Genomic DNA, 56,965 nt, shown 5'->3' on the forward strand with positions numbered 1-56,965 from the left:
CCCTGGGGCCGAAGAGGGTTCAGCTGGGAGAGGGGGGTGTCGTTTCCGATAGGCACACGCACCAGGGTACGGGGTCGTGGCTGGCCGCCCGTCCATCCGCGTCCCCGCACCCGGATCGGCCGGTCAGGCCTTCGAGGCCTCGGCGTGGACGGGCGCCGCGTCCTCGGCCCGCTCGGCACCGGTCTGCTCGGCACCGGCCTGCTCCGGCTCCACGGCCGCCGGCTCGTCGGCGACGGCCGCGGGCTTCACCCGGCGCGGGAGGAAGAACGCGCAGACCGCCGCGACCGCCACCACCCCGGCGCCGACGTACAGCGCGGGCACCAGCCCGTCGATGAAGGACTGCTCCGACGTGTACCCGCCCTGCGCCGAGAACACCGCCGAGAGGACGGCCACGCCGAGCGCGCCGCCGACCTCGCGCAGCGCGTTGTTGGCGCCGGAGGCGATGCCCTGCTCCTCCGGCCGGACGCTGTCCATCACCAGGGCGGCGGTCGGGGCGAAGTACAGCGACATGCCGATGCCGCAGATCACCACGGCGGGGATCTCGGCGGCGTAGTCGTAGCCGGTGCTGCCGCCGGTGACCGCCGCGTACATCGCCAGGCCGGCGCCCTGCAGCAGCAGCCCGGTGACCACGATCGGGCGGCCGCCGAACCGGTCGGCCAGGATGCCCGCGATCGGGGCGACGATCAGCGGCATGCCGGTCCACGGGAGCATCCGGATGCCGGCCTCCTGCGGGCTGTAGCCGCCCACGCTCTGCAGGTGCTGGCTGATCAGGAAGATCGAGCCGAACATGCCGAGGAACATCAGCAGGCCGGAGGCGTTGACGGCGGAGAAGGCCCGGCTGCGGAACAGTCGCATCGGGAGCATCGGGTGCCGGGCCCAGCGCTGCTCGTAGAGCACGAAGGCGGTGAGCAGCGCGACGCCGCCGATCAGGGAGCCGAGCACCAGCGGGCTGGTCCAGCCGTTCGGGTTGCCGCGGATCAGGCCGAGGACGACGCCGAACAGGCCCAGGCTGACCAGGATCGTGCCGACCACGTCCAGCGCCGGGTTGGCGCCCCGGCTCTCGCGGAGCTTGAGGGCGGCGAGCGGGATCAGGACGAGGCCGACCGGGACGTTCACCCAGAAGATCCACTGCCAGGAGAAGTGCTCGGTGAGCGTCCCGCCGACCAGCGGTCCGGTGGCGACGGCCAGGCCGTTGACGCCCGCCCAGATGCCGAAGGCCAGACCCCGCCTGGCCGCCGGCACCGCGGCGGTGAGCAGGGTGAGGGTGAGCGGCATGGAGACCGCGGCGCCGGCGCCCTGGACGGCGCGGGCGGCGATCAGCGCGCCGATGCCCGGCGAGAGGGCGGCCGCGGCGGAGCCGACGGTGAAGAGCGTGAGCCCGACCAGGAAGATCCGGCGGCGGCCGAACCGGTCGCCGAGCGCGGCGCCGAACATCAGCAGGACGGCGAAGGACAGGGTGTAGGCGCTGACCGTCCACTCCAGGTCGGACAGCCCGCCGCCGAGGTCCTCGCGGATGGACGGCAGCGCGGTGGTGACGACCAGGTTGTCCAGGCTGGCCATGAAGCCCGCGACGCTGGTGATCACCAGCGTCCAGACACCGAGCCGTCCCAGGCCCTGTTCTTCCGTTCTCTCCGTCATGGTTTCCCCCCAGGGGTCTTAGATAGTTATTGATCACTAACTTTCGAGGCCCGAAAAAAGGCCGCACGGACTCCACCGTGCGGCCCGCTACTCCCCGCCCTCGCCGCGCTCTTCGTGCTCTTCGTGCTCCCCGAAGCCCAGGCCGCTCCAGATCCGGTGGTCCCGGGGGTACCCCAGCGCCACCAGCGTGTTGATCAGCATCCCGTACGCGAAGAACTCCGCGGTGCCCTGCACGTCACCGCCGATCCGGCCCCTGACCCGCTCGAACAGCTCCTCCCAGAGCCTGCGGGCGGTCTCCCCGATCTCGTCCTCGCCGGTCGTCCGGGCCGCGAACACCGAGACGTAGAGCTGCATCTGCATCATGAGCTGCTCGCCGTCCGCGACCAGGCCCAGGTACGCCTCGGACATCGCCTGGGCGGCCGCCGGCCCGGTCAGCCCGACCGAGGCCTCGTCGAAGACCTTCCAGGTCTCCTCGATGCAGCGCTCGGCGGCGGCCGTGAAGATCGCCTGCTTGCCGGGGAACAGCCGGAACAGGTACGGCTGCGAGACACCCACCCGGCGGGCGATCGCCTCGGTGGACGTCCCCCGGTAGCCGCTCCTGGCGAATTCGATCACTGCGGCGCGAACGACGCTCTCGCGCCGCTCCTCCGCACTCATCCGCATGCTCGCCCTCGCCATGCGGACAAAGTTAGTGGCCAATCACTATCTTCGCAAGGCCGACGGGCGCGGCGGGAATCCCGTCGGACGGGCCCCGCCGCGGCCGAAAGAGGGGCCTAGGCGAGCCGGACGACCGCCCTGGACATCCCGAGCACCTTCTGCCCGCCGGTGGTGGCCAGCAGGTCGACCTGCACCTTGCGGTCGTCCAGCAGCTTGGCGACCTTCGCCGACACCTCGACCACCGCGCCGACGCCGTCGTTCGGCACCGGGACGGGGCGGGTGAAGCGGACGCCGTACTCGACCACCGCGGCCGGGTCGCCGACCCAGTCGGTGACCACCCGAATGGCCGCAGCCATGGTGAACATTCCGTGCGCGATGACGTCCGGCAGGCCGACCTCCACGGCGAACTTCTCGTTCCAGTGGATCGGGTTGAAGTCGCCGGAGGCGCCCGCGTACCGCACCAGGGTGTCGCGGGTCACCGGGAAGGACTGCGCCGGCAGCTGGGTGCCGACCTCGACCTCGTCGTAGCTGATCGCCATCGTGTTCACTTCCCCGTCTCGTCGGCGGCCCGGGCCACCAGCGTCATGACCGACGTCACCACGTGCTCGCCGATCGCGTCCGACACCTCGCCACGCACGGTGAGCACGTCGTTGCCCGCCAGCGACTTGATGTTGTCGATGGTGACCGCGACCGTCAGCCGGTCGCCGGCCAGCACCGGGCGGGAGTAGGAGAACTTCTGGTCCCCGTGCACCACTCGGCTGTAGTCCAGGCCCAGCTCCGGGTCCTCGACCACCTGGGAGGCCGCCTGGTAGGTGATCACGAACGGGAAGGTCGTCGGGGCGATCACGTCGGGGTGGCCCAGCGCCTTCGCCACCGCCGGATCGGTGAACGCCGGATTGGTGTCCCCGATCGCGATCGCGAACTCGCGGATCTTCTCCCGGCCGACCTCGTACGGCTCGGTGGGCGGGTAGGTCCGCCCGATGAAGGAGGGGTCGAGTGCCATGGGGCAACTCCTCGGAAGCACGGTGGATCCGGCGGCCGTTGCCGCCGGCGGGGCGCGCATGGGTGCATACGCGAAAAACTCCGGGCCGCACCCCCTGAGGGATGCGGCCCGGAGCTCAAGACCTGTCACACAGGCCCGATGCCCTGCGAGAGGGTCAGCGGGTCTCGCGGTGCGCGGTGTGCGAGTTGCAGCGGGGGCAGTGCTTCTTCATCTCAAGACGGTCCGGGTCGTTACGCCGGTTCTTCTTGGTGATGTAGTTCCGCTCCTTGCACTCCACGCAGGCCAGCGTGATCTTCGGGCGGACGTCGGTGGCAGCCACGGGAGTGCCTTCCTGGGACAACGAATAAGAACACAACAAGAGTAGCCGACCGGGAGTGCGATCTCCCGACCGACTACGCGGGGTAGCGGTGACCGGACTTGAACCGGTGACACAGCGATTATGAGCCGCTTGCTCTACCAACTGAGCTACACCGCCACAGTGATCCGCAGCACAACCGAAGCCGACTGCTTTTCACCAGAGCCCCCATGCGGAATCGAACCGCAGACCTTCTCCTTACCATGGAGACGCTCTACCGACTGAGCTATAGGGGCGAACGAGGAAGAGATTACACGTTCCGCGCCCAGAGGTGAAATCCGTATCCCGACGCGAAGACCGCAGGTCGGCGAGGTGAACGGACGGACGATCCAAGGCCCCGCGTTCGATCGGCCCACCAGCCGCACGGCCCGACCCGATACGACTATTGCCCGCCTCCGAGCGCCCCGCCCCCACGCGCCATAGGCTCGACCCTCATCGACGGGGACGGCCCGGGGCGTCAGGACGACCCGGGATCAGGACGGTCCGGCCGACCGGACGGGCCAGCGCGGGAAGGAGCCTGCGATGGACAGCGCAGCCGCCGACGGACCGCACTCCGGCTCCGGCCCGACAGCCAACCCGCTCGGGCACGGACCGGTCCTCCTGCTCACCGGCGCCCGGCTGGCCGACGGGCGGGTGGTGGACGTCCGGATCAGCGGGGACCGGATCCAGGCCGTCGGCACCGTCGGCAGCCTCGGCCCGTTGCCCGCCCTGCCCGGCGCACCCACCGTCACCACCGGCGCCCGGATCGACCTCAAGGGCTACCTGCTGCTGCCGGCCCCCGCCGAGGCGCACGCCCACTACGACACCGCCTTCTCGGCCGCCCTGTCCGCCCCGCCGCCGGAGAGCCCCGGCGACCTCACCCGGCGGGTCACCGAGGCCGCACTCGCCTCGCTCGGCTACGGCGCCACCGCCCAGCGCACCCACGTCCGGATCGGCGACGTGCACGGGCTGCGTCGGCTGGAGGCGGTGCTCACCGCCCGGCAGGCGCTGCGCGGTCTGGCCGAACTCCAGGCGGTGGCGATGCCCCGGCTGCTCACCGGCCGGGCCGGCGCCGACGGCCGGGCGCAACTGCGCGACGCGCTCAAGCTGGGCGCCACCGCGGCCGGCGGCTGCCCGGAGCTGGACCCGGATCCGGCCGGGTACGTCCAGGTGCTGCTGGAGGCCGCCCGGGAGGCGGACTGCCCGGTGGACCTGCACACCACGGCCGGTGATCCGGCCCAACTCGCGCGGCTGGTCAGCGCGTTGGCCCCGCTGCGGCCGCGGGTGACACTCGGGCCGTGCGGGGCGCTGACCCGGGGTGCGTCCACGGTGCTGGCGGCCGGCGGGGTGCGGGTGGTCTGCCTGCCGCAGAACGGCGGCTGCACCGGGCTGGAGGGCCGGGTGCCAGGGCTGCGGCCGGGCCTGCTGCGGGAGTTGACGGAGGCCCGGGTGCCGCTGGCGGCCGGCAGCGGCGCGCTGCGGGACCAGTCCAACCCGGTCGGCCGGGCGGATCCGCTGGAGTCGGCGTACCTGCTGGCGGCGGGCGGGGAGCTGGACCTGGAGGCGGCGTACGACGCGGTGGCGAACCAGGCCCGGGCGGCGCTCGGGCTGCCGCCGGTCCGGGTGGACGCCGGGTTCCCGGCGGAGCTGCTGGCGGTGCGCGGGGACAGCCTGGCCGGGGCGCTCGCGGGCGGCCACAGCCGGCTGGTGGTGCACAGCGGCCGGGTGGTCAGCCGGACGAGCGCGGTGCGGGAGTTCGCGGACACCGTGGCGCTGGCGCTGCCCCGGCAGTCCGGGAGCACCGGCGGAGGCTGAGCGGCCCCTCGGGAAAATTCAAGGGGCGCGCGACGGATGTCGCGCGCCCCTCCCCCACCTGCTGGCCGCCGTTCAACGGCGGCTGGAGCGGTCCCGGGCCTCCCCCACATTGGAGCCGGGCCCGCTCGGTCAGCACTGACGCTACGCCCACGGAACACCGCTCCGGGCCTGCCTTGACGCTCCCCTGTCGGTCTCCGGCCCGCTCTTGACGGGTCGTTGACGCGGCGGCGGCCGGGGGGCGCTCAGGGCTCGTACCGGTACCCGATCCCCGGTTCGGTGATCAGGTGCCGCGGGCGGCCCGGGTCACGCTCCAACTTGCGGCGCAGCCCGGCCAGGTAGACCCGCAGGTAGTTGCCGCGCGCCTCCTGGGCCGGCCCCCACACCTCCCGCAGGATCTGCCGCCCGGGCACCAGCCGGCCCGGGTTGGCCACCAGCAGGGCGAGGATCCGCCACTCGGTCGGGGTGAGCCGCACCGGGCCCCGCGGGCCGGTCACCGTGGTGGCCGTCAGGTCGACGGTGTGGTCGCCTATCACCGGCCGGCCCAGCGGGGCACCGCCCAGCGGCCGGCGCAGCACGGCGCGCAGCCGGGCCAGCAGTTCCTCCATCAGGAACGGCTTGGTGAGGTAGTCGTCCGCGCCCGCGTCGAGGGCGCCCACCTTGTCGGCGGCGCCGGACCGGCCGGAGAGCACGATGATCGGCATCGCGCTGCGGGTGCGCAGGCCGCGCAGCACGTCCATGCCGTCCAGGTCCGGCAGGCCGAGGTCGAGCAGCACGGCGTCCGGGGCGGAGTGCGCGGCGCGGTCCAGCGCCTCGCCGCCGCTGGCGGCCGTCCGCACGGCGTACTGCCGGGCGCTGAGGTTGATCCGCAGCGTGCGCAGCAGGGCCGGTTCGTCGTCGACGATCAGGATCTCGCTCATGCGGCCACCTCGCTCCGCTCGGCGGTCGCTTCGCGGGACACGCAGCTTTCGGCGGTTCGTTCAGTTCGTCCACTCATGTACGGGCTCCTCCCGAGTGGCGGCGGGCAGGGTGAGCAGCATGGTGGTGCCGCCCCCGGGGGTGTCCTCGACCTCCAGGCTGCCGCCCATGGCCTCGGCCAGGCCGCGGGAGAGCGCGAGGCCGAGACCGACACCGGTGGTGTTGTCGGTGTCGCCGAGGCGCTGGAAGGGCAGGAAGACCCGGTCCCGCTCCTCGGGGGCGATGCCGGGGCCGCGGTCGATCACCCGGATCTCGACCTGGTCGGCGTGGTGGCTGGCGGTGACCAGGACGGGCGCGCCGGGCGCGTTGTAGCGCAGCGCGTTGGTGATCACGTTGGCGAGCACCCGCTCCAGCAGCGGCGGGTCGGCGAGCACCGGCGGCGCGGTGTCCAGGTCGAGCGGCTGGATCGGGGCGTACGGGTCGGGGAGGCTGTCGAGCGCCCGGGGCAGGATCTCGTCGAGGTGGGTCTCGGCGAGGTGCAGGGTGAGCGCGCCGGCCTGGAGGCGGCTCATGTCGAGCAGGTTGTCGACCAGGCGGGTGAGCTTGACCAGCGACTCGTCGGCGGTGGCGAGCAGTTCGGCCTGGTCCTCGGGCGAGAACTCGACGTCGGGGCTGCGCAGCGAGCCGACCGAGGCGAGCGCGGCGGCGAGCGGGGTGCGCAGGTCGTGGCTGACGGCGGCGAGCAGGGCGGTGCGCATCCGGTCGGCGGCCTTGATCGGCTCGACCTCTGCGGCGACCACGGCGAGCCGGTCGCGTTCCAGCGCGACGGCGACGTGCGCGGCGAAGGCGGTGAGGACGCGCTGGTCGGCGGCCGGCAGTCGGCGGCCGGTGAGGACCAGGACGGCGTCCGCGCCGACCGGCACCTCGGTGGTCTCGCTCTGCCCGTCGGCGTCGTCCTGGTGCTCGGCCTCGGAGTGGGCGAGCACCTCGTCGTCGACCCGGGAGAGCAGGGCGACGGCCTGCATGCCGAAGGCCGTCCGGGACTTCTCCATCAGGGCGGACAGGGCGTCGGCGCCGCGCAGCACGCTGCCGGCCAGGGTGGAGAGGGTCTCGGCCTCGGCGGTGGCACGGGCGGCGCGACTGGTGAGCCGGCTGGCGTGGTCGACGATGGTGGCGACGGCGAGCGCGACGGAGGCAAAGACGACCAGGGCGACGATGTTGTTGGTCTCGCCGATGGTCAGGGCGTGTATCGGCGGGATGAAGTAGTAGTTGAGCAGCAGCGAGGCGCTGACCGAGGCCAGCAGGGCGGAGGTGGCGCCGCCGAGCAGAGCGACGATGACCACGCCGAGCTGGAAGATCAGCGCGTCGGTGGTGAGGTTGATGCTCTCGTGCGCCTGGGACAGGAGCGCGGTCAGCAGCCAGGGCACCACGAGGCCGGCGGCGTAGCCAGCGATGGTGCGGCGCTTGGAGTGGCGGCGGCCGAGCGAGGGCAGCCGGCCGCGGCCGGTGAACTCGTGGGTGACCATGTGGACGTCGATGTCCTCGGAGTCGTCCACGGTGGTCTCGCCGATGCCGGGGCCGGTGAGGAAGCGGTTGATCCGGCCGCGGCGGCTGGTGCCGAGCACCAGCTGGGTGGCGTCGTGGGCGCGGGCGAAGGTGAGCAGCGCGGTGGGGATGTCGTCGCCGACCACCACGTGGTAGCTGCCGCCGAGGGTCTCGACCAGCTGGCGCTGCTGGGCGAGCGCGCCGGAGGAGGCGCCGGCCAGACCGTCGCTGCGGGTGACGTGGACGGCCAGCAGGTCGCCGCCGGCGGTGCGGTCGGCGATCCGGGCGGCGCGGCGGATCAGGGTCTCGCCCTCGGGGCCGCCGGTGAGGGCGACCACGACGCGTTCGCGGGTCTCCCAGACGCGGTCGATGTTGTGGCTGGCCCGGTAGTCGCGCAGGCCCTCGTCGACCCGCCCGGCCACCCAGAGCAGGGCGAGTTCGCGCAGGGCGGTGAGGTTGCCGACCCGGAAGTAGTTGGAGAGCGCGGCGTCCACCTTCTCCGCCCTGTAGACGTTGCCGTGGGCCATCCGGCGGCGCAGCGCCTGCGGGGCCATGTCGACGAGTTCGATCTGGTCGGCCCGGCGGACCACCTCGTCCGGGACGGTCTCGCGCTGCGGGATGCCGGTGATCTTCTGGACGACGTCGTTCAGCGATTCCAGGTGCTGGATGTTGACGGTGGTGATGACGTCGATCCCGGCGGCCAGCAGTTCCTCGACGTCCTGCCAGCGCTTGGCGTGGCGGCCGCCGGGGATGTTGGTGTGCGCCAGTTCGTCGACCAGCACGACGGACGGGCGGCGGGCGAGCACCGCATCGATGTCCATCTCGTCGAACTCGGCGTCGCGGTAGGAGCGTTGGACACGCGGCAGGACTTCAAGGCCGTCCAGCATGCCCTCGGTGTGGCGGCGGCCGTGGCACTCGATGTACCCGACCGCGACGTCGGCCCCGCGCTCCTGTCTGCGCCGGGCCTCGTCCAGCATCCGGTAGGTCTTGCCGACCCCCGGGGCGGAACCGAGGTACACCCTCAGCCGGCCCTTGCGGATGCCGGTGCCGGGGGTGAGGTCGCGGGCCATGGGCACTGCTCTTTCGTTCCTGCGAGGGCTGCCGCCAGGGCGTCCTCGGGCCGGGGTCGGGACGTACGGCGGCCGACCCGGGCGCGGGGTGGTGCCCCGGCCCGGGTCGGCCTGTTTCACGGATCCAGCCGTTGACCTGTCACTTCTGTTCCGCCGGCCATCTCTGTTCGGCCGGTCACTTCTGTTCCGCGAGGGCCCGGTTCAGCAGGAGGACGTTGACGCCCTCCTGTCCGAGGAAGCCGAGCGAGCGGCCTTCGGTGTACTTCTCGACCAGCTTGCGCACCGCCTCCGCCGACAGGTTCCGGGTCTTGGCGACCCGGCTCACCTGCTCCTCGGCGTAGGCGACCGAGATGTACGGGTCGAGGCCGGAGCCGGAGGCGGTCAGCGCGTCGGCCGGGACGCTCTCCGGGGCGACGCCGTCGAACTCGGCGGCGGCGGCACGGCGGTCGTTGACGGCCTTCAGCAGGTCGTCACTGTTCGGGCCGAGGTTGGAGGCGCCGGACGAGGACGAGTCGTAGCCGGTCCCGGCCGCGGAGGGGCGGGGCTGGAACCACTTCGGGTCCGGCTGCGCCTCCTCCTTCGGGTCGTCGGGGTTCTTCTTCGGGAGGTTGAAGTTCTGGCCGATCAGGCTGGAACCGACCTCCTTGCCGTCGGACTTCACGAGCGAGCCGTTGGCCTTCTCGGTGAAGGCGACCTGGCTGATCCCGGTGACCAGCAGCGGGTAGGCGATCCCGAGGATCGCGGTGAGCACCAGCAGCGCCCGCAGTGCGGTGAAGTGGGTGCGGACGGTCGTCGGCAGGGGCTTGGACATCGGATTCTCCTCTCTCAGCTCAGGCCGGGGATGAACTGGACGATCAGGTCGATCAGCTTGATGCCGACGAACGGCACCACCAGACCGCCGAAGCCGTAGACCCCGATGTTGCGGCGCAGCAGGGAGCTGGCGTCGGACGGGCGGTAGCGCACGCCGCGCAGGGCGAGCGGGATCAGGCCGATGATGACCAGGGCGTTGAAGATGATCGCCGAGGTGATCGCGGACTGCGGGCTGTGCAGGCCCATGATGTTGAGGTGGCTCAGGCCCGGGTAGACCCCGGCGAACATCGCGGGGATGATCGCGAAGTACTTGGCCACGTCGTTGGCGATCGAGAAGGTGGTCAGCGCACCACGGGTGATCAGCAGCTGCTTGCCGATCTCGACGATCTCGATCAGCTTGGTCGGGTTGGAGTCCAGGTCGACCATGTTGCCGGCCTCCTTGGCCGCCATGGTCCCGGTGTTCATGGCCACGCCGACGTCGGCCTGGGCGAGCGCGGGGGCGTCGTTGGTGCCGTCGCCGGTCATCGCGACCAGCTTGCCGCCCTCCTGCTCCTTCTTGATCAGCGCCATCTTGTCCTCGGGGGTGGCCTCGGCGAGGAAGTCGTCCACGCCCGCCTCCTCCGCGATCGCCTTGGCGGTCAGCGGGTTGTCGCCCGTGATCATGATGGTCTTGATGCCCATCCGGCGGAGCTCGTCGAAGCGCTCCCGCATGCCCTCCTTGACCACGTCCTTGAGGTGGATGACCCCGAGGACGCGGGCCGGCTTGGCGCCGACCTTGGTCGCCACCACCAGCGGGGTGCCGCCGGCCGCGGAGATCCCGTCGACCAGGGCGGAGACCTCGTTGCCGACCGAACCGCCGTTCTCGGTCACCCAGTTGGTGACCGCGCCGGCCGCACCCTTGCGGACCTGGTGGACCGCCTCGGCCTCGTCCAGGTCGACGCCGGACATCCGGGTCTGGGCGGTGAACGGGACCCAGGTGGCGTGCGTCAGCTCGCCCTGGGCGCGGGCCCGCAGGCCGTACTCGGTCTTGGCGAGGACCACGATCGAGCGGCCCTCCGGGGTCTCGTCCGCGAGGGAGGACAGCTGCGCGGCGCTGGCCAGTTCCTCGGTGGACACGCCCGGAGCGGGCAGGAACTCGGCGGCCTGGCGGTTGCCCAGGGTGATGGTGCCGGTCTTGTCCAGCAGCAGGGTGTTGACGTCGCCGGCCGCCTCGACGGCCCGGCCGGACATCGCCAGCACGTTGCGCTGCACCAGCCGGTCCATGCCGGCGATGCCGATCGCGGAGAGCAGCGCGCCGATGGTGGTCGGGATGAGCGCCACGATCAGGGCGACCAGGACGATCATCGACTGCGGGGCGCCCGCGTAGGTGGCCATCGGCTGCAGGGTCACCACGGCGACCAGGAAGACGATGGTCAGCGAGGCGAGCAGGATGTTCAGCGCGATCTCGTTCGGCGTCTTCTGCCGGGCGGCGCCCTCGACCAGGGCGATCATCCGGTCGATGAACGACTTGCCGGGCTCCGAGGCGATCTTCACCACGATCCGGTCGGACAGCACCTTGGTGCCGCCGGTCACCGCCGAGCGGTCACCACCGGACTCGCGGATGACCGGCGCGGACTCGCCGGTGATCGCCGACTCGTCGACGCTCGCGACGCCCTCGACGACGTCGCCGTCGCCGGGGATGATCTGCCCGGCCTCGACCACCACGTGGTCGCCGAGCCGCAGCGCGGTGCCCGGCACCTCCTCCTCGGCCTGCGTGGCGGGCCAGTCGGTGAGCCGGCGGGCGACGCTCTCGGTCTTGGTCTTGCGCAGGGTGTCGGCCTGGGCCTTGCCGCGGCCCTCGGCGACGGCCTCGGCCAGGTTGGCGAAGATCGTGGTGAGCCAGAGCCAGACGGTGATGGACCAGGCGAACACGGACGGGCTGGCGATCGCGGAGACGGTGGTGACCACCGAGCCGACCTCGACCACGAACATGACCGGGTTCTTGACCATCACCCGGGGGTCGAGCTTCTTCACCGCGTCCGGCAGGGACGCGACGATCAGCTTCGGGTCGAGCAGGCCGCTGGCCACTCTGTGCTGCGCGGCGGGCTCGGCCTTGTCGGCCGGTGCGGGGTTGAGCGTAGGGGTGGACATCAGGAGAGACCTTCCGCGATCGGCCCGAGAGCCAGGGCCGGGAAGTAGGTGAGGCCGACGACGATCAGGATGACGCCCGACAGCAGGCCCACGAACAGCGGCTTGTGGGTGGGCAGGGTGCCCGGGGTGGCCGGGACCGGCTGCTGCTGGGCGAGCGAACCGGACAGCGCCAGGACGAAGACGATCGGCAGGAGGCGGCCGAAGATCATCGCCAGGCCGAGCGCCGTGTCGTACCAGTCGGTGTTGACGGTGATGCCGCCGAAGGCCGAGCCGTTGTTGTTGGCGGCCGAGGTGAAGGCGTACAGCACCTCGGAGAAGCCGTGGGCGCCCGAGTTGAGCATCCCGGCCCGCTCCCCCGGCAGGGCCATCGCCAGGCCCGTGCCGACCAGCACCAGGGTCGGCGTGGTGAGGATGTACAGCGAGGCGAACTTCATCTCCCGGCCGCCGAGCTTCTTGCCCAGGTACTCGGGGGTGCGGCCGACCATCAGGCCGGCGACGAACACCGCGACGATCGCCAGCACGAGCATGCCGTACAGGCCGGATCCCACACCGCCGGGCGCGATCTCGCCCAGCATCATGTTGAAGACCGTCAGCCCGCCGCCGAACGGCGTGTACGAGTCGTGGAAGGAGTTCACCGCGCCGGTCGAGGTCAGCGTGGTCGAGGCGGCGAACAGGCCGGAGGCGGCGATGCCGAAGCGCTGCTCCTTGCCCTCCATCGCGGCGCCCGCGGCCTGCAGGGCGGTGCCCTGGTGCTGCGACTCGGCGAAGGTGAGCAGGGCGGTCGAGGCGACCCAGAACAGGCCCATCACGGCGAGGATCGCGTAGCCCTGGCGGTTGTCCCCCACCATCCGGCCGAAGGCCCGCGGCAGCGCGAACGGGATCAGCAGGATCAGGAAGATCTCGACCAGGTTGGAGAAGCCGGTCGGGTTCTCGAACGGGTGCGCGGAGTTGGCGTTGAAGAAGCCGCCGCCGTTGGTGCCGAGCAGCTTGATGACCTCCTGGGAGGCCACCGGGCCGCCCGGGATCTTCTGCACGTCGCCGCTGAGCGTGGCCACCTCGTGGAAGCCGTGGAAGTTCTGGATCACGCCGGAGGCGGCCAGGACCAGGGCGAAGACGATCGAGATCGGCAGCAGCAGGCGCAGGTTGATCCGGGTGAGGTCCACCCAGAAGTTGCCGACCCGGTCGGTCCGGTTGCGGGTGAAGCCCCGGATCAGCGCGCCGACGACGGCGATGCCGACGGCCGCGGAGACGAAGTTCTGCACCGCCAGGCCCGCCATCTGCGCCAGGTGGCCCATCGCGGACTCACCGGCGTAGGACTGCCAGTTGGTGTTGGCGACGAACGAGATCGCGGTGTTCCAGGCCTGGTGGCCCTCCATCTGCGGAACACCCAGGTTCAGCAGCAGGTAGCCCTGGAGGCGGATCAGGCCGTAGAGGAAGAGGACGGAGACGGCCGAGAAGGCCAGCACCGAGCGGAGGTACACCGGCCAGCGCTGATCGGCGTCGCCGTCGACGCCGATCACCTTGTAGATGCCGCGCTCGACTCTGAGGTGCTTGGTGGTGGTGAGGAGCTTGGCGATGTAGTCGCCAAGGGGGCGGTAGCACAGGGCCAGTGCCCCGACCAGGGCAAGGGCCTGCAGCCAGCCCGCGAGAGTGGATCCCATGTCAGAACTTCTCCGGGAAGATCAGCGCCACGACGAGATAGCCGACGAGCGCGACGGCCACGATCAGACCTGCGATGTTCTCCGCGCTCACAGCTTCTCCACCCCCCGCGCGATCAGGGCGATGACGGCGAACACGGCGACCGTGACACCGACGTAGATGAGATCGGACATGGGCTCCACCAGAGCGGTTCGGGAGACTGCCGCGGGCGGGCCGGGGGCTTCGCGCGGCGCCGGCGGACGACCGGCAGATGCAGCAAAGCAGCCGTCAGAGGCGCGTTATGGCTCCCTGACGCCCTCCATACGGGTGACTGCGGGACGTTGACGCGACCTTGACGCCCGCTTCACCGGGCCGTGACCGTCGTCATCAGGCCGTGATCGGCCCGGCGCCGGAACGCCGGAAGCCCCGGGATTCCGGGGCTTCCGTACGGGTGGGGGTGCGGGTGGGGGTGCGGGCTCGTGCGGACTCGTGCGGCCGGGGCCGAGGGGGGCCGGCTACTGCTCCGGTCAGACCTTCTCCGGCGCCGGGAGCCGCTCGTACCCGCTCCCCGGGGCAGGCTCGCCCCGGCGCACCGCGCCGGGCGCCCGGCGCGACGGGCCGCCCGCGCGCCCGGAGGAGGTCAGCTGCCACGGCACGCTGATCACCATCACGCCCGCCGTGAACAGCAGCCGGCTCTTCAACCACAGCGCCGACTGGTTGTGCAGCAGGTGCTCCCACCAGCGGCCGACCACGTACTCCGGGATGAACACGGCGACCGCCTCCCGGGGGCTGTCCCGGCGGTGCTCCCGCACGTACGCCAGCACCGGCTTGGTGATCTCCCGGTACGGCGAGTCCAGCACCTTCAGCGGCACCCGGACGCCGGCCTCCGTCCACTGCCGCTCCAACTCCCCGGTGGCCTCCGGCTCCACCGCCACCGTCAGCGCCTCCAGCGAGTCCGGCCGGAACGCCTCCGCGTAGCCGAGCGCCCGCAGCGTCGGCTTGTGCAGCTTGGACACCAGCACGATCCCGTGCACCCGGGCGGGCCGCGCCGACTCGGCCTCCGGGTCGTCCACCGCCAGCTCGGCGGCGACGCCGTCGTAGTGCCGGCGGATGCCGCGCATCATCAGCCACAGCACCAGCGCGGCGACCACGGCCAGCCAGGCGCCCTGGGTGAACTTGGTGAGCAGCACGATCACCAGCACCAGCGCGGTGACGACCGCGCCGAAGGCGTTGATCACCCGGGAGCGCAGCGCCGAGCGGCGCACCACCGGGTCGGTCTCGGTGGCCAGCGCCCGGTTCCAGTGCCGGACCATGCCGATCTGGGACAGCGTGAACGAGGTGAAGACGCCCAGGATGTACAGGTGGATCAGGCTGGTGACGTTCGCGTCGTACAGCCAGAGCAGCCCGCCGGCCACCACCGCGAGCGCGATGATGCCGTTGGAGAAGGCCAGCCGGTCCCCGCGGGTGTGCATCTGCCGGGGCAGGTAGCGGTGCTCGGCCAGGATCGACGCCAGCAGCGGGAAGCCGTTGAAGGCGGTGTTGGCGGCCAGGATCAGCACCAGCGCGGTGACCGCCTGGATCGCGTAGAACAGCACGCTGTGGTCGCCGCCGAAGATCGCCGCCGCGAGCTGGGCGATCACGGTCTGCTGGGGCGTGCTCGCGCAGTCGCCGGGGAAGCCGGTCAGCCGGCAGGCGCCGCCCTCGGTGATGTGCACCTTGGCGATCAGCGCGAGGGCGGTGATGCCGGCGAACATCACCACGGCCGTGGTGCCCATCACGGCCATGGTGCGCGCGGCGTTCCTCGCCTTCGGCGCCCGGAACGCCGGGACGCCGTTGGAGATCGCCTCCACCCCGGTCAGCGCCGTACAGCCGGAGGCGAACGCCCGCAGGCCCAGCATCAGCAGGCCGAGGCCGGCCACCGTGTCCTTGCCCTCCTCCGGGAGGATCCCGTACGAGGCGCTGGACGCCACCGGCGCGTCGCCGAGCGCGACCCGGACCAGCCCGGTGACCACCATCAGCAGGATGCCGCCGATGAACAGGTACGTCGGCGCGGCGAAGGCCTTGCCGGACTCCCGGACGCCGCGCAGGTTCACCGCCATCAGCAGCAGCACGAAGCCCAGCGCCAGCCAGACCCGGTGACCGGCCAGCGAGGGCACCGCCGAGATGATGTTGTCCACCCCGGAGGCCACCGACACCGCGACCGTCATCACGTAGTCGACCAGCAGCGAGGCGGCCACCACCAGACCGGAGTTGGCGCCGAGGTTGCGGGACACCACCTCGTACGAGCCGCCGCCGCTCGGGTAGGCGTGCACCACCTGGCGGTAGGACATCACCACGACCGCCATCAGCGCGACCACACCGGCCGCGACCCACGGGGTCAGGTAGAGGAAGGCGGCGCCACCGACGGTGAGCACCAGCAGGATCTCCTGGGTCGCGTAGGCGACCGAGGAGAGCGGGTCGGAGGCGAAGATCGGCAGCGCCAGCCGCTTGGGCAGCAGCGTCTCGCCGAGCTCCTCGCTGCGCATGGCCCGGCCGATGACGAGGCGCTTGAGCGCCTGGGGCACGTTGAACACAAATGTGAGGTTAGGTCGGGAAAACGCAACGGAATTCGTTGTGGAGATCGCCCGGCACCCACCAGATCAAAGGCCTTCCCGCAGGTCAGAGCCGCTGCGGGCGGGTGGGCGCCGGGCGTATCGAGGGCGTCAAGAGTGCCCCGTTAAGACCGCGTCAAGATGCCAGGTTGTTATCGGGCGTCCAAGGTGTGGACGCCCACCGGGGCGCCTCTCCCGAAAGCCCCGCCAGGCCGCCCGACACCTCGGCTGCACCGGCCCGGGTCACATCCGCATCCGCATCCGGCAGACCACCGCGTCGGTGTGCCGGCGCAGCGCGCGGTCGATCACGGCGCCGCGCCGGTTCTGCAGCGCCCGCTGCCACCAGCGGGCCGGCTCCACCTCAGGGATCAGCACCGTCAGCCGGTCGTAGGCGTGCTCCTCGCCGAGCCGGTTCACGAACGCGGCGATCGGCTGGCCCAGCCGGCGGCGGTCCTCCGGGATCTCCACCAGCGGCACGCCCGGCTGCCACAGCTCCCAGTCCCGCCGCAGCGCCTCCGCCTCGGACTGCTCGTGCACCACCGTCACCGCCAGCACCTCGTCGCCGAGCGACAGCGCCGCCGACAGGCCGTCCCGGGTGAGCCGGGTGATGGCCGTCACCGGCACGACGACCAGGCTGCGCTGGCGGGTCACCGCGCCCGGCACCCGACCCAGTTCCAGCCGCTCGCCGATCAGCCCGTAGCTGCGGTGCACCGCCTCGAACAGCACCACCAGCAGCGGCAGCGCCACCACGATGCCCCAGGCGCCCTCGGTGAACTTGGTGCCGGTCACCACCACCGTCGCGACCCCGGTGAGCAGCGCGCCGAACCCGTTCAGCGCGGCCTTCCACGCCCAGCCGGCCGGCCGGTGCACGGACCAGTGCCGGACCATGCCGACCTGACAGATCGTGAACCCGACGAACACGCCGATCGAGAACAGCGGCACCAGGCTGTTCACGTCCCCGCCCGAGCCGACCAGCAGCGCCGCCGACACCAGGGCGAGGAACAGCACCCCGTGCCGGTGCACCTGGCGGTCGGCCCGCAGCGCGAACACGTGCGGCAGGTGGTTGTCCCGGGCGAGCAGGTGCAGCAGCACCGGCAGCCCGCCGAAGGAGGTGTTCGCGGCCAGCCCGAGCAGCACCACGGTGGCGAACTGGACGACGTAGAACGCGGCGCCGTGGCCGAGCGAGGCGTCGGCGAGCTGGGCCAGCACCGTGACGCCCTCCACCGGCTGGAGGTGGAAACGGCCGATCAGCACGGCCAGCCCGATCAGCATCACGCCGAGCAGGGCGCCGAGCGCCACCTCGGTGTGCTGCGCCCGCCTCACCCGCGGGGTCCGGAACGACGGGACGGCGTTCGCCACCGCCTCCACCCCGGTCAGCGCCGAGCACCCGGCCGCGAACGCCTTGAGCAGCAGCAGCGCGCCGACGGTCGTGGCGTTCTCGGCCAGCGTCGAGGCGTGGCCCGCGGCGGCCTCGGTGCTCGCCGGGCCGTCCCGGAACAGGCCGACCACGATGATCGCCAGGATCGACACCACGAAGACGGCCGTCGGCGCCATGAACCAGCGCGCCGACTCGGCGATCCCGCGCAGGTTCACCGCCGTCACCAAGGCCAGCACGCCCAGGCACAGCCAGACCCGGTCGTCGTACAGGCTCGGCACCGCCGAGGTCAGCGCCGCCACCCCCGCGGTCACCGAGACCGCCACGTTCAGGATGTAGTCGATCACCAGCGAGGCGGCCGCCGTCAGCGCCGTCCGCCGGCCCAGGTGCTCCTTCGCCACCGCGTACGCGCCGCCGCCGTCCGGGAACGCCGCGATCACCTGCCGGTACGACGCCACCAGCACGCCCAGCAGCACCGCGATCGCCACCGTCACCGGCAGCGTGAAGCCCAGCCCGTACGCGCCGGCCGCGGCCAGCACCAGCACGATCGACTCCGGCCCGTACGCGACCGAGGCCATCGCGTCCAACGACAGCGCCGACAGACCGCCCAGCGCACTCAGCCGGTGCCGCTCGTCGCCCGCACCGGCGTCCGGCGGCTCGGGTTCGGCCGTGACGGCCGGGGTGGTGATGGCGCTGGACATCGGACGGAACCTCCGCGATCGGTAGTTCCTCCGATCCTGCGGGCCGCACCCCTGCCCTTCCCCCGACCCCTACGCGTTCCTGACGCCGCCCCAGGAACCATTGACGGGCCCTTGACGCACCGCGGGAGAGCTCATGGCGGGGGGCGGTGGCGGGGATGGGTGGGCCGCTGTCCCGGCGGGCGCCGGTTGGGAAGACGACCAGCTCTTGCGAAGAACCCCCGGCGCGCCCTACGCACACCCGGGACACCACCACAATCACGCTGAACGGCCCCACCCACCCCCGCACCCACTCTGCTGCCTACTGCCCGTAATTGCAAGCAATGCGCAATAAGTGTGCCCGGCCACCGGCCCGGCACCGCCACGGCCCTCACGCGACGCGAAAACGACAACAGCCCCCGATCCGCGTCTCCGCAGATCGGGGGCTGTTCTCTATCCTGTGGCTGGTGCAGGGTTCGAACCTGCGTAGCTTGCGCGGCAGATTTACAGTCTGCTCCCTTTGGCCGCTCGGGCAACCAGCCAGGATTTCGTCTCCCGGGGCGTACGCCCCGTTCGACGTCGTAAACAATACCTGATGCCGGGGGGTGCTCCGCCACTCGATAGGTCACGTGATGATCAAGGGCCGCGGCGTGGCTGTCGGGGGCGGGGGCGGGGTACCGCTGGATAGGCTGGGGAGGCGGACGCCCGGTGGGGCAGGCCGTGCCAGTGAAGCCAGAACATCAAGGAGACCAACACCCATGGCCGACTCCAGTTTCGACATCGTCTCGAAGGTCGAGTGGCAGGAGGTCGACAACGCGATCAACCAGACCTCCCGTGAGATCGCCACCCGTTTCGACTTCAAGGGCGTCGGCGGCGAGATCAGCCGCTCCGGCGAGAAGATCGAGATGAAGGCCAACGGCGAGGAGCGCGTGAAGGCCATCCTGGACGTCCTACAGGGCAAGTTCATCAAGCGCGGACTGTCGCTCAAGGCCCTGGACGCCGGTGAGCCGCAGCTGTCCGGCAAGGAGTACAAGATCTTCGCGGACATCAAGGAGGGCATCTCCACGGAGGATGCCAAGAAGGTCGCGAAGATCATCCGCGACGAGGGCCCGAAGGGCGTCAAGGCGCAGGTCCAGGGCGACGAGCTGCGGGTCAGCTCGAAGAGCCGCGACGACCTGCAGACCGTGCAGGCCCTGCTCAAGGGCAAGGACCTGGACTTCGCGATCCAGTACGTGAACTACCGCTAGTCGACCCCGCTGAGCTGCGGAAACGCAGGCTCCAGATGGCCACAGGGCACAACGAGGGCACTTCGGCGGGGACAGCCCCGATCGCCGTCCTCGTTGTGCCCTCCTCGTCCCGCCACGGGTGAACGCGGAGGTGTTCGGCCACAGAGGCTTCCGGCTCCAGAACACGGTGACTCCATAGCACACCATCCGCTACGATCGGCTTCCCTGGGGGGTCAGGCTTTCCCGCACGTGTTCCTGTGCCGTGCGATTCGGTCCCCCGTCGCGCAAGAGGAGCCGGGTCACCGAGATGCCTTACACCGCCGAAATCAGCCGCACCAACCCCGGCTGCTTCATCTTCCTGGTGGACCAGTCCGCCTCGATGAGCGATCCCATCGGCAGCGGCGAGACGGTCCAGCAACGCGCCCAGGTCGTGTCCGACGCCATCAACCGGCTGCTGACCGAGCTGTCGGTCAAGTGCGCGAAGGAAGAAGGCGTCCGCGACTACTTCCACGTCGCCGTGATCGGCTACGGCCACACCCAGGTCGGCTCCGCCTTCACCGGCGCGCTGGCCGGGCGTGACCTCGTGCCGCTGAGCGAGATCGCGAACAGCCCCGCCCGTCTGGAGAGCCGTACGAAGAAGGTTCCGGACGGCGCCGGCGGTCTCGTCGAAACGACCGTACAGTTCCCGGTCTGGATGGACCCGGTCACCAACGGCGGCACCCCGATGACCCGGGCCCTCGGCTACGCCGACTCCCTGGTCGCCCGCTGGGTCGACCAGCACCCGGGCGGCTTCCCGCCCATCGTCCTCAACCTGACGGACGGCGAGTCCACCGACGGCGACCCCACGAGCGCGGCCATCGGACTCGCCTCGCACGCCACCGCCGACGGTCCGGTGCTCCTCTTCAACCTGCACGTCTCCGGGGCGAGCGGAACTCCCGTCACCTTCCCCGACAGCGAGAGCGAACTCCCGGATACCTACTCCCGGTTGCTCTTCCACATGTCGAGCGTGCTGCCGAGCCACATGCGTTCCTACACCGCTTCGCAGGGCCACCGTGTCAGCGAGGCCACGCGCGGTTTCGTCTACAACGCCGACATCACGTCCATCATCGAGTTCCTCGACATCGGTACGCGCGCCACGGAACTACGCTGAACGGCGTGGGCGCGCACTCAACGCCCCTTGACGTCCAGCACTTCCGCGTGCCCAAGACGGGCAACTCGTTGGAGGAGTGCGAGGACGCCATCGAGGCCTCGTTGTCTTCCGACACCAGTTCGCTCTTCGCCGCCGTGTCCGACGGGGCGTCCGAGAGCCTGCTCGCCGGAGCTTGGGCCAGGCAACTGGTGAAGGGCGCGGTCGCGTCGATGGTGGCTGCCGATGAGCGGGGGGATCGGCAGGGCGTCCTGTCCGGGGCCTTCGTCGAGGATCTCCTGGCCCGCACCGTCGACCAGTGGGACGGGTACCTCTCGACGTACCAGGCGGAGCGGGCGGCCAGCGGGCGGCCGATCGCCTGGTACGAGCAACCGGGTCTGCAGAAGGGGGCCTTCGCAACGCTGACGGCCGTTCACGTGCAGGCGGTACCTCCCGGTCCGGAGGGTTCCGAGGCGGTGCCACGCTGGGCCTGGCGTGCCCTCGCCCTCGGCGACAGTTGTCTCCTCCACCTCCGTGACGACCGCCTGGTCACTTCGTTCCCCATCACGGACGGCCACGGATTCGGTATCACCCCTCAACTTCTGAGCAGCCGCAACCGGGACGCCACGCTGATCGCCAGCCGGATGTCGACCGCAGCGGGCGAGCTGCGCACACACGACGAGATCCTCCTGGCAACCGATGCCCTGGCGGCGTGGCTGCTGTCGCACCCCGAGATCGAATCGGGCGGAGCAGGGAAGCAGTTGGGCAGGCTCGCCGATCTGGGCGAGGAGACATTCGCCGACTGGCTCCATCACGAGCGGGCCGAGTCCCGGATGCGCAACGACGACGTAGCCCTCATTCGCGTGCGGGTGAAGACGGAGGGGTGATGGCGGTCTCCCCCGCTGGTGGACCTGTCGCCGGACGCAGATTTCCGACCGGCGCGAACTATGTGGAAGCCCTTCAGAACCCCGCGCTGTGTTTCGAGGACCCCGATCTCAAACACGGTACGGTCCAGCAGAGCCCCGTGCTCGGGCCGAAGGCGATCTCAGGGAACTTCGCGAGCGTCTTCTCCATCACCGCCCCGGGTGGTCAGCGATACGCGCTGAAGTGCTTCACCCGCGACAGCAGCACCCTGGAGGCCCGCTACCAGGCCATCAGCAAGCAGCTCGCCGGCCTCAGGCACGCCAAGCTGTCCCAGCCCTGGCCGGTCGGAATCGAGTATCTGCCGCGGGGCGTCCTCGTCGCCGGCCAGTGGTACCCGACCCTGAAGATGGCCTGGGCGGAGGGCACCAATCTGATCACCTGGATCGACCGGAACGTTCGGGACTCGACGGCCATCCTCAGGGTTGCCGAGCAGTTCTCCGCACTGGTGGCCGACCTGGAGAAGCTCGGCATCGCCCATGGCGACCTCCAGCACGGAAACCTCCTGGTCGCGTCCGACTGCACATTCCGCCTCGTCGACTACGACGGAATGTACGTTCCGGACCTCAAGGGACAGGGGTCCACGGAGAACGGCCACCGCAACTACCAGTCCCCGAGCCGCACGAGCTCGGACTTCGGCCCCTCGATGGACCGCTTCTCGTCCTGGATCATCCACCTCAGCCTGGTCGCGATTGCCACCGATCCCGACATCTGGGCTCAACTGCACGACGATCAGGGAGAGTTCCTGATTCTGAAGGAGGATGACTTCAAGGAGCCGCGGTCCTCGCTGGTCTGGAGCCTGCTGCTGACCCATGCGGACCCGAACCTTCGAGCGCTGGCCGCGCAAACGCACAGCCTGCTCACTGCGGGCACCCACGCGGTACCGGCGCTGTCCACAGCCGGTGCGATTTCGACCCAGCGTCCGACTCCTACGGCAGCCCCTGCGAACGGAACCCCCTCCTGGCTTGCCGGGCACATCCCGCCACCACGCAACGCCCCGGCGGGAAGCAGCGGGAGTGCCGGCACGATCACCTCCGGGGGCTTCGCGCGTCGCCGAGCGACCGATGTCCTCTCCGGCGTCCTCGCACTGACCGGGTCGGCCGCCCCCGTGGCGCTGACCGCCATCAGCGTGATGCCCGCCGGTTACGGCTATCTGGCCGCTGCCCAGATCGGGGCTCTCCTCGTGTCCGGTGGCGCCCTCCAGGCCACGCGGTCCTCCTGTCCCGAGGTCAAAGCCTCGAAAGCCCGGCTGCGGGCGCTTCAACAGCAGGCGGGAACGGTGGAGGACCCGGCGGCAGCAGTGCAGAAGGTCCGCGAGGAGATCGATGCCCTGGCCAAGGTCAGCGCGCACCGGGACGCACAGATCAATCAGCAGATCAAAAACCTCCAGGCCAAACTGCGCGACGAACAGGCCCGGATCACGAGCGCGCTCAACAAGGAGACCGGCAGCCTCCGGACGAAATTGAGCACGCTGGCCACCACGGAGCAGAAGCGGCTGGAAGCCGCGCTGGCGTTCGCGATCAGGACACACGTCCGGGAAAGACTCGGCCGATCCTCCATTCAAGAGGTCAAGAGGCTCTCCAATATGGGCTCGGGGACAGTCACCGCGCTGGTCGCCGCCGGCATCCGCACGGCCGCCGACTTCACCGGTGTCCGGTATATGCAGAGCAGCCGGTACAACAACCGCGACGCGTTCCTCATCAGGCCCAACGGCCAGGAGGTCAAGGTTCCGGGCGTTGGCGAAGTCCGGGCCGCCGCACTCGAAAGCTGGCGGACCTCGCTAGAGCAACGAGCCCAGAAGTCGGCTCCGACCAGTCTGAGCCAGCAGGAGCGAACGGCGATCCGCCAGCAGTTCGCCGCGCAGAAGAAGCAGCACGAAGCCGACATCGCGCGGGCCGAGAGCGCGGCTTCACTGAAGCGCACTCAGCTCCAACAGCGCATCACCACCCACCAGCAGCAGGCCAACACGGAGAAGCAGCAGCACCAGACGGCTACTCAGAAGCAGCGCGCGTTGCTCCTCCAGCAACAAGCCCAACTCGCCAGCGCGAGCGCCGCCCACAATCTGCTGGTCGCCCAGCTCTCCACGGCTGTCGAACAACATCGCCGCGCCTTCGGCCTGCGCCGGTACCTCCGCTTCCTCGCGACGAACCGCTAGGGCCTACCTGGGATCGAGATCACGTTGCGGGGAAAACACGTGACAGGAGTTTTCCGGGTCAGCGCCGCAATCGCCGCAGACTCGCAGGTCAGCGGGGCGGAAACGCAGGCTCCAGGTGGCCACAGGGCACAACGAGGGCACTTCGGCGGGGACAACCGCCACCGACGACCCTCGTTGTGCCCTTGCCGAGTAGGGCTGACTTCTGACCGGCGGTGCGGGCACCAAGTCGGTCATCGACACCTCAGTCGATTCCGCGTCGCGCCCGGAACCCGTCAGTACTTTGCGTCCGCCAACGCCGCAGCCGCGCTCCGGATGTCACCGGCAGCCGAGCTCAGCGACGACGGCAGATCAGCCAACCGCGAGAGGGCGCTGGCGGCGTTCGCGAGCAGTGGGGCATTGTCCTGAAGGTGGCGCAGGTCACGGCTGGCCTCATGCAGCCAGGGGGCGTTGTCCTGAAGGTGCTGGAGCCCGTTGCTGGCCTCGTGAAGCATCCAAGCCGTGTCCTCGGAGACCCCCAACCGGCTGCCGCGCAGCACCTCCAGGTCCGACCTGAGGACCTTCATCAGGGACGCCAGTTCTGGCATCTCCTTTGCGATGCTCCCCAAAAGGGGGCCGATCCGCTCGACGTACGCTTCCTGCGCTTCGTAGATCATCTCCACCAGCCGCGCCTCGGTCAGACCGCTCAGTCCCGCCAGGGCGTCTCGTCCGTCCGCCTCACGAACGCGCTTCCACTCCTCCAGGATCTCCACGGTGTAGTTCTCTCCGCCTGCCCCGTCGACCCGCTTATGGTGCACGTTGCACAGCAGCAACAAGTTGGCGAAGCTGTTCCTCTGCTCCAGGGTCCACATCGCGTCGAACCGCTTCCCCTCCGGCTTGAGGGCTCGGATGTGCGCGATGTCGAGATTCAGCATCGGCTCCCCGTCGATGACGCGTACGGTCGGAGCCCCGCAGCGCGGCGCGTAACATCCACCTCGGGCCAGGGTCATCAACGCGGCCACGGTGGCGTTGCTGTAGTTCCGACGCAGTTGCTCGGCCATGGCAGTCCTCCTCGTCGAGTTGAACACTCCATCTCGCACGGTAGAGGACGCAACTGACAACGCGCCCTGAGATCAAGCCAGTTGGCCCCAAGGACTTACGTTCGAGAAATGACCCCACGTTGCACGACGGCTCTGTGGTAGATGGTGCACGTCCAAACGGCGGCCACCCGCTTCGCGGCCGACATGCCTACCGTGAGAGCGCCACCCGACACTCAACGCCTTGGCCTGGGGAGGCACATCGAGGGTGCGCTACTGAAGACAGCCTCGATCGCCGTCCTCGTTGTGTCCTCCTCGTCCGGCCACAGGTGCGTGTAGGTGTTGAGCGTGATCGACGGCTTGGCGCGGCCGAGCTGCTTCTGCACCGTCTTGACGCTCTCGCGGTGCTTGATCAGCCTCCGGCGACCTGAAGGGGTACTCCGTAGCCCGGCCCGGCGACCTCAAGACCGACGGCATACCCAACTACCTTTCCGGCAGCAAGATCGCCCCTGATCTCTCCCTGCCCAAGCTCCAAGCACTCCTCGCCACCAGCGCCCCGGAGGAGCACCCCACCGCCCTCCGCTACCGCCACAGCACCAGCTGGCAGCGCACCACTGACGCCCTCGACACCCTCCACCTCACCGAAGCCGACGGAGACACCGGGGACAGCGCGCTCGCGCAGGCCCAGATCACCGCCCTCGGCGACATCATCAACGCCACCGCCCAGCGAGCACCCGACGAGCTGCGCGCCGAACTACAAGCCGCCACCCGCACGTTCGCCCGCGCCCAACACTCCCGGGTACGCGCCGACCACCGAGCCGCCGCCGACCTGCGTCGGGCCGCCCGCGACATCCTCCACGCCGGCGACGGACCCGGCGGCAACGCCCTCACCGTCCTGATCGCCGCCCTCGTCTGGGCGGCGGTCCTCGCCGGCCGCTGGCACCAGGCCCGTGGCCACCACCAGCAGGCCCAGGCCGCCCAGCTCGCCGTCCAGCACCTGCAGGGCGCCTACGACCAGGCCGCCGCCGAACACCTCGCCGCCCTCGCCCACCGCCAGCCCGCCCAGGAGACGATCAACGACCTCGCTCACGACCTCCGCGCCGCCATCCCCAGCCACGCCGCACGGATCCTCGCCGACCCCACCTGGCCCGCCCTCGCCACCGTCCTCGCCGACGCCGAAGCCAGCGGCCACCAACCCCGCCAACTCCTCACCGAGGCAGCCGCCCGCCGCGAACTCGCCACGGCTCGCCAGCCCGCCAAGGTCCTCCTCGGCCGCATCCAGCACACCAGCCGTAACCCCAAACCCAACCGCGCCGCCGACGCCGCCCGCCTCCGCACCACCAGGCCCGTCACACCCGCACTCGGCACGGATCAGCCGGCCCTGGCACACCAGCCCGGACTCAACCCCCAACGCCGCAAGCGCTGAACCCCGAGGCTAACGGCCCCGGAACGCACAGAAGCGATTCGCCAGACCACCACCGAGCGACGGCCACCAAGCCGCCGACAGCCGCGCATCCACATGCAACTCCCCAAGGAGAGCCTTGACCACTCCCAACCTCGTCAACCGCAACATCATGAAGCTGCTGTTCGACGCGGACTTCGTCTACCGCGACGACACCAACACCTGGTCCCACCAAGACGGGCGCCCGTTCAGCGAGCCCGAGCAGGCCATCGCCGACGCCGCCGGAGAGGAAGAGCTCGAAGCCCTCTTCGACGTGTACAAGCTCCTGCTGAAGCGAGACCTCGTCGACCCGCTCGACGCCCTCCGCGTCCTCGCCTACCGGTACTGGATCGCGCTCCCCGACCACGCCGCCACCGGAACTGGCCTCGTCGCCACCATGACCGACCAGGACCGCGCCGAATTCCAGCGCCTCCTCCCTGAGGCTCCCGACGTGCTGTTCAACACGGCAGTAGGACTCCGCGTTCACGGACGACCAGCTCTTCGCCCTCGGTGAGGCTCGCGAACGTGATGACCTCATCCAGCAAGCGGAACGCGCCGCCAATCTCCCGGCGGGCGGTGACGATGCGTTCGGCCATATCTGGGCTGGCATCGAGTACCTGAGCGATCGTCTGGGCATTGGCGCTGTTCAGATCGAGCAGCCCGCCGTCGTCGTACCCGTTGCCTCGGCCCGGTCGGCCGATACCCAGCTCACGGGCCATGGCAGGATCGTCCTGAACGATACGGCGCGCCTCGGCCCGCAGGGCTCGGGCCTGTTGGGCCACGGCGAGAGCGCCAGCGGGCTCCGAAGCGGCCGGTATCGGCTGCTGAGCGGTGTTGCCATAGATCAGGGATCGGTACGGCGAGGCGAGGATCGGGGCGATGATCATCCCGGCGAGCGCGGTGAAGCCTGCGGCAGGAGGGATGAGTAGGCCGCCGGCGAGGACGGCGGTGAACACGATGGCCAGGCGGCGAGCCTTCGCTGCATCGCGCTGATGAGCGCGGGACAACCGCGTGGAGGCGTGCCAGAACGGTGCGCAGGCGAGCAGGCCTACGCTCAGGATCGGCGTAAGGACGTACCAGAGGCCGGGACGACGTCGGTCGGCTTGGGCAGGGTGCTGACTCACGGGCTCAGCGTATCGATGACCAGACGTGAGGTATGCCCGCAGGAATCGACCAGACCAACGAACGCCTATCGCAAGCTGCGATGGCCGCCCGCCACCCCCAACCTTCGTCCTACAAGCTGACGGCCAAGACGTACGCGGGCCAAAGTCACCAAGGCAGCTCGGCAACGAGCAGGAACCTGCAACGGAATACAAGTGGCGGGAACACGAGCTGGAGACCGCCGACGTCACCGCCGCGCGAGGCGCCGCGAAAGACGAGCAGGTGTGGGCGTCCTTCGACGAGATGTACCGAGGCCTCGGCTTCGACGGGCTCTTCCGGCACACCTACCTCAGCTGACCGAAGAACCCGAGCGCAAAGGCTCTTCGCCAGCGAAGAGCCGATAGGGAGACCGGCATCGAGCCGGTCTCCCTATCAGCCAGCCATGGCCAGGCCTTGGCGTCAAGAATGACTGCTGATCAGGCGAAGCACCGGGCGCTCATTCCGCACTCCCAGCAGCTCACAGACGCGTTCCGACTTCCAAGCGAGTTCACGGGCGAGCTTCTCGACCGTGAGGCCGTCCTCCTCGGCCGCGAGTTCGAAGGCCTGGCGCAGGAGGGCGGGCTGTTCGCCGGAGAAGCCGTTGACCGACTCGGACGCGAATCCCGGCTGCCCTTCGAGCGCGCGCAAGCGCTGGTAGGCGCGGCTGGTCGTCGCATCCGAGGTCAGCCCGAGTTCACGGCAGCGGTAGATCAACGAGTGTATGGAGACGCCCCAGGTGCGCCGCAGTTCGGCCAGGCGCGCGAGGTCCATGCGGCGAGGGAGGAGCGGCAGGATGCTGGACTGCGGGGTGAGGAACTCGGCCGCGAAGGCGTCAGCTTCCTTCTCCTGCCGGCTGTCCCCGGTGGCGTCGCCGTGAAGCACCAGATGACCCAACTCGTGTGCGGCGGTGAAGCGGTGCCGGTAGACGTCATCAGCACGATTGGACGTCAGGACCGCGAGGGGCCGGGCAGTCCGGGAGGAGAATGCGTCGACAGTTGTGGCCGATGTGTCGCCCGCCGGCGGCATGACCACGATGATGCCGTGGGACTCCATCCGCCTCACGAGGTGGGTGACCGGACCGTCCCCCAGACCCCAACGGCAACGCAGCTCTCGCGCCGCCGCCGCAGGCTCTGTCGGTAGCTCTTCGCCGGGATGCACCTCCCCTCCGGCAAAGCCGGGCAGGTCCACGGCTGGCAGCTGTACCCGCAGCTCCAGGGCGTAGGTCAGTTCCCAGACCTGCTCGGCGAAGGCCAGCGCCCGTTCGCGCTGGGCCTTCGGAGTGCTGCGAAGGCTCCGGAAATGAGCCATCGAGGCATCGAGGCGGCTGCTCGGCCGACCGGCCAAGAAGAACGACAGCGGCACGCTGAGGATGTCCGCCAGGCCGGGAACCAGCTCCGGTCTGGGCTTGGCAACTCCCGTCTCGTACTGGCCGACGGCGGCCGGCGTGACACCGAGCCGCTCAGCGACATCCTTCTTGGTCATCTCCGCCAGTCGGCGGGCCTGGGTGAGCCGGGCTGGATCGAAACCGTCGATGACGGCACGAGGGGTGATCCCACGTTCTTCCAGTCCCGGGATGAGGTCTTGCCTAGTTCGTCGCATCGTTTTCGTTGATCTGAGGGTTCGCTGGTTCCGCTTCGGTCAGTGGCGTCACGTTGAGCGTTCGATCCACGTTCGAACGGGACGACATGGCAAGAGTAGGCGTCTCACCCTGGTCGAAGCTGGTGTGCTCCAGAATTGCGGGTCCGACCTGAGCCGGGATGGACGACAGGCGCTTCCCATGGAAGGTGACGGTCTCCGGAAGCGGCAGTGCCTCCGGTCCGCCTACCCAGTCCAACAGCCCGTTGGCGCTGGGAGCGGCGATGCCCCACTGCGCCTCCAGAAGGTCCGAGGAGTTGCAGGCAAAGGGCACCAGGACAAGACAGGTGTCCGGAGGCACAGCGGTGAGACCGCCGTGCAGTTCGACTGCCGGTTCCTCGGGCGGTGCGGCGAACTCGAAGTCGAAGGCGCCCTGGACAGTTGTCGGAGCCGCCGGAGCCGGGGCGAAGGCGAACAGCTCCCGGACCATCCCGGAGTTGCTGGGTACGCGCGCGGTCAGGATGTCGGACCGGGTCCTCGCGTAGAGGAACGGGTAGATCAGGCCTCGTCCGACCAGCATCAGCTCGAATGGGAAGCGGTACGGCTTCACCGGCTTGGCCCCGGGAAGCTCCCTGAGCTCCTCGTAGACCCGCTCGAACTGGCCGGCCCACCGCGAAGTCCCGAACGGGTGCTTCGTCCGGACGTCCGCCTGCTCCTGGACGGCCTGCGCATTGGCCTGCATGTTCCGGAGGGCCTGGCCCAGCCCGGTACGGACGGCGAGCGCCTGCTCACCGAACAGCTCGGTCATCCAGGGAGAGAGCGGCACGTCCATGCGTCAGAGCTCCTTGAGGTCAGCACTTTCCATCGAAGCACATCACAGCCAAGCGCACTTTAGTTGATGTCATAGAACTTGCACAAGCGCTTCAGTGGGTCAGGTCGCAGGTGGTGCCGAGGGCAGCTTGCTCTGGCGCTGGATGTTCACTGCGGCTGGTTCGGCTGCCCGGCTGGACCGCAGCCGCTCACGACCTATCGCGATGGCAGTAGCTGACACTCAGCGGTCACCGAGAGGTCGGTTGCGCCCGGCGGATGTGTGATCGCGATCGCTCGCCGATCGTGTCGATCTTCGAACGGTGCGTGTGCTACGTTCCGTGGCCTAACCACAAATAGGCGACCCCGGCAGCGCGCCAACGCTCCGGGGTCCGGCACCAGGAGTGGTACCTCCCGATGCGCGTCCATCGTAGCGCCCACGTGCGCAACTTCACCGTGCTCCCCAACGCTGTCCTGCAGTACCGACGGCTCTCCTACACCGCCCGCGGCCTGCTCGCGGACCTCCTCTCCCGGCCCGACGGCTGGCGCGAGGACGGTCGGCACATGGCCGACACCAGCCCGCAGGGCCGGGGCGCGATCCGCAAGGCCCTGAAGGAGCTGGCCGAGGCCGGCTTCTATCGGGTCGAGAAGATCCGCATGCCGGACGGCACGATCATCACCGAGACCCATGTCTACGACACCCCGCAGCTCACGGTGCTGCCGGGTGTCACCCGTCCGGCCTCCGGTGAAGCGACCACCGGTGGCGCTGGCGTCCTTGTAAAGGACCTGGTGAAAGAACCCTCCCATCCCGCCGAGCCGGTCCTCGCCGACCAACCGCTGACGAGGACGGGAGGGCGGTCGGAAGACCCCGAGGAGGAGACCGCCGAGCAGCCCGTGGCGGTGCCGGACGAGCAGGTCCGCGAGGCGGTTGCCACGCTGTTCCGAGTGATCCGGCCCGAGCCGCGCCTGCGGCTCGGCCAGGCCGAAGCCGAGGAACTCGCGCCCCTCGTCGCGCAGTGGCTGGAGCACGGCGCGACCCAGGCCGACCTTGCCCAGGCCCTGCTGCCGGGCCTGCCCGCCCCGATGCACTCGGCCGTCGCGGTGCTCCGCTACCGCCTGGAGCGCAAGATACCGCCCGTCCAACCCGCTGTACGACCCGCAGCGACCCGGTACGCCGAGTGCTCCAAGTGCCACGACCCGGTGCCCCAGCCGGGCATCTGTCGGGCATGCGCGGGCCTCGGTGCGCGAACGGTCGGCGTCGGCGGGAGCGAGCAGGTCACCCGCAGCGGCGCGGCGCGCGCCAGGGACGCCTTGCGCGCTGCCAGGACCGCTGGCCTGCACCTGGGCAGCCTGGCGGCAGCCCAGTAGTGCGGCACCAGCGTCACTGAGCTGGCCGCCGTCACGCCGCCATGAGACACCAATCAACGATCAGAGGTAGCTGGCGACAAAGACAGCCAGAGCGGCTCCAGCCGAACCCTGTGAGCTACGAAGGGGTATTGGAGAAAGCCTCCGCCGCCGATGCTCCCGACAGCCACTGACGCACCCAGCGGTCTTCCCGATTGCGCCTGCCCTCCTGCCCTTGTTCCTGGCTGTGTCCCTCTATCAGTCCGGTCAGACTGTCCAGCAGCGCGTCACCCGCGAGGCCGTGGGCAAACGGGGCGACCGTGGCGACCGCTGCGATTGTCGAGGGGCCGCCGTGCGCAATGGAATTTCGTACCGACCGCAGCCGGCACACCGCACGTGACCATGTGCCTTCCAGCGCGCTGTACCACTCGGCCCGAGAATCGCTGTCCGCGAGGCGGTGGACCAAGTCGGTTGCTCGCCTACGATTCGGCATGTTCTCTGGGTAGACGGCAGTCAGGAAAGGGAGACTGGCAATGACCTGGGCGAGGTCGACACGAAAGCCAGGCGACGCCTCATGAAGGACAAGGGTCCTGCGACGCCGTTCGATCTGTGCTGCGGTTTGAGGGTCGAGATGGTTTCGGTGGTCCAGTGCGCGCCATGCCAACTGCACGAGGCGCCCGGCGATCTGCGTATGGATCCACGCGTTCTTGTAGTAGCAGTCAAGGAATTCGTACCAGGGCCCTCCCGATGTCGCGGCGGAGAGGATCTCCAGGATTCTGACGTCGAGGATCACAGCAGGGTGGGCGGGCTGGGTCCCAGTGCTTTTCCACCAGCCGATCGCGTCAATCACGGCCGCTAGATCTGAGCTCGTTTCTGGCAAGAACGGGATAACACGCGGGGCGAGTTCGGAGAGCCGTCGGGCGGTCACGTCGAGGTGGCCGAACGGCGCCTGCTCCGTGCGGTCCTCTTCTGGCTTGCTGAAGAACTCGTCGGTGCGGTACCCGTCCCCGAAGTGGATGTATCCGTTGAACATCTGCCAGCCATGCTGTGCTTCGGGGAACGAAGCGGCAGCAACCAGCGATCTGGCCTGGAGTTGGGAATCAACCGGGGCGGCGGACCGCGCCCGGACCCCGAGGTCCACCCGGGCTATCACGACGTCTCTTCCTTCGGGCAGCAGATCGGCGGGGAAGTCCGCGTCAGGCGAGCTGATCTCCACCGGAAGGGTGTGCTTGTGCGGGCCGTTCTCCACGATGGTCCCGTGCAGCCAGTCGCGATGGTAGAGCGTAACCGGGCCAAACTCCTGGACCATCTGGCCGATCCGAGCATTGTCGAATGCGTGCCACACAATGTGGTGGGCATCACGTGGCGGGATCTCCAGTACGCGTCTACACAGGCCGGCGCGCTCTGAATGCGGCAAACCAGCAGGTTGTGTGTAGAAGCTCGGCAGGCCCTTCGGGCTCCTAGCGAGACCGTCCTGTTCTCCGAGAAGCACTTGTGCGCTCCTTATTGCTGTGGCCTGGTCGTACAGGATTCCAGTCACGACCTGAAAGAGCCGGTCGGCATCACGGTCCGAACGATGCAGGAGCGTTCTCAGCATACGGACGAGTCCGGTCACGTCGTCGGCCCCTGCCGGCCCCTGCACCATTTCCACCAGGTCGTTCCAGACCGCCCCCAGGAGCTGCGTACTGGCCAAGGCAGTGTCCAGACTGCCCGCCAGCACTACTGCTCGTGCTCGAACCTCCCCCCGCGCCTCAGGCAACTGCCCCAGGGCCAGGGACAGGTCCGCCAGGGACACGCCCAGCACACTACGTGCGCGGCCTGGGAGACGGCTGGTCGCGTACGCAAAGTCCGCGATCGCTGATTCCCAGGAACGCCGGTGCTGTGTCGTGTAGGGCCGCGAGTCACCAAGCCACTCGCGCAGTTGGTCCAGCGCCTCGACCCATCCCAGGTCACGCTCATTGGCCTCGTACTTGCGGTCCCTCAGCGCATGTGCCAGTTCCGTGCACCAGGAAGCCCTGGTCTCTCCACCCTTCACATACATGTGTCCAGTCTGGCAAATAGCCGGCGCCAGTATGACCAGTCGTCGCCACGAGCCCGTTTCCACACATCTGTCGTCCCATCCACGCAGCACGCTTGATGCGCTCGCTGACCAAGGTCTCGAAGGTGTAGCTTGTTGCCTGCGCTGCCAACTGGCGACCGGCGGGTTTCAAGGCACACCGCAAAGCGGACTCGACTTGAGTCCGTCCGGTCGGCGGAGCGGCTCTACGCCGTGACTGAGGGGGCCTCTGTGGCATCTTCGGACAAAAAGCGCGCGTATTGCACAGATCTAGGCCAGAAGGTCCTCAGGTCCCTCGTGGCCCGAGTACTCATCGAGGCTCTTCTCTGGACAGCGCGGCACTTCCTCTAAAGGTGCCGAGGGGGCCGGTCTTCCCGGCCCCCTCACATAATCTGCCGTCCCAGTGGCCGCTGAGCCCTGCCAGCAGAGAAGATGCCTTCCTCTCGAACTGCCCGCAGAACTAGTAGTCCCCACCGGACAGGTGCCGCCTAATTGTTCTGTCAACTCTGATCTGTTCGCGGTCTAGGACAGACACGACTTCGACCGAGACGCCCACATCCACGTCCGTTGCGGGCTCAAGGACCTGAACGCCCGCGAACGCCTCGCGAGCTGGCCTCGTCGACTCCCTATATGAGCACGACGTCCGCCACCTCGGTCGCCGCCGCGTCAGATGCGTCTTCCGGCGCTCCTTCCACCACTCCAATCGGTCCGGCGAGTCCTGTGGGAAGACAGTCTTAACCACGCAGTAGGCCAGCACCGCCAGAATCGCGAGTGCGGTCACCCATGCCGGCATCTGGGAAGGAGCCAAAGCGACGATAGAGGTCGCAATTGCGGACTTGCTACGCTCCAGGAACAACGACACCGGGCCTACCTGGCCTTCTTCAGGAGGTGCTGCGGGAAGCGCGCCGATACCGCCTGTTCGACAGTGCTCCTGACATCTCGGTTACGCCGCTGACCAGGCTTTGAATGGATAGGAGGACCGTATGACCGAGTTGAGGAGAGGGCCGACTTGATCAAGGCGCACTGCTCAAGGAACGTGCGCTGATACTGTTCGCTGACAGCATCCAGGACCGTACCTGACCGATCCATGGGACCGTCATAGGGGAGCCTAGCGAGTACCGGGGTACCCCACCGCGCAAGCTCGGCGTCGACCTGGTAGACAAAGTCATCAAAGACTTCAATGTCCTGCATCGGCTGCTGAAGGATCAAGCCACTGATTGGAACCCGATCGAACGGGATGCAGGTCAGGTTGCGTTCGCGCCAAGCCATCGCTGCCTCCGCAGCGCTGAGCGGGATCTCCCGCTTCACGGCATCTCCGTCGCGGCTCTCAGTGATCGTCACAGTGGTCTCGTAGCCCCCACTGCCAACGAGCACGAGGTAGTCATCGGCATGCTCATCTACGTAGGGCCCCATACCGTGATCGTCAAAGCCGTCGCTAAAGACGATCCAATCGAATTCCTGCCGTGCGCGTGTGAGTACAGGTTGCATCTCACTGCGATATCCATAGGAGGTGTAGTCGTAGAGGTCCCCTTCCCCGGGCACGATGCGAAGCCTTCGCCAGGAGGTAGCGTCGGCCGGTGACATTGGACGCTGCGCAGTTGGCCACTCCGGCTCTCCATATCGCCGAGGGATCCGCGACGGTCGATCACTTTGCGATGTTGTCAGGACGAGGACTCGGTCACCTTGCAGAGCCCACGCAGCACCGATCTGGGTGGCGGCTCGACGCAGCTCCCACGGGCTCTTGGAGAACCGGGGAGCCAGCAGCTGAATGCAACGACCGAGAGAGACTCGTTGGCTTCTGTCGGCATCAGCTGCGGGCCCGCCACGCGTGACGACATCCGGCACCACTGCGGAACCCCCGCCCCGGCCCGGTCGACTGGGAAATGGGACCTCGCCCAGTACCTCGAAGGAGCGAGGCTTCGTCGACCTTCGCACCGCTGGAGCGTCCGCGATCACGGTGCGGACAGTGAGCACGCTGGCCCAACCGCTCGGAAAGCGAGAAGGTGCAACGAACCGCAGAACACAAACGCCCTCGCTGCAATCGTGGTTGGCTAGGTCAACAACAAGACCTGGGCCTGCGATGGGGTCTTGCAACACGGAGACGAGCCGCTCATCGTGTACCGCACTGCCTGATGTCAGCCCGCGGGTGATCTGCCAGTCAAGGCCGTGGTCGGCCAATTGCGTGCTGACGTTCAGGCTGATGTGGCCCGCCAGACGATCCCACAAGCGAATGCGGCGCAAGACAGCACTGGCAAGTTGCCCTGCTGAATTGTGGTGATCAATCTCCGTTGCCCGACGAGGGCGGCCTCGGCGATAGTTCCGAAAAGGCAGAGGTGGTAGAGCACTTGGGTCAATGCTCCACAAGGGCGTACGTCGACGACTCTCCAATTGTGACTGGTAGTCAGACAGGACCGAGCCAAGGTCAGTCTTCTCCAGAGACTTGAGCACGAGCACTCCGCAGTCCGGATTGCGTGCGAAGGCGATCTCGACACTGGTCCCAACAGCTTTGGCCCACAGGTCTTTGATGCCGCGTACCGACTTGCGAGTGTCCCGGTAGGGCAGTAGCTCAAGAACTGGGCTCACAAACTCAGGGCTTTCGAACCAAACGTCAAGCCGAGCGCGCTGTGGCACAACTTCGGCGATGCCCAGCGGGAACCGGCTGGGGGTCGTTGGCGAGCCGATGCGCTGCAGAAGCAACGACTCAAGCAATGACTGGGTTTCTGTCGGTGCGGGGATCAGCACAGACCAGTCCGCCAAGGCTTCGACGCGGAGCCTTGCCCCACGCAACGACTCTCCGGTGAGCTGCTCTCGGGCACTGGCTACTTGCTGGTGGATCGACATCGCGCGACAGTCCTTCCCTGTTGCCCCGACCTGGCATAGAAGGCGCGTGCGAATGGTTCATTAGCTCGTACGACGGCCCTGACATCAGCGAAGTGGGTTGTCCGTCGGCATCACAGGGTCGGTTCGGGATACCCGGAGCTGGCCGCTTCGCAAGGGCCAGGCGGGAATACTTGATCGCATCCTGGGGATGGATGTCAAGTCGGTCGCACCAGGTTTCCCAATTGCATCGAAAGCGGCCGGGCATCCTCCGTTTTGGCTGCACCGAAGCAGCTGGCTCCAACACAGGAACCAGCTGAACAACTAGTGATCACAGAATCCGTCGTGCCATGCCGGGAGCCGGCAGGTCGAAATGGTAGAAATCAGCAGTTCTGATCAGGCCGCCATAGCCGGCAGCGCGCGCAGGCGCTCGCGGAACTCGGCGACGGCGGGCTCAGCAGCGTACGGCTTGAGGTAGCCGTCGAACTTGGTGAGGCGGCTGACGGCGCGGACGGAGTGGACCTTGGTTTCGAGGAGGCCGAGGCCGCGGTTGGCCGCGTCGAGCGCGCCGTCGAGGTCCTTGCCGGCGAGGCGGGCGGTGGCGAGGCGGCCGGAGCGGACGGCCTGGCCGCGGGGGACGGCGTGGTCGATGGAGGAGGCGAGGGCGCTGGTGGCGCGTTCGACCTGGCCGGCGCGGAGCATGATCTTGCCCTCGGTGGAGCTGAGCTGGGCGTCGCCGTACCAGGAGAGCCAGCTGGGGAGTTGGTCGCCGCCGTTCCTGGTCCAGAGGTCGTGGGCGCGATTGAGGGCGGAGCCGGCCTTCTGGTGCTGGCCGTCGCGGGAGAGGCTCTCGGCGTGGTGGAGTTCGAGGTAGCTGCGGACACCGGGCTGCATCGTCGAGGGAGTGTTGGCGAGGGCGGTCTCGACCTGGGCGACGCGCTCGGCAGGGTTGCCGGCGTCGGAGAGGTGGACACCCATCTCGGCGAGGAGGAAGGCGCCGAGGGCGTCGTCGCCGACGGTCTTGGCGGCGCGCAGGGCGCCGAGGTAGTACTGCTGGCCGGCTGAGCGCAGGCCGCTATCGTAGGCCATCCAGCCGGCGATGTAGTTGACCTGGGCGGCCAGCCCGTACAGGCGGGCTTCGACGGCTTCGGTGTGGCGGCCCTGCTTGAGCAGGGTGGTGATGATCGCGAGGTCGCCGCGGGCCTGCTCGATGAGGCGGGCGCCGCCCATCTGGGCGTCCAGGGTCTGGAGGGTGGCGACGCGGGCTTCGAGGGTGTCGACCATGGAGTCGGTCACCTGGTCGCCGTTCAGGGCGGAGGCGAGGGCGGGCGAGGCGGAGGCCCAGCTCGCGGCGACGGTGGCCATGGCGGCCCCGGTGATGGTGAGAAAGCCCCGCCGATCCATATGACCACTCCTGACCAGTTCCACCAGTACGTCCACGGTACCGGTCTTCGTCCAGGGCGCCGTGATGCCGGTCACTTCCCAGACCGGGAGCCATCGCGGCCACGGATTGGCAACCAGGGCACGGGGATTGACGCCGAGAAGGTCCGCCAGAACGTACTGGGCGTCCGGCTCGGGTTCCTGGCCCTGCTCCCACTTCCAGACCAGCGTCCGATTGGTCGCCAGGTGGATCTTCAGCGCGGCACCGCGGTCGCGCATCATGCCCGCGAACTGGTTCTTTCCCCATCCGCGTAACTGCAGCAGGTAGGTGAGCGGGTGGACCGCCAGCATGCCTTCGCTCATCTCAACCCCCGGCTCTGTGGGCCCTGTTGGTGAGCGTAGTGCTACCCGCCGCAGCACGAGTGCTCTCGGAGAGAAACCCCCTGGAAACGTTCCGCAACACTCCGCCGCGCCGCGACGCTGGACCGGCCGACGTCCGAAGAGAGCGGAGGGGACCCAGCCATGGACGCAACCGCGAACCCGCAGCGAGGTCGCCACCGCGGCGCGCACCGCGACCCGCTGGGTGTCGCGTTCACCGTGCTGTGGGGGCTCGGCCACATCGTCACGCTCGCGCTGCTCGGGACCGTCGCCCAGCACCAACTCGGTGCCGAACAGCAGTTCACGGCACCGCCGGCACGCACTCTCCCGGATCGGGAGCCGGTTGCTTGAGAGAGCTCTGCTCCCGCGTTCGGTCCGTCATCCTGTCTCAACTCATCTCCCACCGGGGGACCTTCATGCAGCACACCCCGATGCACCCCCGCACCACCCTGGCCAGGGTGGTCGTCACCGGTGCGGCCGGATTCATCGGCTCGCACCTGGTCGACGCCCTCCTCGCCGACGGGACGACCGTCATCGGCGTGGACCGCCGCGACCCGCGCACCGACGCGGACGCGGCGGCCAACCTCACCGGAGCCCTCGACCACCCCGGCTTCACCTTCGTCGCCGCCGACTTGAGGACCTCCCCGCTCCAGGCCCTCTTCTTGCAGGCCGACGCGGTCTTCCACCTCGCCGCCCTGCCGGGTGTGCGCGGCTCCTGGGGCGAGCGGTTCGCCGAGTACACCGCCAGCAACGTCTTCGCCACCGAACGCGTGCTGGCCGCCTGTGAGGACGTCCGCGTTCCCCGGCTGGTGTATGCCTCCTCGTCCAGCGTCTACGGGACCACCGGCGGCGGCGCCACCGCCGAAGGGCGCACGCCGAGCCCCGAGTCCCCGTACGCGGTCAGCAAGCTCGCCGGTGAACAGCTGTGCCTGGCCCACGCGGGCAAGCCCACGTCCACGGTCACCGCAGTGGCGCTTCGGCTGTTCACCGTCTACGGGCCCCGTCAGCGCGGCGACATGCTGATCGGCCGCGCGCTGGCGGCAGCGCTCGGAGGTCCGGCGCTGGACCTCTACGGGGACGGCCGTCAGAGCCGCGACTTCACCTACGTCGGCGACGTGGTCTCCGCGGCCGTCGCCGCCGCGACCACCGCGATCGGCACGACCGTCCTCAACATCGGAGCCGGTGTCAGCACCAGCGTGCTGGAGGTGCTGGACGCCGTCGAGGAACTGAGCGGGCACCCGGTCCCGATCAACCAGCGGCCCGCCCAGGCCGGCGACGTGGAAACCACCCTCGCCGACCACTCCCGGGCGGCCGACCTCCTGGGCTGGACCCCCGGCACGGACCTCCGGCGGGGCATCTTCCGCCAGCTCACCCACCTGACCGCCGACTCCCCGCAGCCCGTCCGCGCCTGAACCACCTCGCCCCACCGTCCCACCGGAGGAATCGTGTTCGTCACCACCGCGGACAGCGCGAACGTGCTGTTCACCCGCGCCAGCAAAGCCATCCTCACCCAGGGTCGCAACGTCGCGCCGCGCGGCATGGCCACCGCCGAACTCATGGGCGCCTACCTCAAGCTGAGCGACCCGACGGCCCGGATGGTCCACCTCAGCCCGCACCGCGTGCTCAACCCCGCCTTCGCCGCCGCCGAGACCGTCTGGATCCTCTCCGGCTCCAGCGACGACTGGATCCACGACTTCAACAGCCGCCTGGCCGCGCTCACCGACCACGGAGCCCTCCAGGGTGCCTACGGCCCGCGCCTGCGGCGCTGGCACGGGCGGCTGGACCAGCTCGACTACGTCCGGCGGCAGTTGACCCGCGACAGCGAGAGCCGCCGCGCCGTCGTCCAGATCTTCGACCCGGGCCGCGACACCGCCGGCCACAAGGACGTCCCCTGCACCCTCGGCTACCGCTTCTACCTGCGCGAGGGCCGCCTGGAGATGCACACCAGCATGCGGAGCCAGGACGTGTGGCTCGGCCTTCCGTACGACCTGATCACCACGACCGTCCTGCACGAGCTGATGGCCGGCTGGCTCGGTGCCGAGGTCGGCGACTACCACCACCACATCGACTCCCTGCACCTGTACGCCCAGCACCAGGACACCGCCTGGCACCTGGCCCCGGACGCGCCCGCCTCGCCCGCGTGGCAGCCGCTCGGCATCCCGTGGGAGGACTTCGACCTGGTGATGAAGCAGGTCACGATGGGCGAAGCGGTCGGCCACCCGGTCTGGGACGGCTTCGCCGCCGTCCTGGCCAGCTACCGGCTATGGAAGGCCGGGCACCGCGACGAGGCCCGCGCCACCGCCGCCGAGGTGCCGGGGCCGCTGCCCGAGGCCCTCGCCACCTGGTACGACCAGCGTGAGCACCAGGTGCCGCTCGCCGCGATGCCCACCCCGGCGATCCCGGCGAAGAGGTGACCGACGATGACCACCCGCCGAAACACCGTGCTGGGCCTGTGCTCCTACACCCACGACTCGGCCGCCGCCCTGCTCATTGATGGCCAACTCACCGGGTTCGTCGAGGAGGAGCGGCTCAGCGCCGTCAAGCACGACAAGAGCTACCCGGCCAAGGCCATCGACTGGCTCCTCGACGAGGCGGGCCTGACCCGCGCCGACATCGGCGCCGTCGCCTACAACTTCACGCCGCAGAACTACCTGCGGGCCATCCCCGCCGCGCTCGCCCACGCCGTACGGCCCAGTACCGCGGCACGCGCCCTGCCGAGGGCCCGGTCGTTCGCCCAGGTCGCCGCCAACACCCGCCAGCGTCTGACCTGGCTGGCCGGCAACTTCCCGAACGCCACCGTGCGGCCTGTCCTGCACCACCGCGCCCACGGCCTCTACGCCTTCGCCGCGTCCGGCTACGAGGAGGCCGCCGTCCTGGTGGTCGACAGTCTCGGCGAGGTCCAGGCCACCACCATCGGCCACGCACGGCAGAGCGCGCGCGGCTGCGCGTACCGGATCGTCCACGCCCTCGACGACCCCGCCTCCCTCGGATACGTGTACGGCGCCGTTACCGAGCACCTCGGGTGGCGGCGCGGGGACGAGGAGGGCACCGTCATGGCCCTGGCCGCCCTCGGCGACCCGAAGCGCTTTCGGGCCCTGTTCGCCAAGGCCGTCCGGCTCACCACCAACGGCTTCGTGCTCGACCACCGGCTCATCGCCCTGCGGGTCATGGACCGCCGCTACCCCCGGCTCACCGCCGCCTTCACCGCCCTCACCTGCCCACCGCGCCGACCGGACGAGGAGATCGCCCAGGTCCACGCCGACCTCGCCGCCGCCCTCCAGGAACGCACCGAGCAGGTGATGCTGCACCTCGCGCGAATCGCCCGCGAGCGCACCGGCGCCCGGCTGCTGTGCGTGGGCGGCGGGGTCGCGATGAACTGCGTCAGCATCGGCAAGATCATCGCCAGCGGGCTGTTCGACGAGGTCGCCGTCCCGCCCGCCCCCGGGGACTCAGGCACCGCGATCGGCGCCGCAGCCGCCGTCCACCTCGACCGGCACGGCGACCTCCCCGCCGGGCTGGCCCGCGCCTGCTACCTCGGCCCGTCCTTCCCCGGCCTGGAGCTGCCCGCCGAGCCTCGGCCCGGAATGACCGCACGCCGCCTCGACGACGTGGCCGCCTTCGCAGCCCGCGAGCTGGCCGAGGGCGCGATCATCGGACTGTTCCAGGGCGGCGTGGAGGCCGGTCCCCGGGCGCTCGGGCACCGCTCGATCCTCGCCTCCCCGCTACGGCCCGGCGTCGCCGACCGGCTCAACTCCACCGTGAAGTTCCGCGAACCGTTCCGCCCGTTCGCCCCGGTCGTCCTGGCCGACAAGGCCGCCGACTACTTCACCCTCGGCCAGGAAGCGCCGTTCATGTCGATGGCCTCCCCGGTCACCGACCTGGCCCGCCAGACGATCCCGGCGATCGTCCACACCAACGGCACCGCGCGGGTGCAGACCCTCACCCCCAGGGACAACCCGCTCCTCGCCGACATCCTGACCGCCTTCGCCGAACTCACCGGCGTGCCCGTGCTGATCAACACCTCCCTGAACATCAAGGGCAAGCCGATCTGCGGTACCCCGGAGATGGCGCTGGACTGCCTCGCCGAATCCGGCCTGGACGCGCTCCTCATCGAGGACTGGTGGGTGACCAAGGCATGAGGATCGGCTACAGCTGCTGGGGCTTCCTCGGCTCCGGCGTCACCGACACCCCCGACGGCGGACGCAGCCACCGCCGCACCCTGGTGGACGGCCTCATCGCCGCCGGCCACGAGATCGTCCTCCTCCAGGCCAACCGGGACCTGGTCGAGGCCGGCACCGACCTCACCGGCACCTACCGGTGGGACGACGGCCTGCCTGAGATCGACGCCCTGTTCCTGGAATGGCGCTGGTCCATCCCCGGCCGCAACACCACGGCGTGCGGCACCGACGGGCACACCTGCGACCTGCACCGGCAGCAGGAACTCCTCGACCACTACACCCACCGGCACGCCGTCCGCACGGTCCTGTGGGACAAGGACCTCAAGCTGCCCGTCGACGACCCGCTGCGGGCCGTCGGGCACGTCCAGGTGTGCGAGCCGGCCCTCCACCCGTCGCCCGGAGCCGTGAGCCTGCTTTTCCCGGTCGCCGACGACGCCCTCGACCAGGCGCATCCGGGTGCGCTCGCGGCCCACGGGCGCCTGCTGCCGCTGGTCTACGTCGGCAACCAGTACGACCGCGACGCCGCCTTCGACGAGTTCTTCGCCCCGGCTGCCGCCCAACTGCCGCATCGGGTGGCCGGGAAGTGGAACGGCACCACCCGCTGGCCGCAGGTGAACTTCACCGGCCGCATCCCCTTCGACGAGGTCGCCCCGCTCTACCGATCCGCGGTAGCCACCGTGCTCCTCGCGCCCGAGCGGTACGCGCGAAGCGGCCAGTTCACCCAGCGCCTCTTCGAGTCCGTCCTCGCCGGCTGTCTGCCGCTGGCCCCGCACACCCTGCGTGCCGCGGAACTGGTTGTGCCGCGCGAGCTGATCGTCACCGGTGCCGCCGGCGTTGTGGCCACCGTCACCGAGCTCGCCCGGATCGCGGGCAGTCAGGCCCACGTCGACCTGATCGCCCGCTGCATCGACCACCTCGACCCGTTCCGCCTCACCCGCCAGCTCCGCACCCTCACCGCCGCGCTGGCCGGCACCGCCATCCCGCCCCTGCTGATCGAAGGAGCCCGCGCATGACCCAGGCCACCGCACCCGTACTCCCCGGCATCCAGCGGGTCGAGAAGCTCTACCTGGAGCTGCTGTTCCGCTGCAACTTCTCCTGCACCACCTGCTACCACGGCGAGGACCTCAAGCGCCCCGACACCGTCACCGTCGACCAGGCCACCGCCGCCCTCACCTACTTCGCCGACCACTACGACACCCACTGGGTGTGCCTGCTCGGTGGCGAACCCCTCCTGTTCGAGGGCCTGCCCACCGTCCTGGCCTCCGCCAAGTCCCTCGGCTACCGCACCGAGATCTGCACCAACGGCTACAAGCGCCGGGCCTTCCTCACCCGGGCCGCCGAACACCTGGACATGCTCCGCGTCTCCCTGGACGGAGGCACCGCCGAGGCCCACGACCGCATCCGCCGCCCCGGCTCCTTCACCGCCGCCTTCGACACCCTCGCCTGGGCCCACGGCCGCAACCTCCCCATCGGCGCCACCTGCACGCTCACCGGCGAGAACATCACCACCATCCCCTCCCTCGCCGAGCGCCTGCGCGACCTCGGCGCCCGCGACCTGATGCTCCACCGCGTCCGCCTGGTCGGCAACGCCGCCGACAGCGGCATCACGCCCGTCACCTGGGAACAGACCCAGTACCTCCACGAACAGCTGACCGGCATGGACCTGGGCGACATGAAGGTCAACACCGACATCCTGCTGCCCGAGCGGTGCCCGCCGCCCAACGACGTCGTCGAGAAGCTGGAGATCTCGCCCGACGGGCGCGTCTACCTGTCGTGCGCCGAGGTCGCCGGCCCCGGCCGAGAGGTCCGCTACGACTTCGACCAGGCCGCCCTGGTCACCGTCGACGCCGCGTGACCAGCGCGAAGCGTCCCGGGCCGGGCGCCGGCCCGGGACGCGCCCCGCGCGGACCGAAGCGACCACTGTCCGGCCCGTCGCGCGGCTCGGTAGCCTGTAGCGACATGGACAGGATTGCCATCATCGGCTGCGGCGGCAGCGGCAAGACCACCCTCGGACGCCAGCTCGCCGAGAAGATCAACGCCCCCGTCACCCACCTCGACGGCGTCTACTACGACTCCGACTGGAACACCCTGCCGCCGGAGAAGTTCGCCGCCATCCAGGAGGAGCTGGTCGCCGAACCGCGCTGGGTGATCGACGGGAACTTCGCCTCCACCCTCCCCATCCGACTCAAGCGGGCCGACACCGTCGTCTTCCTCGACATCCCCCCGATCGTGTGCCTGTGGGGCATCCTCCAGCGCCGCCGCCGCTACCGCGGCGGCCAGCACACCGAGCAGGGCGTGTTCGACCGCATCCACTGGGGCTTCATCCGCTACATCCTCGGCTACCGGCGCCAGATGCGGCCCAAGGTCCGCGCGCTGATCGCCGAGCACGTCGGCCACGCCCGCGTCGTCACCCTCACCAGCCGCCGGGCCGCCCGCCGGTTCGTCGCCACCGTGCCCCGGCAGACATGACCTGACCCACTTCGTACCGGGAAGGCTCCACCTGTCCATGACCGCCAACCCGTTCCTCGACGCTGCCCGCGTCCGCCACGACCTGTACGCCGACGCGGGCCGCATCACCCAGCGCACCAGCGCCCTGGCCCGCGCCAAGACCGCAGGCCCCCACCCCGCCACCGTCATCGCCGACCTCGCTGCCAGCGGCCTGCGCGGCACCGTCCTCGACATCGGCTGCGGACGCGGCACCACCACCGTCGCCCTCGCCGAACGGCTCGCCCCGCCCCGTCTCATCGCCTTCGACCAGTCCGCCGCCCTCCTCGCCGAAGCCGAGAGCAGGCTCGCTGGACACACGGGCGTGGAGATCATGCGAGGCGACTTCCACGCCATCGTCCTGCCCAACTCCTCGGTGGCGGTGGCCACGGCCGCCTTCTGCCTCTACCACTCGCCCCGGCCCGCCGCGGTAATCGCGGAGATCGCCCGCTGCCTGGCCCCCGGCGGCCTGTCGATCACGGTCACCAAGTCCGCCGACAGCTACCGCGCCCTGGACGAGGTGATCGCCGCCAGCGGACTGGACCCCGAGGCCGCGAGCCGGCCGAGCCTGTACGAGACCTTCCACAGCCACAACCAGGCCGACATCGTCGCCACCTGCCTCGAGGTGCAGCAGGTCCTCCACCACGAACACCGCTTCCGCTTCACCGGCGCCGACCACATCGCCGCCTACGCGGCCACCAACCCCAAGTACCAACTCCCGCACGAACCGGCCGAGATCGCCCGACGGCTTCGGGGCACCGTCGGCGACGGGCCGCTGGAGACTACCTCCACCGTCACCTACGTCGTGGCCGTCCGCCGATGAGGACCTTCACCAAGACCTACACGGACCCCCAGCTCCAGCAGCGCACCCTGGCCCACTACCGGTGGATCGCCCGCACCAACCCCAACGTGCGCATCCCCCAGGTCCTCCAAGTCCGCTCCACGGCCATCGACTTCGAGCACCTCGAAGGCCGCCACGGCACCGCCGACGACCTGCTAACCCTGGCCGGCCTCCTCGGCCACCAGCACACCACCGCCCACACCCGAGACCTGCACGCCGCCCGTCTGGACACGCCCCACACCAGCGGCGACGTCACCCTCGCCGGCTTCGCCGACAGCCGTCGCGAACGCCTCCACCAGCTCCTGGCGACCGGCACCGTGCCGGGCTCGGCCCTGACCCGCGAGGCGATCGACGGCTGGCTGGAGCGGGCCGCCACGATGCCCGCCGCCTTCTACAAGGACGCCAACCCGCGCAACTTCCTCACCACCAACACCAGGGTCGCCGTCATCGACTTCGACTCCCTCACCCTCGCGCCCTTCGGCTACGACCTCGCCAAGATCGTCGTCACCACTGCCATGACCACCGGCCCACTGCCCGAGGCCACCATCCGCCAGGCCGTGGACACCTACAACCGTCACCCGCAGCACCGCGGCCTGCCCGGTTGCACCTGGGGCGAGTTCGCCGCGTGGTGCGAGTTCCACCACGTCCTCACCGCGCCCTACCTCGGTACCAACAACTACCGGTTCAGCTGGCACACCGTGAGGCCGACCTGGACCACCGATGCCCTCCGGCATTTCGACAAGGAGTGGACACCGTGACGCCCAACAGCGTGATGAACAGCCGGAACGCGGTCTGCGTGATCGTCCACGACAAGGACACCGACACGATCGCCGCCCTGCACTACGCCGCCCGCAACTGGTCCCCGCACCCGTCCTGGACCGTCCCCGGCGGCAAAGCCGAGCCCGGCGAACCCCTCGACGAGGCCGCAGCCCGCGAACTCAAGGAAGAGACCGGCCTGCTCGTCGACCCGGCCGACCTCGAACTCGTCCACGTCATCCACGTCGAACAGGGCTGGGACCAGGCCGGCCAGTTCGTCCTCTTCGTCTTCGCCACCGACAAGTGGACCGGCGACCTCACCAACACCGAACCCGACAAGCACCTCACCGCCCGCTGGGTTCCCTCCGGCCACCTCCCCGAACCGACCTTTCCCACGGCCACGCAAGCGCTCGCCGCTTACCGCGATGGCGGTCCCGCCTTCTCGCGCTACGGCTGGGAGGCAGCGATGCCATGACGTCAAGCCTGCAGGGCTCGTCGAGGGCTTCCTCGACGAGCCCTGCAGCGCGAGCACACACTGTTTTCTCGTTCGGCGGATACGCCCCGTTGCTGCTTGGTACGGTCATCCCGCAAGTTTTTCTGTGATCATCTGGCTTCGGGGGGTGACCGGGTGACGTTAGGGGGCTGGGCGGAAACAACCGCTTCTGCCAGGCGATTCGACGGGTCAGGGTCGGGGGAAGACAGCGACCATCTGAGCGATGGGCCAGGCGTCCCAGTTGGGTCGGCATCTACGCACACATTTGCTCCGGGGCTCTCGGAGGTGACCCGCAGGCTCTCGGCGATCGCTTATATGCGACCCGACCATCTGGCTGGTCTCTCTGCCCGCCTGGTGGCGAAGATCAGCGGAGGGCGAGGGAAGGGCTCCGGCGCAGCCTCTTCGGCTGGCGGCGAGGAGCAGGGGGAACCGAAGGTACTGGTCGGCGAGGAGTACGTCAGCTGGGTCCGTCGGCGCATTGCGAGCGGTCGCCCACTACCGTCGTTCGGTTACGACGAGTCCCTGGTACTGGGCCACTGTCTTCGCGCGCAGCGCCTCCGCTACTTGAGACGGCCCTTGATCGCGCTTCTGGCGGTCCCCGGCATCGCCGTCGGTCTGCTGCGGTTGGTGTCGCCGGAGTGGGCCATCGGACTTGCCGTCACGGGCATGTGGCTGGCCTTCTACCTGGACCGACTCGCAGCCCAGCAGTTGCTCTACCGGATGCGGCCATCGGAGTTCATGGCCGGCCGCCACTCCCGGCCTGCCGGAACGGCACACTTCCTGGAGAGGCGATTCCAGTCATGGGCTCTGCCCTACACCCGGGAGTGGCGAGGCAAGAGCGCTCCGAAGGAACACTTCATCGGGGCCGGCCGCTTGATCTGGTCCACCGCATCGATCGGCATCGATGTGGAGCCGGCTCCGAGACGTCCACCCGAGGAGCCTGAGCAGAGCGAGGAAGCATCGTCACCCCGTATCCCGGTACAGATGGAGAAACTGGCCGAATCGGGCCCACAGGACACCGCTACCTCCTTCAGGAACTTCACGGTGGAGGAGCTCTACGCCTTCGTGGCCGGTCGCCTTATCGACCCCGCTCCGTCCCACGCCCCTGGGCACCCGTTCGCCAACATCGAGGTGCTGGGCGTTGCCGCCGTCTCGGCCAACCGGTGGGGCCAGCTCGACGACCCGACCTGGCAGAGCATGGAGTCTCTCGCCGCCGGGCACCCTGACGGCGGGCCTGGACCGTATATCGCTCGCCGCTATCTGTGGGCGCGCATCGTCTCGTGGGGCGGTGAGATGGCTGCCTCGATCCTGGTCAACTTCGCCTACGAGAGTGGTTTCCTCCGGGTCACCGTCCGCCCACATCTCATGCCACCGCTCAACAGCGCACTCGCGGCGTCGGCGAGCCCACTCTCCCCGGCGTCGTGGCGCTGGCAGCGGACCGCGTGGCTCCAGGCCCTGGGTGACCTGCTGGGTGCAGCGAACCGTCTCATCTCCACACGTGTCGCGCCGCCGAAGCCTTCGCTGGATCAGGGTGGCCCTGTGAGCCTCCGTGAGACGTACTCGACTCGGTACATCGACGAGATGCACATGTACGAGGACGCCCGCCGTTACGTGCAGATGGTGCAGAGCAGGGTCTTCGACACGGTCGAGGCGTTCCTCGGAAACCATCAGATCGACACCCGGTCCTACCAAGCGCAGGCCACGGCCATCTACAACTTCGGCGTCATGGCCGGCGGCGACATCACCGGCAACATCCAGAACGCACCCGGTGCCGCCGGCACCTTCCAGAGCCAGGAGGCATGATGCCTTTCCGCCGCGAGCCCCGCCCGAACCCGTCTCCCGCCCATGGCGGCATCAGTGCCGGGGGCAACATCACGGGCAACATCCAGAATGCGCCGGGCGCACAGAACACCACGCAGAGCCAGCACGTGGCCGCCTCTGCCGATGAGGCACTCGAAGAAGCACGGCGGCACCTGCAGCAGCTGCGTGAGGCCGTCGAACAGCACTCTGTACAGCTGGCACAGCCGCAAGCTTGCCTCGAAGAGATCTCGGCCGTCGAGCAACGCCTTCACCGAGCCGGAGAGGACCCTGTCGGACTACGCGTCCTCATGAACTCGGTGTACCAGCACTGCGGTGGCGTTCCGGGCCTGGTCGCCATCGCGGCCTTGGCGCAGCAGACGATCGCCTCGCTGGCCTGAACCACAGCGGTGGGCCTGCGCCATCCCCGCGGGCGGAGCACTGGCGAGTTCACAGCCAGCGGAACGCCAAGAGGGCGTCGTGTCAGAGCAGTTGAGTAAGCTCGCCGTATGCCTGCCGGACGTCACGCTGTACCGCGCGAACTGCAGCGCGCCCTCCTGGTCGAAGCGGGGCATCGATGCGCGATTCCTACTTGTCGAGCGACCCCCGTAGAAATGGCTCACATAGTTCCATGGTCAGAGATCCGTACACACGAGTTCAGCAACATGATCATACTTTGCCCGAACTGCCATACTCGTTACGATCAAGGCCACATTGATCGGCTTGCGATGCGGCAGTACAAGGCCGGCCTTCGGGGATCCGCAGACCGAGTTCACTTACTCGACGCCTATCGTAATTTCCAAGCGGCGATTGACTGCTGGACGGAGTCCATAGCCGATCCACGCTGGGATGACGTCCGCTCCGACACACCTGCACTGCGATGCACCCTCATCACCAGGTGCGGCCACGATGGTGGACGGGCACAACGATCGCTGGACAGCCTCACCCGGGTCGCTGCCGAAGAGGCTTCGTGGGAGGCAAAGATGCTCTACGGATGGGTTAAGTCGTGGGCCGACGATGTGGCCGACGGTCTTTGGCCGAGCACCCACCCTGGCGCGACCGAACACGATCCGTACGACCGCGGCGAGATCGAGTATGCACTTCACCGCGCGATCTGCATTGAGCTCGGACTTGAGGTGGGCGCGCTTCCCCTATTCGTCGATGCGACGAATGACGGCTTATCTATCCAGATTGGAGGTACCGGAAAGATCTACTGAGCCCATTGCGACCTGGCTGCCTCGGCCCAGGCGGATGCGTTAACCCCACAGGCGCTTCCACCACGGAAGCAGATCACGCAGGTGGATACGGACGGCATCGAGGTAGGCGGTCTCGTACTGAGCGAGTTCACTGAGGTCGATGACGGTCAGCGGGATGTTCATCTGTGCATCGGCTGTGATGGCTGGTGCTTCCCAAGCTTCGTGCATGGCCGTGCCGGCAGTCCGGCGGAGGTGTTGTATGAGGTCCTTGTAGGCCTCGCCGACGGGAGGCGACTCAAGACCGGTCCAAGCAAGGTGGTAAGCGAGTTGGGCCTGGGTCTCACGGAGGATCTCCGAAAGGCGGACCCGCTCCTCTGCGGCTTGGTCGACGTGTCGACGACGGATCGCGTAGGGCATCTCCCTGTAGGCGGTGTATGCGACAAAGGCTTCTGCGAAAGCCGTTCGCAGGCGGATGCGCTCCTCTTCTCGGGAGCGGCTTCGGGCGAGCCACAGATTGATGGTTGCGGTGAGAGCGGCTGCGAGGACGACCCCGGAAACTACCGCAGATGTCAGCACCCCGCCCCCAGTCGTTGCGGGTCCGGGGGCTGGGAACGGAACAGATGGTGTCGTGGTCACCGTGATTAGGGCGGGAGAGGGCAGCGCCGGGGTTGGCGAGGTCATGCCGCCCCTCCTGGTTCGACTACACGCTGGGCTCGAGCATGCGGTGCGGGGCTTCCTGCCCCGGCCACTCACCAGTTCGACGCCACCACTCCTCTTTGAGCAAGTGCGCCGCGATCAGGCCGAGCAGGACCGCTGGTCCGTCGCGGAGCAGCCACCGCTGCTCCGCCGGGTCGTACGGGTACCAGATGCAGAGGGCGCCGTCGTTGTACCGGTGCGGCGACTCGCTCGGTCCGTCACTGTAGATGTGCGGCACTTGGGAAGGGTAGTGACCAAACGCAATGGTGATGGTCTGTCGGGGAATGTCCGGCAGGTCGAAGGGCACTGCAAGGGCGAAACCGCCACGGTACCGATGCGGGGGCTTTACGGCTCTGGTAGTCACGCCACAGGTTTCGATACCACGCTGGAAGGCGAAGCGAAGCGCCGGCCTGGTGAACCAGGCCGGCTCTTGCCACGCCGTTCGCCGGCTCACCGGCCCTCAGGTAGGACGCCGAACGAACGGACGGCGGGGATGGCTGCGGGAAGGCCACCGAGCCCAAGGGTTGCGGTGGAGAGAGGGCCTGGCCGCCGCAGCTCACTGATCTTCAGAGCGAGGCTGCTGGGAGACGGATCGTCGATGTACTTGTAGAAGGCCTTGGAGAGGGCGGAGAGTACAGCGTCGCGATCATCGTCGTGGTCGATTGCCTCCTGCAGGGCAGTAGCCGCCGTACGCAGCCTGCGAGAGGCGGTGTCGCGCGGGACAAGCAGCCGAACGTTCGGTGATACCCCCGCGGGGTCGACCGTGGCGCTGCCAGAGTCGACCCGGCGGGCCGCCTTCGCGAGGACCGTGCTCAGCGCGACAACCATGCCCATCCCGGGCTCGATGAACTCGCAGGCCCAGACAGTCAGGTTGTGGGAGGAGAAGCCGGGGACGGAGTACTGCTTGTTCCACGCCTTCAGCAGACGCACGACCCGGCGTCGGGTGCGCTGGAGGGAGGCGCCTCCCGAGGTGAACAACTTGACGTGATGCTCGGGGTCGGAGGCCTCCCATGTGTTGTTCTTGAGGTTTGGAATCCACAGCCCCGGCGCATCCTTGCGGGTCAGCGCGACGACCAGGTCCACGGTGGGGTCCTGCCCGTCCACCGACTGACCGAACGTCAGCTTTGGCCCGCGCTTGGAGGTCCCGCACCGGGCATTGGGATACACCTCGCGAACTGCGGGGCCCAACAGTCCGCAGAGCTTGGCCGAGATGTCGGCAGGGGTCTCGCCACCCCCGTCAGGCCCGAGTCCCGGGTAAACGCGGCGATCGAGGACGAGTCCGCCGTCTCCGTCGCCGACCGGGTGGATGAAGGTGTGCTGCGCCAGTGATCCACTGGCGTAGGTCCGCAAGGAGCCGGGGAACTCCTCGGCCGTGGAGCGGACCAGGGCCAGCCGCTCTCGGGCCGCCGCGAGCGGCTCGGCGTGGGCGTCGATCTGAGAGCGAATGTCGTCCAGGATGTCTTGGGTGCGTCCCATCAGTTTCTCGATTCTCACTACTGGGCGTCAGAGCCCCGGCTTCAGACCCGCCACAGCAGGCCGAACAGCCTTGTAGCTGCTCACCAACACCTGACGTCACATCGTTAGAATCGTCCGGCCAAGGTTCACCTGTTACCGGAAGAGCGGTCAAGCACAGTCGCGACAGGTGACACTGGCGCCATCGAACCGGCTCGGAGCCAGCACAAGGAAACATCGGTCGCAGGCGCGGTCCTTACCCATGCGGGCGGTGACGCAGCCACAGTGCGAGTCGGGGCATGTAGCGACGCCGCAGTGTTCGCACGGCGCGGTGCTGACCTCGAACGCCTCTCCGCAGGTCTCGCAGACCCACGATGTGCCGTACCAGGAAGCACCGGTGCCCGGCCGCGGGGCCGAGTACCTGCGCCAGGGGGCATTGTCCGGAACGAGGACCGCAACGAGGTAGTCCTCGTCGCACCAGGCAGCCTGTCCGTACAGCAACTCACTTTGCTTGCCTGAGCGATACTCCACGTACGTCCTGTCGTGCTGTGCCGTAGTCCCGGTCCGCAGCGCTCGCTCGACAAGGGGGTTGCCGGACTGATCAGTACCCCGGGCTGGGGGGATCAGACTGCGGGAGATGCTGAAGATCGTGGTGCCGTCGCCGTCGAGCAGGAGCACAGCACCACCCGCGAGATATTCCGCCGCCCGGACGCAGCACGCCTCACGCGACGCCCGCGAGTGGCGGAACATTTCGACGACATCCGTTGCGGACGGCCCCCGTAGCCGCACGTTCGCGGGGATCTCGCTGTCTGGAATCAGTACCCGAGCTGCGAACGCGTCGCATGCAGCATCCTCGAAGACTTCCGAGTCCTGCCAAGCAAACAGAGCCTGGCCGAGGCCGGGGTCGGTCTGCTGCAGGTGGTGCCCCAGTTCGTGCAGCGCAGTGAACCCGCGGCGCCGGTACGACCGGGAGGTGCCAACCACAAGCGTCGGCGGATCTGTCTGATCCATATAACTGCCGGCAACCGAGCATCGGCCTTCCCCATCCTCAGGTGCCGTCACGACCTGAAGGTCTGGCCAGGAGTTCAGCTCGGTCAGTGGATCTTCGCGCAGCGCTGCAAGAGAGCCTGGGTGGATCCTCTCGACTGCGGCGATCATGGCCCGCGCTTGCGGCGGTGCCTCCTCTACGAAGCGGCGCCGCATTACGTACCCGATCCGGCAAGGTCTTCACCGCGCAGGAACTGCCGGAGTCGACCTTCCCAGTCTGGATCTGCGCCACCAGTTTCGCGGGCAGCCAGCGCGAACGCCCCATAGCCACCCGTGAGGCGCGCATCCCCTTCACTGACGCCCAGCCGCTGGGCCCTGCTCCTCCAGGTCTGTCGCCAGCGGGGATGCTCCGCCGCTGCTACCAAAGCCGGTGGGAGGGGGCGTACCGCAGCGGCGACCGCTTCAACCGGCAGGCCTGTCACTTTTGCGACCCCCTCGGCCTGTCCCGGGGCCAGGGGTGTCGAACCCCGCAGGATCCTCATCACTTCCGGCTGAGAGAGCCCCAACGCTGTGCCCAGAGCCGGCAGGTCGGGGAGGCGGCCCTTCAGTAGCTCTCCGAGCGATACGACCTTTGCCGATCCCTCTGCCGCAGGCAGGCCAGGCGCCATCCGCAAGGCTTCGAGATCATCTTCAAGGACAGCTCGTACGTCTTCGGAAGCGTCGAAGACCGACACAGGGGCGATGCCCTGTCGGGCTCCCGCGGGTACGGAGGGTGCTCCGCCGGCGGCCGTCTCCGCAGCCCACGCCACGAGATCAGGTTCCCAAGAATCGACTACGCGGTCGAGGACACGCGTAGGAACTGGCCCAGCCAGCCCTGCCCACACCGTTGTTTCTACCTCGAACACAGTGCGGTGGCCATCGACCACGAGGCTCGCTGCATCTTCACCCGGAGGGTCGATCGTCACCGGGACAGCGTGAACCTCGCGGGTCGCGAGTTCCAGGATCAGCACGAGGAGACTGGTCTCCTCCCAGCATGCACGCCATACCTGCCCTGCCGCGAGGCAGACTTTCTCGGGACCACCGAACCTGGCACGAAGCCCTTCGTTCGACAACTGCTGTGGTGCCATGGCCACAGCGGCCAGTTCAAGGAAGCGCTGGGGTACACCTGGTCCACTCATGGAGTCCTCCCGGCTGACATGGCTGAACAGCTCCACCCATGTTTGACGTCACAACCATCGCGGTGTCCGAGGGACCACGAGGTCACTCCACGTCGTGACTTTCGGTGCACAGCCTGATCACCTCCAGTCCCACACCGTGAACGTCATGCTCTCCAACCAGCTGCCTGAGCTTCTCCCGAAGGCGCTTCACCTTTAGGGATGCCTGACTCCTGCCACATCCCAACAGCTCCTGGACCCTAGCCTGCTGGTCGGCAATGGGTACAAGGAGGCGCTCCTCCGGTGACAACGTCCCCACGATTTCCACTGCGGTGACGGCGGTGTCGAGTTCTGCTTCGGCAGCAACCACTACCTCTTCAGGCGTTGGGGCTCCGTCTCGGTGAATCCCCTCGAACTCGTCCCCCGTGGTCACGATCACCGGGTCGAGCACGGTCGGGAACCGTGCAGCGAAGACCGCGACCAACTGAGCGATCTCCATCGATCCAGCAGCCGCGCTAAGGACAGCAGTGACCAAGGCGACGAGCGACGTCTTGTCGGCGATTGGTGCCCGACGCGTTGTGCTGGACCACTTCGGTATCTTCACTGTCTGGACCGCATGAGAGGCAGTTGTCAGGTCACCGGTGGCGCCTGACCATGGATTCCATCCGCTTCCCGCCAGCCTCCATCGCTTGGCTCCGGACTCGCCTTCGGAAACCTGCTCGAAGTTTGGCTCGGAGGACAGCACTGCCTCCAATCGGCGGCGCAATGCGCCCAGGCCCGTCTGGCGGGCCCTGTCGATCAACCAGTTCCGAATCGACCTGCGCAGGATCCGACCCATCGAAGCATCGTCGGTTGCGCGGCTCAGCAGGTCGGCATTGAGGGCCTTGACCCGGTCCGCAAGGAAGTCGCCGAGCAAGTCCTCCCAGTCGGCAACCTGCCACCCCGATGCAGGAGCCAGTACGGGGAATCGTCGGGCTTCCTCCCGCACCAGCCTGTAGACCAGCTCCAGCCCTCCATACCCCAGATGGCCAAGATGATGAAGCTCTTCGAACTCGGAGATGGCTGGCCTCCCTCCACGGCTGACGGACACGGTACGCCCGGCGGCAATCCTTTGTCCCGATCTTGGCCATCCAGGTAGGGATCGGTTACTGGAGGCCTCGACAACAGCGTTGGCACCCTGCTCGGGCTGGACGACTGAACGCCACAGCCCGAGCGCTATCTCTCACCTTCCAGCCCTGCGAAGTGCTGCGAAACGAGGGCACATCCAGGGCACATGCGGGCGGAAACGGCGCTGACCAGTGAAAACTCCCGACAAGAGTTTTCCCAGGTCAGTGCCATGCTCGGCAGAAAACAGCAGGTCAGCGCGACGCTCGTGCAGTACGTGAACTACCTCTGACCCCTGGAGGGTTGTGCGGAAGGGCCCCGCCCCCGGGAGTTTGAGCTCCCGGGGGCGGGGCCTTTCGCGTGGATGGGGTCAGCCGGCGGCGGGGTGGGGGTGGGTGGCCGTGGCGAGGGCTTGGGCCTGGGCGCGCAAGGTGGCGAGCTGGTCCAGCAGAGTGGCCGGGCCGGAGGTCTTGGCCCGGGTCGGGGCGGTCGATGTCGGGGCGGCCGGGAGCTGGGCGATCAGGCTCTGCAAGGTGGCCTGAAGGGTGGCGACGAGCTGCTGGACGGCTGCGGGGTCGGGGGTGGTGGACGTGGTCTCCGCGAGCAGGCCGGCGATCTGGTTGATGACGTCGCCGAGAGCCCCGAGGGCCGCGCTCGGGTCCGGGGTCGCGGGCAGGGCCGGGACGGCGGGCACCGGGACGGTCGGCAGGGCCAGGTCGGCGGGCAGGGCGAGGTCCGCCGGCAGGAGCGGGGCGGAGACCGCCACGTCGGCGGGCGCCGGGATGGCGGCGGGGTTCGGGGCGGAGGCGACGGTGGTGCGCGGGGCCGTGGCTTCGTGGCCGGCGGCGGACGCAGTGGTGACCACGGTCAGCGCGAGGGCCGCGATCAGCGCGGCGACCATCCGGGTGGCACGCATGGGTGCTGCTTCCTCTCAAGTGCGAGTCAGGCGGGATCGCCTGCTCCACACGGTGGGGCAGCATTCCTGACGCAGCCACCGCAGTTACGCCGAACGGCGCGCGGCAGCCGGCCGACGATGAGCCACCCGACGACAGGTCAGTCGGCGTCCGCCCAGCCGCTGGTGCCGCGGTGGGCGGACAGGCCGACGGACGCGAACTCGTCCACCCGGCCGGCCTCGGTGCGGGCGCCGATCCGCCGCAGGGCGCGGGAGATCGGGGAGCCCTCGGGCGGGAAGGGTTCGAACTCGCCCTTGGTGAGCGGGCCGAGGACGATCCGGCCGTTCTCCCAGACGGCGGCGCGCTGGGTGCCGCTGCCGCCGAAGTACTCGGCCTCGACGCAGGCGATCGGGCCCGCCTTGGACCAGGCGGCCAGCCGGAGTTCGAAGCCGCCCGGGTGCCAGCCGAAGCCGGCCGCCTCGGCGGGCTTCGTCGAGCCGCCGTCGGTCTGGAGGGCGGAGAGTACCGCGGGGGTGACCGGTATCAGGGCCAGCCCCTGCGCCAGCGGCACCACCCGGGCCGCCGAGGTTTCTGCCGCGGCCACCGCCAGCAGCTCGAATGTTCCTATCAGGGCCTGGAGTTCATAGGACATGCCGGTCATCGTGTCCCACCGCACCGACAGTCGGCGCGGAGTTTATGATTCCGTGCCCGGCTGGAGTCCGTAGAGCAGGGTGAAGACCGTCACGTCCACCGCGTCCTCGGCCGTGCTGGGCGCTTCCGCGTTCAGTTCGTCGATGACTGCGGCGAGTTGGGTCCGCAGCCGGATCAGCCGGTCCGGGCTGAGCCGCAGCGTCGAGTGCACGAACAGGCCGGGCGGCCCGACCGATCCGTCCCGGGGCGAGCTGAAGTCCAGCCGCCCGCCGAGGACCTGGGCCCGGAAGTCGCCGCGGACCCGGTCGATGGCGGCCAGGATGGCGTCGTACGCCTCGGAGCGGCCCGGGGAGTCGGCGGTGAACATCTCCGGGGCGAGCCGGATCGACTCCTGCGCGGCGGCGTAGCGGCTTTCGACGATGCCGGAGACCAGCCGGGTGCCGGCCACGATGACCAGCCCGGCCTTCTCCAGCTGCTTGATGTGCCGGTAGAGCTTGGTCTGCGGTTCGCCGAGCGCGGCGGCGATCTCCTTGGCGGTGAGCGGGCGTTCCTCGCCGGATTTCAGGGCGCCGAGGATGGCCAGCCGCAACGGGTCGGCCAGTGCCTTGAGCACGGCGACGTCGGCCACCTGGCGTTCCTTGACCCAGGTGGTGGGTTGCTCGCCGCCGTCGGCGGGTTCCAGATCGTGCTCGGCCACGGGCACCAC

51 protein-coding genes, 3 tRNA genes and 1 pseudogene are annotated in these 56,965 nt (G+C 69.1%); 22 read left to right on the forward strand and 33 right to left on the reverse strand.

The annotated features are described in order from the left end of the window. Positions 1-123: 123 nt before the first annotated feature. The 7 genes from ACFVX9_RS02715 to ACFVX9_RS02745 all read right to left on the reverse strand — a co-directional run bounded on the left by ACFVX9_RS02715 (position 124) and on the right by ACFVX9_RS02745 (position 3,889). Positions 124-1,638: an MFS transporter gene (locus ACFVX9_RS02715; RefSeq protein ID WP_387980029.1), complete on the reverse strand. Its 1,515-nt coding sequence runs from the start codon at positions 1,636-1,638 to the stop codon at positions 124-126. Positions 1,639-1,725: 87 nt separating this feature from the next. Further along, complete coding sequence (locus ACFVX9_RS02720; protein WP_387980031.1) at positions 1,726-2,316, reverse strand: TetR/AcrR family transcriptional regulator; 591 nt, start codon at positions 2,314-2,316, stop codon at positions 1,726-1,728. 95 nt (positions 2,317-2,411) lie between these two features. After that, entirely contained in the window at positions 2,412-2,834 is a 423-nt protein-coding gene (locus ACFVX9_RS02725; RefSeq protein ID WP_063351327.1) for a MaoC family dehydratase, read from the reverse strand. Between the two features lie 5 nt (positions 2,835-2,839). Then, a complete protein-coding gene (locus tag ACFVX9_RS02730) occupies positions 2,840-3,298 on the reverse strand; it encodes a MaoC family dehydratase N-terminal domain-containing protein (RefSeq protein ID WP_363369376.1) in 459 nt (152 codons plus the stop codon). Positions 3,299-3,452: 154 nt separating this feature from the next. Next, entirely contained in the window at positions 3,453-3,617 is a 165-nt protein-coding gene (gene rpmG, locus ACFVX9_RS02735; protein ID WP_006604855.1) for a 50S ribosomal protein L33, read from the reverse strand. An 83-nt stretch (positions 3,618-3,700) separates the two neighbouring features. Further along, positions 3,701-3,773, reverse strand: a tRNA-Met gene (locus ACFVX9_RS02740). A 43-nt stretch (positions 3,774-3,816) separates the two neighbouring features. Then, positions 3,817-3,889, reverse strand: a tRNA-Thr gene (locus ACFVX9_RS02745). Positions 3,890-4,175: 286 nt separating this feature from the next. Here ACFVX9_RS02745 and ACFVX9_RS02750 point away from each other — a divergent pair. Next, positions 4,176-5,447, forward strand: a complete 1,272-nt coding sequence (locus ACFVX9_RS02750) for a hypothetical protein (RefSeq protein WP_063348926.1) — start codon at positions 4,176-4,178, stop codon at positions 5,445-5,447. A 242-nt stretch (positions 5,448-5,689) separates the two neighbouring features. Here the strand turns inward: ACFVX9_RS02750 and ACFVX9_RS02755 are convergent, their stop codons facing one another. The 9 genes from ACFVX9_RS02755 to ACFVX9_RS02795 form a co-directional block, all read right to left on the reverse strand. After that, positions 5,690-6,364: a response regulator gene (locus ACFVX9_RS02755; protein WP_363580044.1), complete on the reverse strand. Its 675-nt coding sequence runs from the start codon at positions 6,362-6,364 to the stop codon at positions 5,690-5,692. Positions 6,365-6,424: 60 nt separating this feature from the next. Further along, positions 6,425-8,977, reverse strand: a complete 2,553-nt coding sequence (locus ACFVX9_RS02760) for an ATP-binding protein (protein ID WP_387980034.1) — start codon at positions 8,975-8,977, stop codon at positions 6,425-6,427. A 175-nt stretch (positions 8,978-9,152) separates the two neighbouring features. Beyond that, positions 9,153-9,788 carry a potassium-transporting ATPase subunit KdpC gene (kdpC, locus tag ACFVX9_RS02765; RefSeq protein ID WP_380480738.1) on the reverse strand — a complete coding sequence of 212 codons (636 nt, stop codon included), beginning with the start codon at positions 9,786-9,788 and terminating at the stop codon, positions 9,153-9,155. A 14-nt stretch (positions 9,789-9,802) separates the two neighbouring features. Then, the gene (gene kdpB / locus ACFVX9_RS02770) at positions 9,803-11,917 is read right to left on the reverse strand and encodes a potassium-transporting ATPase subunit KdpB (RefSeq protein WP_063348922.1); all 2,115 of its coding nucleotides are present in this window, start codon (positions 11,915-11,917) and stop codon (positions 9,803-9,805) included. Continuing rightward, complete coding sequence (gene kdpA, locus ACFVX9_RS02775; protein ID WP_380369638.1) at positions 11,917-13,578, reverse strand: potassium-transporting ATPase subunit KdpA; 1,662 nt, start codon at positions 13,576-13,578, stop codon at positions 11,917-11,919. The genes kdpB and kdpA overlap by 1 nt, the downstream gene beginning before the upstream one ends. 1 nt (position 13,579) lies before the next feature. Then, positions 13,580-13,669: a K(+)-transporting ATPase subunit F gene (gene kdpF / locus ACFVX9_RS02780; protein ID WP_037971201.1), complete on the reverse strand. Its 90-nt coding sequence runs from the start codon at positions 13,667-13,669 to the stop codon at positions 13,580-13,582. Between the two features lie 413 nt (positions 13,670-14,082). Next, positions 14,083-16,080 carry an APC family permease gene (locus ACFVX9_RS02785; protein ID WP_380489321.1) on the reverse strand — a complete coding sequence of 666 codons (1,998 nt, stop codon included), beginning with the start codon at positions 16,078-16,080 and terminating at the stop codon, positions 14,083-14,085. A gap of 309 nt (positions 16,081-16,389) precedes the next feature. Next, the gene (locus ACFVX9_RS02790) at positions 16,390-18,222 is read right to left on the reverse strand and encodes an APC family permease (protein ID WP_387980037.1); all 1,833 of its coding nucleotides are present in this window, start codon (positions 18,220-18,222) and stop codon (positions 16,390-16,392) included. A 437-nt stretch (positions 18,223-18,659) separates the two neighbouring features. Next, a tRNA-Tyr gene (locus ACFVX9_RS02795) sits at positions 18,660-18,740 on the reverse strand. A 216-nt stretch (positions 18,741-18,956) separates the two neighbouring features. On the opposite strand from ACFVX9_RS02795, the gene ACFVX9_RS02800 reads away from it, so the two are divergent. The 4 genes from ACFVX9_RS02800 (at position 18,957) to ACFVX9_RS02815 (ending at position 23,626) form a co-directional block, all read left to right on the forward strand. Continuing rightward, the gene (locus tag ACFVX9_RS02800) at positions 18,957-19,445 is read left to right on the forward strand and encodes a YajQ family cyclic di-GMP-binding protein (RefSeq protein WP_063348915.1); all 489 of its coding nucleotides are present in this window, start codon (positions 18,957-18,959) and stop codon (positions 19,443-19,445) included. Positions 19,446-19,731: 286 nt separating this feature from the next. After that, positions 19,732-20,574, forward strand: a complete 843-nt coding sequence (locus ACFVX9_RS02805; protein ID WP_380369647.1) for a vWA domain-containing protein — start codon at positions 19,732-19,734, stop codon at positions 20,572-20,574. A gap of 5 nt (positions 20,575-20,579) precedes the next feature. Then, positions 20,580-21,437, forward strand: coding sequence for a hypothetical protein (locus ACFVX9_RS02810; RefSeq protein ID WP_380369650.1), 858 nt, complete (start codon positions 20,580-20,582; stop codon positions 21,435-21,437). After that, the gene (locus tag ACFVX9_RS02815) at positions 21,437-23,626 is read left to right on the forward strand and encodes a hypothetical protein (protein WP_380369653.1); all 2,190 of its coding nucleotides are present in this window, start codon (positions 21,437-21,439) and stop codon (positions 23,624-23,626) included. Before ACFVX9_RS02810 ends, ACFVX9_RS02815 begins: the two co-directional genes overlap by 1 nt. A gap of 272 nt (positions 23,627-23,898) precedes the next feature. On the opposite strand, the gene ACFVX9_RS02820 is transcribed toward ACFVX9_RS02815, so the two are convergent. Together ACFVX9_RS02820 and ACFVX9_RS02825 are read right to left on the reverse strand one after the other, a co-directional pair. Further along, positions 23,899-24,663, reverse strand: a complete 765-nt coding sequence (locus ACFVX9_RS02820; protein ID WP_380480732.1) for a hypothetical protein — start codon at positions 24,661-24,663, stop codon at positions 23,899-23,901. Between the two features lie 730 nt (positions 24,664-25,393). Next, positions 25,394-25,924: a hypothetical protein gene (locus ACFVX9_RS02825; protein ID WP_380369658.1), complete on the reverse strand. Its 531-nt coding sequence runs from the start codon at positions 25,922-25,924 to the stop codon at positions 25,394-25,396. 256 nt (positions 25,925-26,180) lie between these two features. On the opposite strand from ACFVX9_RS02825, the gene ACFVX9_RS02830 reads away from it, so the two are divergent. Further along, positions 26,181-26,594 (forward strand): hypothetical protein, encoded by a 414-nt coding sequence (locus tag ACFVX9_RS02830; RefSeq protein ID WP_380369660.1) that lies wholly within the window; start codon positions 26,181-26,183, stop codon positions 26,592-26,594. On the opposite strand, the gene ACFVX9_RS02835 is transcribed toward ACFVX9_RS02830, so the two are convergent. The 3 genes from ACFVX9_RS02835 to ACFVX9_RS02845 form a co-directional block, all read right to left on the reverse strand. Then, positions 26,539-27,204 carry a hypothetical protein gene (locus ACFVX9_RS02835; protein ID WP_387980041.1) on the reverse strand — a complete coding sequence of 222 codons (666 nt, stop codon included), beginning with the start codon at positions 27,202-27,204 and terminating at the stop codon, positions 26,539-26,541. The two genes, ACFVX9_RS02830 and ACFVX9_RS02835, sit on opposite strands and share 56 nt — an antisense overlap. Positions 27,205-27,640: 436 nt before the next feature. After that, on the reverse strand, positions 27,641-28,819 hold the full coding sequence (locus tag ACFVX9_RS02840; protein WP_380369665.1) for a helix-turn-helix domain-containing protein: 1,179 nt from the start codon (positions 28,817-28,819) through the stop codon (positions 27,641-27,643). Beyond that, positions 28,806-29,627, reverse strand: a complete 822-nt coding sequence (locus ACFVX9_RS02845; RefSeq protein ID WP_380369668.1) for a hypothetical protein — start codon at positions 29,625-29,627, stop codon at positions 28,806-28,808. Before ACFVX9_RS02845 ends, ACFVX9_RS02840 begins: the two co-directional genes overlap by 14 nt. Before the next feature lie 392 nt (positions 29,628-30,019). Here ACFVX9_RS02845 and ACFVX9_RS02850 point away from each other — a divergent pair, with 392 nt between their 5' ends. Then, positions 30,020-30,970: a hypothetical protein gene (locus tag ACFVX9_RS02850; protein ID WP_380369671.1), complete on the forward strand. Its 951-nt coding sequence runs from the start codon at positions 30,020-30,022 to the stop codon at positions 30,968-30,970. A 115-nt stretch (positions 30,971-31,085) separates the two neighbouring features. Here ACFVX9_RS02850 and ACFVX9_RS02855 read toward each other — a convergent pair whose 3' ends face one another. The 4 genes from ACFVX9_RS02855 to ACFVX9_RS02870 form a co-directional block, all read right to left on the reverse strand. Further along, on the reverse strand, positions 31,086-32,987 hold the full coding sequence (locus ACFVX9_RS02855) for a hypothetical protein (RefSeq protein WP_380369674.1): 1,902 nt from the start codon (positions 32,985-32,987) through the stop codon (positions 31,086-31,088). Positions 32,988-33,462: 475 nt separating this feature from the next. After that, on the reverse strand, positions 33,463-33,864 hold the full coding sequence (locus tag ACFVX9_RS02860) for a hypothetical protein (RefSeq protein ID WP_380369677.1): 402 nt from the start codon (positions 33,862-33,864) through the stop codon (positions 33,463-33,465). A 5-nt stretch (positions 33,865-33,869) separates the two neighbouring features. Further along, positions 33,870-35,843: a hypothetical protein gene (locus ACFVX9_RS02865; protein WP_380369680.1), complete on the reverse strand. Its 1,974-nt coding sequence runs from the start codon at positions 35,841-35,843 to the stop codon at positions 33,870-33,872. Between the two features lie 372 nt (positions 35,844-36,215). Then, a complete protein-coding gene (locus ACFVX9_RS02870; protein WP_387980045.1) occupies positions 36,216-37,562 on the reverse strand; it encodes a transcriptional regulator in 1,347 nt (448 codons plus the stop codon). Between the two features lie 159 nt (positions 37,563-37,721). On the opposite strand from ACFVX9_RS02870, the gene ACFVX9_RS02875 reads away from it, so the two are divergent. The 14 genes and pseudogenes from ACFVX9_RS02875 to ACFVX9_RS02940 all read left to right on the forward strand — a co-directional run bounded on the left by ACFVX9_RS02875 (position 37,722) and on the right by ACFVX9_RS02940 (position 49,343). Beyond that, positions 37,722-37,928, forward strand: a complete 207-nt coding sequence (locus ACFVX9_RS02875) for a hypothetical protein (protein ID WP_380369684.1) — start codon at positions 37,722-37,724, stop codon at positions 37,926-37,928. 65 nt (positions 37,929-37,993) lie between these two features. Further along, positions 37,994-38,989 carry an NAD-dependent epimerase/dehydratase family protein gene (locus ACFVX9_RS02880; protein ID WP_380369687.1) on the forward strand — a complete coding sequence of 332 codons (996 nt, stop codon included), beginning with the start codon at positions 37,994-37,996 and terminating at the stop codon, positions 38,987-38,989. 33 nt (positions 38,990-39,022) lie between these two features. Continuing rightward, entirely contained in the window at positions 39,023-39,991 is a 969-nt protein-coding gene (locus tag ACFVX9_RS02885; RefSeq protein WP_380369690.1) for a thymidylate synthase, read from the forward strand. A gap of 6 nt (positions 39,992-39,997) precedes the next feature. After that, a complete protein-coding gene (locus ACFVX9_RS02890; protein WP_380369693.1) occupies positions 39,998-41,716 on the forward strand; it encodes a carbamoyltransferase in 1,719 nt (572 codons plus the stop codon). Further along, positions 41,713-42,768, forward strand: a complete 1,056-nt coding sequence (locus ACFVX9_RS02895) for a hypothetical protein (RefSeq protein WP_387980050.1) — start codon at positions 41,713-41,715, stop codon at positions 42,766-42,768. Before ACFVX9_RS02890 ends, ACFVX9_RS02895 begins: the two co-directional genes overlap by 4 nt. Beyond that, on the forward strand, positions 42,765-43,610 hold the full coding sequence (locus tag ACFVX9_RS02900) for a radical SAM protein (RefSeq protein ID WP_380369697.1): 846 nt from the start codon (positions 42,765-42,767) through the stop codon (positions 43,608-43,610). Before ACFVX9_RS02895 ends, ACFVX9_RS02900 begins: the two co-directional genes overlap by 4 nt. Positions 43,611-43,714: 104 nt before the next feature. Beyond that, positions 43,715-44,224, forward strand: coding sequence for a topology modulation protein (locus tag ACFVX9_RS02905; RefSeq protein ID WP_380480720.1), 510 nt, complete (start codon positions 43,715-43,717; stop codon positions 44,222-44,224). Positions 44,225-44,261: 37 nt separating this feature from the next. Next, complete coding sequence (locus ACFVX9_RS02910; RefSeq protein ID WP_380369702.1) at positions 44,262-45,062, forward strand: class I SAM-dependent methyltransferase; 801 nt, start codon at positions 44,262-44,264, stop codon at positions 45,060-45,062. Beyond that, the gene (locus tag ACFVX9_RS02915; protein ID WP_380480718.1) at positions 45,059-45,838 is read left to right on the forward strand and encodes a phosphotransferase; all 780 of its coding nucleotides are present in this window, start codon (positions 45,059-45,061) and stop codon (positions 45,836-45,838) included. Before ACFVX9_RS02910 ends, ACFVX9_RS02915 begins: the two co-directional genes overlap by 4 nt. After that, a complete protein-coding gene (locus tag ACFVX9_RS02920) occupies positions 45,835-46,311 on the forward strand; it encodes an NUDIX domain-containing protein (RefSeq protein WP_380379427.1) in 477 nt (158 codons plus the stop codon). The genes ACFVX9_RS02915 and ACFVX9_RS02920 overlap by 4 nt, the downstream gene beginning before the upstream one ends. A gap of 372 nt (positions 46,312-46,683) precedes the next feature. Next, positions 46,684-48,132 carry a hypothetical protein gene (locus ACFVX9_RS02925; RefSeq protein ID WP_380379424.1) on the forward strand — a complete coding sequence of 483 codons (1,449 nt, stop codon included), beginning with the start codon at positions 46,684-46,686 and terminating at the stop codon, positions 48,130-48,132. Then, on the forward strand, positions 48,129-48,527 hold the full coding sequence (locus ACFVX9_RS02930; RefSeq protein WP_380379422.1) for a hypothetical protein: 399 nt from the start codon (positions 48,129-48,131) through the stop codon (positions 48,525-48,527). The genes ACFVX9_RS02925 and ACFVX9_RS02930 overlap by 4 nt, the downstream gene beginning before the upstream one ends. Positions 48,528-48,635: 108 nt before the next feature. Then, positions 48,636-48,830 (forward strand): annotated as a pseudogene (locus ACFVX9_RS02935) (HNH endonuclease); the annotation flags it as partial. 279 nt (positions 48,831-49,109) lie between these two features. Next, the gene (locus ACFVX9_RS02940; RefSeq protein WP_380480785.1) at positions 49,110-49,343 is read left to right on the forward strand and encodes a hypothetical protein; all 234 of its coding nucleotides are present in this window, start codon (positions 49,110-49,112) and stop codon (positions 49,341-49,343) included. A 39-nt stretch (positions 49,344-49,382) separates the two neighbouring features. Here ACFVX9_RS02940 and ACFVX9_RS02945 read toward each other — a convergent pair whose 3' ends face one another. From ACFVX9_RS02945 to ACFVX9_RS02965, 5 genes are all read right to left on the reverse strand, one after another. Further along, positions 49,383-50,003 carry a hypothetical protein gene (locus ACFVX9_RS02945; protein WP_380379416.1) on the reverse strand — a complete coding sequence of 207 codons (621 nt, stop codon included), beginning with the start codon at positions 50,001-50,003 and terminating at the stop codon, positions 49,383-49,385. Positions 50,004-50,022: 19 nt separating this feature from the next. After that, entirely contained in the window at positions 50,023-50,256 is a 234-nt protein-coding gene (locus ACFVX9_RS02950) for a hypothetical protein (protein ID WP_380379413.1), read from the reverse strand. A 212-nt stretch (positions 50,257-50,468) separates the two neighbouring features. Further along, a complete protein-coding gene (locus tag ACFVX9_RS02955) occupies positions 50,469-51,494 on the reverse strand; it encodes a hypothetical protein (RefSeq protein ID WP_380379410.1) in 1,026 nt (341 codons plus the stop codon). 147 nt (positions 51,495-51,641) lie between these two features. Continuing rightward, positions 51,642-52,628 (reverse strand): ImmA/IrrE family metallo-endopeptidase, encoded by a 987-nt coding sequence (locus ACFVX9_RS02960; RefSeq protein WP_380379408.1) that lies wholly within the window; start codon positions 52,626-52,628, stop codon positions 51,642-51,644. A gap of 1,089 nt (positions 52,629-53,717) precedes the next feature. Next, on the reverse strand, positions 53,718-54,701 hold the full coding sequence (locus ACFVX9_RS02965; RefSeq protein WP_380379405.1) for a hypothetical protein: 984 nt from the start codon (positions 54,699-54,701) through the stop codon (positions 53,718-53,720). A 183-nt stretch (positions 54,702-54,884) separates the two neighbouring features. On the opposite strand from ACFVX9_RS02965, the gene ACFVX9_RS02970 reads away from it, so the two are divergent. Beyond that, positions 54,885-55,007 (forward strand): hypothetical protein, encoded by a 123-nt coding sequence (locus ACFVX9_RS02970; RefSeq protein ID WP_380379403.1) that lies wholly within the window; start codon positions 54,885-54,887, stop codon positions 55,005-55,007. Positions 55,008-55,085: 78 nt separating this feature from the next. Here the strand turns inward: ACFVX9_RS02970 and ACFVX9_RS02975 are convergent, their stop codons facing one another. The 3 genes from ACFVX9_RS02975 to ACFVX9_RS02985 all read right to left on the reverse strand — a co-directional run bounded on the left by ACFVX9_RS02975 (position 55,086) and on the right by ACFVX9_RS02985 (position 56,956). Beyond that, positions 55,086-55,631 carry a hypothetical protein gene (locus ACFVX9_RS02975; protein ID WP_387980056.1) on the reverse strand — a complete coding sequence of 182 codons (546 nt, stop codon included), beginning with the start codon at positions 55,629-55,631 and terminating at the stop codon, positions 55,086-55,088. A 137-nt stretch (positions 55,632-55,768) separates the two neighbouring features. Further along, positions 55,769-56,260 carry a hypothetical protein gene (locus ACFVX9_RS02980; protein WP_380480710.1) on the reverse strand — a complete coding sequence of 164 codons (492 nt, stop codon included), beginning with the start codon at positions 56,258-56,260 and terminating at the stop codon, positions 55,769-55,771. A gap of 42 nt (positions 56,261-56,302) precedes the next feature. Further along, positions 56,303-56,956 carry an ArsR/SmtB family transcription factor gene (locus ACFVX9_RS02985; RefSeq protein ID WP_380379395.1) on the reverse strand — a complete coding sequence of 218 codons (654 nt, stop codon included), beginning with the start codon at positions 56,954-56,956 and terminating at the stop codon, positions 56,303-56,305. Positions 56,957-56,965: the final 9 nt, after the last annotated feature.

The sequence above is a fragment of the Kitasatospora sp. NPDC058243 genome (genome assembly GCF_042882025.1).
In the GTDB taxonomy this organism is placed as follows: domain Bacteria; phylum Actinomycetota; class Actinomycetes; order Streptomycetales; family Streptomycetaceae; genus Kitasatospora.

Coding starts and splice junctions, on each gene's coding strand:
- ACFVX9_RS02715 (WP_387980029.1), bottom strand. CDS start 1,638: ATGACGGAGAGAACGGAAGAACAGGGCCTGGGACGGCTCGGTGTCTGG.
- ACFVX9_RS02720 (WP_387980031.1), bottom strand. CDS start 2,316: ATGGCGAGGGCGAGCATGCGGATGAGTGCGGAGGAGCGGCGCGAGAGC.
- ACFVX9_RS02725 (WP_063351327.1), bottom strand. CDS start 2,834: ATGGCGATCAGCTACGACGAGGTCGAGGTCGGCACCCAGCTGCCGGCG.
- ACFVX9_RS02730 (WP_363369376.1), bottom strand. CDS start 3,298: ATGGCACTCGACCCCTCCTTCATCGGGCGGACCTACCCGCCCACCGAG.
- ACFVX9_RS02750 (WP_063348926.1), top strand. CDS start 4,176: ATGGACAGCGCAGCCGCCGACGGACCGCACTCCGGCTCCGGCCCGACA.
- ACFVX9_RS02755 (WP_363580044.1), bottom strand. CDS start 6,364: ATGAGCGAGATCCTGATCGTCGACGACGAACCGGCCCTGCTGCGCACG.
- ACFVX9_RS02760 (WP_387980034.1), bottom strand. CDS start 8,977: ATGGCCCGCGACCTCACCCCCGGCACCGGCATCCGCAAGGGCCGGCTG.
- kdpC (WP_380480738.1), bottom strand. CDS start 9,788: ATGTCCAAGCCCCTGCCGACGACCGTCCGCACCCACTTCACCGCACTG.
- kdpB (WP_063348922.1), bottom strand. CDS start 11,917: ATGTCCACCCCTACGCTCAACCCCGCACCGGCCGACAAGGCCGAGCCC.
- kdpA (WP_380369638.1), bottom strand. CDS start 13,578: ATGGGATCCACTCTCGCGGGCTGGCTGCAGGCCCTTGCCCTGGTCGGG.
- ACFVX9_RS02785 (WP_380489321.1), bottom strand. CDS start 16,080: ATGCGCAGCGAGGAGCTCGGCGAGACGCTGCTGCCCAAGCGGCTGGCG.
- ACFVX9_RS02790 (WP_387980037.1), bottom strand. CDS start 18,222: ATGTCCAGCGCCATCACCACCCCGGCCGTCACGGCCGAACCCGAGCCG.
- ACFVX9_RS02800 (WP_063348915.1), top strand. CDS start 18,957: ATGGCCGACTCCAGTTTCGACATCGTCTCGAAGGTCGAGTGGCAGGAG.
- ACFVX9_RS02805 (WP_380369647.1), top strand. CDS start 19,732: ATGCCTTACACCGCCGAAATCAGCCGCACCAACCCCGGCTGCTTCATC.
- ACFVX9_RS02815 (WP_380369653.1), top strand. CDS start 21,437: ATGGCGGTCTCCCCCGCTGGTGGACCTGTCGCCGGACGCAGATTTCCG.
- ACFVX9_RS02820 (WP_380480732.1), bottom strand. CDS start 24,663: ATGGCCGAGCAACTGCGTCGGAACTACAGCAACGCCACCGTGGCCGCG.
- ACFVX9_RS02840 (WP_380369665.1), bottom strand. CDS start 28,819: ATGCGACGAACTAGGCAAGACCTCATCCCGGGACTGGAAGAACGTGGG.
- ACFVX9_RS02845 (WP_380369668.1), bottom strand. CDS start 29,627: ATGGACGTGCCGCTCTCTCCCTGGATGACCGAGCTGTTCGGTGAGCAG.
- ACFVX9_RS02850 (WP_380369671.1), top strand. CDS start 30,020: ATGCGCGTCCATCGTAGCGCCCACGTGCGCAACTTCACCGTGCTCCCC.
- ACFVX9_RS02855 (WP_380369674.1), bottom strand. CDS start 32,987: ATGTATGTGAAGGGTGGAGAGACCAGGGCTTCCTGGTGCACGGAACTG.
- ACFVX9_RS02865 (WP_380369680.1), bottom strand. CDS start 35,843: ATGTCGATCCACCAGCAAGTAGCCAGTGCCCGAGAGCAGCTCACCGGA.
- ACFVX9_RS02870 (WP_387980045.1), bottom strand. CDS start 37,562: ATGAGCGAAGGCATGCTGGCGGTCCACCCGCTCACCTACCTGCTGCAG.
- ACFVX9_RS02875 (WP_380369684.1), top strand. CDS start 37,722: ATGGACGCAACCGCGAACCCGCAGCGAGGTCGCCACCGCGGCGCGCAC.
- ACFVX9_RS02880 (WP_380369687.1), top strand. CDS start 37,994: ATGCAGCACACCCCGATGCACCCCCGCACCACCCTGGCCAGGGTGGTC.
- ACFVX9_RS02890 (WP_380369693.1), top strand. CDS start 39,998: ATGACCACCCGCCGAAACACCGTGCTGGGCCTGTGCTCCTACACCCAC.
- ACFVX9_RS02895 (WP_387980050.1), top strand. CDS start 41,713: ATGAGGATCGGCTACAGCTGCTGGGGCTTCCTCGGCTCCGGCGTCACC.
- ACFVX9_RS02900 (WP_380369697.1), top strand. CDS start 42,765: ATGACCCAGGCCACCGCACCCGTACTCCCCGGCATCCAGCGGGTCGAG.
- ACFVX9_RS02905 (WP_380480720.1), top strand. CDS start 43,715: ATGGACAGGATTGCCATCATCGGCTGCGGCGGCAGCGGCAAGACCACC.
- ACFVX9_RS02910 (WP_380369702.1), top strand. CDS start 44,262: ATGACCGCCAACCCGTTCCTCGACGCTGCCCGCGTCCGCCACGACCTG.
- ACFVX9_RS02915 (WP_380480718.1), top strand. CDS start 45,059: ATGAGGACCTTCACCAAGACCTACACGGACCCCCAGCTCCAGCAGCGC.
- ACFVX9_RS02930 (WP_380379422.1), top strand. CDS start 48,129: ATGATGCCTTTCCGCCGCGAGCCCCGCCCGAACCCGTCTCCCGCCCAT.
- ACFVX9_RS02940 (WP_380480785.1), top strand. CDS start 49,110: ATGCTCTACGGATGGGTTAAGTCGTGGGCCGACGATGTGGCCGACGGT.
- ACFVX9_RS02945 (WP_380379416.1), bottom strand. CDS start 50,003: ATGACCTCGCCAACCCCGGCGCTGCCCTCTCCCGCCCTAATCACGGTG.
- ACFVX9_RS02955 (WP_380379410.1), bottom strand. CDS start 51,494: ATGGGACGCACCCAAGACATCCTGGACGACATTCGCTCTCAGATCGAC.
- ACFVX9_RS02960 (WP_380379408.1), bottom strand. CDS start 52,628: ATGATCGCCGCAGTCGAGAGGATCCACCCAGGCTCTCTTGCAGCGCTG.
- ACFVX9_RS02970 (WP_380379403.1), top strand. CDS start 54,885: ATGCGGGCGGAAACGGCGCTGACCAGTGAAAACTCCCGACAAGAGTTT.
- ACFVX9_RS02975 (WP_387980056.1), bottom strand. CDS start 55,631: ATGCGTGCCACCCGGATGGTCGCCGCGCTGATCGCGGCCCTCGCGCTG.
- ACFVX9_RS02980 (WP_380480710.1), bottom strand. CDS start 56,260: ATGTCCTATGAACTCCAGGCCCTGATAGGAACATTCGAGCTGCTGGCG.